The sequence below is a fragment of the Paenibacillus rhizovicinus genome, assembly GCF_010365285.1.
Classification (GTDB): domain Bacteria; phylum Bacillota; class Bacilli; order Paenibacillales; family Paenibacillaceae; genus Paenibacillus_Z; species Paenibacillus_Z rhizovicinus.
In genome coordinates this window covers 6012058-6068508 of the sequence record NZ_CP048286.1, presented here as the reverse complement: position 1 = coordinate 6068508, position 56451 = coordinate 6012058, and the positions used below count along the sequence as shown (strand labels likewise).

The 56451-nt window shown below is 57.1% G+C and carries 59 protein-coding genes (2 of these 59 cut by a window edge); 25 read left to right on the top strand and 34 right to left on the bottom strand.

Annotated features, from left to right (window positions below; all coding sequences use genetic code 11):
- From GZH47_RS27035 to GZH47_RS27020, 4 genes are all read right to left on the bottom strand, one after another.
- Positions 1–375, bottom strand: partial view of a PAS domain S-box protein gene (locus tag GZH47_RS27035; protein WP_162644084.1) — the start only. The gene continues 2775 nt to the left of window position 1, outside the view; 375 of the gene's 3150 nt are visible here — the first part of the coding sequence; it begins with the start codon at positions 373–375; the stop codon falls past the left edge of the window.
- Between the two features lie 185 nt (positions 376–560).
- Positions 561–1319 carry a phospholipase D-like domain-containing protein gene (locus GZH47_RS27030; protein WP_162644083.1) on the bottom strand — a complete coding sequence of 253 codons (759 nt, stop codon included), beginning with the start codon at positions 1317–1319 and terminating at the stop codon, positions 561–563.
- A gap of 57 nt (positions 1320–1376) precedes the next feature.
- Positions 1377–2204: an anti-sigma factor domain-containing protein gene (locus GZH47_RS27025; RefSeq protein WP_162644082.1), complete on the bottom strand. Its 828-nt coding sequence runs from the start codon at positions 2202–2204 to the stop codon at positions 1377–1379.
- The gene (locus GZH47_RS27020; protein WP_162644081.1) at positions 2201–2797 is read right to left on the bottom strand and encodes an RNA polymerase sigma factor; all 597 of its coding nucleotides are present in this window, start codon (positions 2795–2797) and stop codon (positions 2201–2203) included. Before GZH47_RS27020 ends, GZH47_RS27025 begins: the two co-directional genes overlap by 4 nt.
- A gap of 183 nt (positions 2798–2980) precedes the next feature.
- Here GZH47_RS27020 and GZH47_RS27015 point away from each other — a divergent pair, with 183 nt between their 5' ends.
- From GZH47_RS27015 to GZH47_RS27005, 3 genes are read left to right on the top strand one after another with little or no spacing between them, the layout of a single operon-like run.
- A complete protein-coding gene (locus GZH47_RS27015) occupies positions 2981–4147 on the top strand; it encodes a COG1470 family protein (protein WP_162644080.1) in 1167 nt (388 codons plus the stop codon).
- A 2-nt stretch (positions 4148–4149) separates the two neighbouring features.
- Positions 4150–5223, top strand: coding sequence for an ABC transporter ATP-binding protein (locus tag GZH47_RS27010; RefSeq protein ID WP_162644079.1), 1074 nt, complete (start codon positions 4150–4152; stop codon positions 5221–5223).
- A 7-nt stretch (positions 5224–5230) separates the two neighbouring features.
- Positions 5231–6253, top strand: coding sequence for an ABC transporter permease (locus tag GZH47_RS27005; protein ID WP_404823824.1), 1023 nt, complete (start codon positions 5231–5233; stop codon positions 6251–6253).
- Between the two features lie 613 nt (positions 6254–6866).
- Here the strand turns inward: GZH47_RS27005 and GZH47_RS27000 are convergent.
- The 5 genes from GZH47_RS27000 to GZH47_RS26980 all read right to left on the bottom strand — a co-directional run bounded on the left by GZH47_RS27000 (position 6867) and on the right by GZH47_RS26980 (position 11474).
- Positions 6867–8227 (bottom strand): IS1182 family transposase gene (locus GZH47_RS27000; RefSeq protein WP_162638950.1). Its coding sequence is split into 2 segments (ribosomal slippage): positions 6867–7660 and positions 7660–8227, totalling 1362 coding nucleotides; the frame shifts between segments, so codons are not numbered across the junction.
- 180 nt (positions 8228–8407) lie between these two features.
- A complete protein-coding gene (locus GZH47_RS26995) occupies positions 8408–8824 on the bottom strand; it encodes a VOC family protein (protein ID WP_162644077.1) in 417 nt (138 codons plus the stop codon).
- A 44-nt stretch (positions 8825–8868) separates the two neighbouring features.
- Positions 8869–10107 (bottom strand): YhgE/Pip domain-containing protein, encoded by a 1239-nt coding sequence (locus tag GZH47_RS26990; RefSeq protein WP_162644076.1) that lies wholly within the window; start codon positions 10105–10107, stop codon positions 8869–8871.
- Positions 10108–10172: 65 nt separating this feature from the next.
- A complete protein-coding gene (locus GZH47_RS26985) occupies positions 10173–10796 on the bottom strand; it encodes a TetR/AcrR family transcriptional regulator (RefSeq protein WP_162644075.1) in 624 nt (207 codons plus the stop codon).
- A 105-nt stretch (positions 10797–10901) separates the two neighbouring features.
- Entirely contained in the window at positions 10902–11474 is a 573-nt protein-coding gene (locus GZH47_RS26980) for a GNAT family N-acetyltransferase (RefSeq protein ID WP_225446234.1), read from the bottom strand.
- A gap of 162 nt (positions 11475–11636) precedes the next feature.
- Between GZH47_RS26980 and GZH47_RS26975 the strand changes: the two genes are divergently transcribed.
- Both GZH47_RS26975 and GZH47_RS26970 read left to right on the top strand, forming a co-directional pair.
- Entirely contained in the window at positions 11637–12146 is a 510-nt protein-coding gene (locus GZH47_RS26975; protein ID WP_162644074.1) for a HugZ family pyridoxamine 5'-phosphate oxidase, read from the top strand.
- 54 nt (positions 12147–12200) lie between these two features.
- Entirely contained in the window at positions 12201–12668 is a 468-nt protein-coding gene (locus tag GZH47_RS26970; protein ID WP_162644073.1) for a DinB family protein, read from the top strand.
- A 104-nt stretch (positions 12669–12772) separates the two neighbouring features.
- On the opposite strand, the gene GZH47_RS26965 is transcribed toward GZH47_RS26970, so the two are convergent.
- Together GZH47_RS26965 and GZH47_RS26960 are read right to left on the bottom strand one after the other, a co-directional pair.
- A complete protein-coding gene (locus GZH47_RS26965; protein ID WP_162644072.1) occupies positions 12773–13711 on the bottom strand; it encodes a class I SAM-dependent methyltransferase in 939 nt (312 codons plus the stop codon).
- A gap of 140 nt (positions 13712–13851) precedes the next feature.
- Complete coding sequence (locus GZH47_RS26960) at positions 13852–14358, bottom strand: GNAT family N-acetyltransferase (protein WP_162644071.1); 507 nt, start codon at positions 14356–14358, stop codon at positions 13852–13854.
- A 155-nt stretch (positions 14359–14513) separates the two neighbouring features.
- Here GZH47_RS26960 and GZH47_RS26955 point away from each other — a divergent pair, with 155 nt between their 5' ends.
- On the top strand, positions 14514–15419 hold the full coding sequence (locus GZH47_RS26955) for a LysR family transcriptional regulator (protein WP_162644070.1): 906 nt from the start codon (positions 14514–14516) through the stop codon (positions 15417–15419).
- Here GZH47_RS26955 and GZH47_RS26950 read toward each other — a convergent pair.
- From GZH47_RS26950 to GZH47_RS26940, 3 genes are read right to left on the bottom strand one after another with little or no spacing between them, the layout of a single operon-like run.
- Positions 15385–16182 carry a Nif3-like dinuclear metal center hexameric protein gene (locus GZH47_RS26950; RefSeq protein WP_162644069.1) on the bottom strand — a complete coding sequence of 266 codons (798 nt, stop codon included), beginning with the start codon at positions 16180–16182 and terminating at the stop codon, positions 15385–15387. The genes GZH47_RS26955 and GZH47_RS26950 overlap by 35 nt on opposite strands.
- A 27-nt stretch (positions 16183–16209) precedes the next feature.
- Complete coding sequence (locus GZH47_RS26945; RefSeq protein ID WP_162644068.1) at positions 16210–17151, bottom strand: phosphotransferase family protein; 942 nt, start codon at positions 17149–17151, stop codon at positions 16210–16212.
- 43 nt (positions 17152–17194) lie between these two features.
- Entirely contained in the window at positions 17195–17746 is a 552-nt protein-coding gene (locus GZH47_RS26940; RefSeq protein ID WP_162644067.1) for a hypothetical protein, read from the bottom strand.
- Positions 17747–17883: 137 nt separating this feature from the next.
- On the opposite strand from GZH47_RS26940, the gene GZH47_RS26935 reads away from it, so the two are divergent.
- Positions 17884–18585 (top strand): P-loop NTPase family protein, encoded by a 702-nt coding sequence (locus GZH47_RS26935; RefSeq protein WP_162644066.1) that lies wholly within the window; start codon positions 17884–17886, stop codon positions 18583–18585.
- Between the two features lie 118 nt (positions 18586–18703).
- Here GZH47_RS26935 and GZH47_RS26930 read toward each other — a convergent pair whose 3' ends face one another.
- Entirely contained in the window at positions 18704–19012 is a 309-nt protein-coding gene (locus tag GZH47_RS26930; protein WP_162644065.1) for a hypothetical protein, read from the bottom strand.
- A gap of 42 nt (positions 19013–19054) precedes the next feature.
- Positions 19055–19618, bottom strand: coding sequence for a DNA-3-methyladenine glycosylase I (locus GZH47_RS26925; RefSeq protein ID WP_162644064.1), 564 nt, complete (start codon positions 19616–19618; stop codon positions 19055–19057).
- Positions 19619–19729: 111 nt separating this feature from the next.
- Here GZH47_RS26925 and GZH47_RS26920 point away from each other — a divergent pair, with 111 nt between their 5' ends.
- The gene (locus tag GZH47_RS26920) at positions 19730–19993 is read left to right on the top strand and encodes a hypothetical protein (protein ID WP_162644063.1); all 264 of its coding nucleotides are present in this window, start codon (positions 19730–19732) and stop codon (positions 19991–19993) included.
- Positions 19994–21963: 1970 nt separating this feature from the next.
- On the opposite strand, the gene GZH47_RS26915 is transcribed toward GZH47_RS26920, so the two are convergent.
- The 7 genes from GZH47_RS26915 to GZH47_RS26885 all read right to left on the bottom strand — a co-directional run bounded on the left by GZH47_RS26915 (position 21964) and on the right by GZH47_RS26885 (position 26200).
- Positions 21964–22533, bottom strand: coding sequence for an isochorismatase family protein (locus GZH47_RS26915; protein WP_162644062.1), 570 nt, complete (start codon positions 22531–22533; stop codon positions 21964–21966).
- 23 nt (positions 22534–22556) lie between these two features.
- Positions 22557–23666 (bottom strand): AbrB family transcriptional regulator, encoded by a 1110-nt coding sequence (locus tag GZH47_RS26910; protein ID WP_162644061.1) that lies wholly within the window; start codon positions 23664–23666, stop codon positions 22557–22559.
- Between the two features lie 99 nt (positions 23667–23765).
- Positions 23766–24170, bottom strand: coding sequence for an Rrf2 family transcriptional regulator (locus tag GZH47_RS26905; RefSeq protein WP_162644060.1), 405 nt, complete (start codon positions 24168–24170; stop codon positions 23766–23768).
- Between the two features lie 252 nt (positions 24171–24422).
- Positions 24423–24767: a hypothetical protein gene (locus GZH47_RS26900; protein ID WP_162644059.1), complete on the bottom strand. Its 345-nt coding sequence runs from the start codon at positions 24765–24767 to the stop codon at positions 24423–24425.
- 6 nt (positions 24768–24773) lie between these two features.
- On the bottom strand, positions 24774–25205 hold the full coding sequence (locus GZH47_RS26895; RefSeq protein WP_162644058.1) for a hypothetical protein: 432 nt from the start codon (positions 25203–25205) through the stop codon (positions 24774–24776).
- A gap of 12 nt (positions 25206–25217) precedes the next feature.
- Positions 25218–25583, bottom strand: a complete 366-nt coding sequence (locus GZH47_RS26890; RefSeq protein ID WP_162644057.1) for a DUF2089 domain-containing protein — start codon at positions 25581–25583, stop codon at positions 25218–25220.
- A 260-nt stretch (positions 25584–25843) separates the two neighbouring features.
- A complete protein-coding gene (locus GZH47_RS26885; protein ID WP_225446591.1) occupies positions 25844–26200 on the bottom strand; it encodes a winged helix-turn-helix transcriptional regulator in 357 nt (118 codons plus the stop codon).
- A gap of 296 nt (positions 26201–26496) precedes the next feature.
- Here GZH47_RS26885 and GZH47_RS26880 point away from each other — a divergent pair, with 296 nt between their 5' ends.
- Positions 26497–27699: an MFS transporter gene (locus GZH47_RS26880; protein ID WP_162644055.1), complete on the top strand. Its 1203-nt coding sequence runs from the start codon at positions 26497–26499 to the stop codon at positions 27697–27699.
- A gap of 144 nt (positions 27700–27843) precedes the next feature.
- Here GZH47_RS26880 and GZH47_RS26875 read toward each other — a convergent pair whose 3' ends face one another.
- Positions 27844–28179 carry a carboxymuconolactone decarboxylase family protein gene (locus GZH47_RS26875; RefSeq protein WP_162644054.1) on the bottom strand — a complete coding sequence of 112 codons (336 nt, stop codon included), beginning with the start codon at positions 28177–28179 and terminating at the stop codon, positions 27844–27846.
- A gap of 187 nt (positions 28180–28366) precedes the next feature.
- Between GZH47_RS26875 and GZH47_RS26870 the strand changes: the two genes are divergently transcribed.
- Positions 28367–28906: a YfiT family bacillithiol transferase gene (locus GZH47_RS26870; protein WP_162644053.1), complete on the top strand. Its 540-nt coding sequence runs from the start codon at positions 28367–28369 to the stop codon at positions 28904–28906.
- A gap of 41 nt (positions 28907–28947) precedes the next feature.
- On the opposite strand, the gene GZH47_RS26865 is transcribed toward GZH47_RS26870, so the two are convergent.
- Complete coding sequence (locus GZH47_RS26865; RefSeq protein WP_162644052.1) at positions 28948–29352, bottom strand: tautomerase family protein; 405 nt, start codon at positions 29350–29352, stop codon at positions 28948–28950.
- A gap of 110 nt (positions 29353–29462) precedes the next feature.
- Here GZH47_RS26865 and GZH47_RS26860 point away from each other — a divergent pair, with 110 nt between their 5' ends.
- From GZH47_RS26860 to GZH47_RS26850, 3 genes are all read left to right on the top strand, one after another.
- On the top strand, positions 29463–30368 hold the full coding sequence (locus GZH47_RS26860) for a LysR family transcriptional regulator (protein ID WP_162644051.1): 906 nt from the start codon (positions 29463–29465) through the stop codon (positions 30366–30368).
- 66 nt (positions 30369–30434) lie between these two features.
- The gene (locus GZH47_RS26855) at positions 30435–31094 is read left to right on the top strand and encodes a response regulator transcription factor (RefSeq protein WP_318653430.1); all 660 of its coding nucleotides are present in this window, start codon (positions 30435–30437) and stop codon (positions 31092–31094) included.
- Positions 31091–32128: a sensor histidine kinase gene (locus tag GZH47_RS26850; protein WP_162644049.1), complete on the top strand. Its 1038-nt coding sequence runs from the start codon at positions 31091–31093 to the stop codon at positions 32126–32128. Before GZH47_RS26855 ends, GZH47_RS26850 begins: the two co-directional genes overlap by 4 nt.
- Positions 32129–32152: 24 nt before the next feature.
- On the opposite strand, the gene GZH47_RS26845 is transcribed toward GZH47_RS26850, so the two are convergent.
- The 5 genes from GZH47_RS26845 to GZH47_RS26825 all read right to left on the bottom strand — a co-directional run bounded on the left by GZH47_RS26845 (position 32153) and on the right by GZH47_RS26825 (position 37629).
- A complete protein-coding gene (locus GZH47_RS26845) occupies positions 32153–34216 on the bottom strand; it encodes an FtsX-like permease family protein (protein ID WP_162644048.1) in 2064 nt (687 codons plus the stop codon).
- Positions 34213–34965, bottom strand: coding sequence for an ABC transporter ATP-binding protein (locus GZH47_RS26840; RefSeq protein ID WP_162644047.1), 753 nt, complete (start codon positions 34963–34965; stop codon positions 34213–34215). Before GZH47_RS26840 ends, GZH47_RS26845 begins: the two co-directional genes overlap by 4 nt.
- Before the next feature lie 171 nt (positions 34966–35136).
- Positions 35137–35736 carry a class I SAM-dependent methyltransferase gene (locus GZH47_RS26835; protein ID WP_162644046.1) on the bottom strand — a complete coding sequence of 200 codons (600 nt, stop codon included), beginning with the start codon at positions 35734–35736 and terminating at the stop codon, positions 35137–35139.
- Positions 35737–35755: 19 nt separating this feature from the next.
- Positions 35756–36451 carry a class I SAM-dependent methyltransferase gene (locus GZH47_RS26830; protein ID WP_225446233.1) on the bottom strand — a complete coding sequence of 232 codons (696 nt, stop codon included), beginning with the start codon at positions 36449–36451 and terminating at the stop codon, positions 35756–35758.
- Entirely contained in the window at positions 36448–37629 is a 1182-nt protein-coding gene (locus tag GZH47_RS26825) for a glycosyltransferase (RefSeq protein ID WP_162644045.1), read from the bottom strand. The genes GZH47_RS26830 and GZH47_RS26825 overlap by 4 nt, the downstream gene beginning before the upstream one ends.
- A 215-nt stretch (positions 37630–37844) precedes the next feature.
- Here GZH47_RS26825 and GZH47_RS26820 point away from each other — a divergent pair, with 215 nt between their 5' ends.
- Positions 37845–39440, top strand: a complete 1596-nt coding sequence (locus GZH47_RS26820; protein ID WP_162644044.1) for a glycosyltransferase — start codon at positions 37845–37847, stop codon at positions 39438–39440.
- Positions 39441–39455: 15 nt separating this feature from the next.
- On the top strand, positions 39456–43202 hold the full coding sequence (locus tag GZH47_RS26815; protein WP_162644043.1) for a BclA C-terminal domain-containing protein: 3747 nt from the start codon (positions 39456–39458) through the stop codon (positions 43200–43202).
- Between the two features lie 102 nt (positions 43203–43304).
- Here GZH47_RS26815 and GZH47_RS26810 read toward each other — a convergent pair whose 3' ends face one another.
- Positions 43305–44720 carry a TolB family protein gene (locus GZH47_RS26810; protein ID WP_162644042.1) on the bottom strand — a complete coding sequence of 472 codons (1416 nt, stop codon included), beginning with the start codon at positions 44718–44720 and terminating at the stop codon, positions 43305–43307.
- Between the two features lie 189 nt (positions 44721–44909).
- On the opposite strand from GZH47_RS26810, the gene GZH47_RS26805 reads away from it, so the two are divergent.
- A complete protein-coding gene (locus GZH47_RS26805; RefSeq protein ID WP_162644041.1) occupies positions 44910–45635 on the top strand; it encodes a cupin domain-containing protein in 726 nt (241 codons plus the stop codon).
- A gap of 3 nt (positions 45636–45638) precedes the next feature.
- Positions 45639–46886 carry an oxalate decarboxylase family bicupin gene (locus tag GZH47_RS26800; protein WP_225446232.1) on the top strand — a complete coding sequence of 416 codons (1248 nt, stop codon included), beginning with the start codon at positions 45639–45641 and terminating at the stop codon, positions 46884–46886.
- A gap of 101 nt (positions 46887–46987) precedes the next feature.
- On the opposite strand, the gene GZH47_RS26795 is transcribed toward GZH47_RS26800, so the two are convergent.
- Positions 46988–48235: an MFS transporter gene (locus GZH47_RS26795; RefSeq protein WP_162644040.1), complete on the bottom strand. Its 1248-nt coding sequence runs from the start codon at positions 48233–48235 to the stop codon at positions 46988–46990.
- Between the two features lie 33 nt (positions 48236–48268).
- Positions 48269–48736, bottom strand: coding sequence for a MarR family winged helix-turn-helix transcriptional regulator (locus GZH47_RS26790; protein WP_162644039.1), 468 nt, complete (start codon positions 48734–48736; stop codon positions 48269–48271).
- Between the two features lie 265 nt (positions 48737–49001).
- Between GZH47_RS26790 and GZH47_RS26785 the strand changes: the two genes are divergently transcribed.
- The 7 genes from GZH47_RS26785 to GZH47_RS26755 all read left to right on the top strand — a co-directional run bounded on the left by GZH47_RS26785 (position 49002) and on the right by GZH47_RS26755 (position 55453).
- On the top strand, positions 49002–49433 hold the full coding sequence (locus GZH47_RS26785; RefSeq protein WP_162644038.1) for a hypothetical protein: 432 nt from the start codon (positions 49002–49004) through the stop codon (positions 49431–49433).
- A gap of 330 nt (positions 49434–49763) precedes the next feature.
- Positions 49764–51365, top strand: coding sequence for a plastocyanin/azurin family copper-binding protein (locus GZH47_RS26780; protein ID WP_162644037.1), 1602 nt, complete (start codon positions 49764–49766; stop codon positions 51363–51365).
- A gap of 22 nt (positions 51366–51387) precedes the next feature.
- The gene (locus GZH47_RS26775) at positions 51388–52443 is read left to right on the top strand and encodes a cupredoxin domain-containing protein (protein ID WP_162644036.1); all 1056 of its coding nucleotides are present in this window, start codon (positions 51388–51390) and stop codon (positions 52441–52443) included.
- A 173-nt stretch (positions 52444–52616) separates the two neighbouring features.
- Positions 52617–53192: an RNA polymerase sigma factor gene (locus tag GZH47_RS26770; protein ID WP_162644035.1), complete on the top strand. Its 576-nt coding sequence runs from the start codon at positions 52617–52619 to the stop codon at positions 53190–53192.
- Positions 53189–53995 (top strand): anti-sigma factor, encoded by an 807-nt coding sequence (locus GZH47_RS26765; RefSeq protein ID WP_162645460.1) that lies wholly within the window; start codon positions 53189–53191, stop codon positions 53993–53995. The genes GZH47_RS26770 and GZH47_RS26765 overlap by 4 nt, the downstream gene beginning before the upstream one ends.
- Before the next feature lie 170 nt (positions 53996–54165).
- On the top strand, positions 54166–54870 hold the full coding sequence (locus tag GZH47_RS26760) for a metal-dependent hydrolase (RefSeq protein ID WP_162644034.1): 705 nt from the start codon (positions 54166–54168) through the stop codon (positions 54868–54870).
- A 169-nt stretch (positions 54871–55039) separates the two neighbouring features.
- Positions 55040–55453 (top strand): hypothetical protein, encoded by a 414-nt coding sequence (locus GZH47_RS26755; RefSeq protein WP_225446231.1) that lies wholly within the window; start codon positions 55040–55042, stop codon positions 55451–55453.
- A 92-nt stretch (positions 55454–55545) separates the two neighbouring features.
- Here the strand turns inward: GZH47_RS26755 and GZH47_RS26750 are convergent, their stop codons facing one another.
- Positions 55546–55800 (bottom strand): VOC family protein, encoded by a 255-nt coding sequence (locus tag GZH47_RS26750; RefSeq protein WP_162637935.1) that lies wholly within the window; start codon positions 55798–55800, stop codon positions 55546–55548.
- 221 nt (positions 55801–56021) lie between these two features.
- Here GZH47_RS26750 and GZH47_RS26745 point away from each other — a divergent pair, with 221 nt between their 5' ends.
- Positions 56022–56451, top strand: the 5' portion of a protein-coding gene (locus tag GZH47_RS26745; RefSeq protein ID WP_162644033.1) for a class I SAM-dependent methyltransferase. It continues 299 nt past the right edge of the window; the window shows 430 of its 729 coding nt (coding positions 1–430); its start codon is at positions 56022–56024; the stop codon falls past the right edge of the window.

Here is a 56451-nt window from a genome sequence, read left to right as displayed (position 1 = left end):
GGAGATGTCGATGCCGGCAGCGGTCTTGCCTTGGGAGCCGACGAAACTGATGTTCTGGAAATCGCTATGACTGCTCTTGATGAGCGCGATAAGCTGCTGCGTACGGGCGGAATCTCCGCTTCTCACCTCAGCATCCTGCGAAATGAGCCGGATATCCGACATTCGCTCGTCCATCCATTTATCGATAAACTGCTGCTGCAGCAGGATCGTTTGTTCCAATTGATGATAAATGCCGCGCTTCTGGTGCACGATTTCGACAATCGCAAAAATTAACGTGCACGCAAAGCCGACGAGCAGTACGAACACGAGTCCGAGCGAGCGCAGTTTGCGGTTCAACGTCGGCCTTCTCTTGTATCGATCCCGGATTACGTTCATATGCCGTCACTCCCTTGCTGATTGCTGCTGGTCTCGGATCAATGGATTGAACATTCGACAACAAACCTGAAACTCCTGCCTATCCCCTATCTCAATTGTCGTTTTTTGTCGGAATTGGAATACAAAAAAGCCCGCTTGCCGCGGACTTTTCTACTCGGTCTTCGTATTCTATAAGCTTGCCGTCATCACTCGCATGCGATGCCGTCGCCGTCGCCGTCCAGCTTCGAACTGTAGCCGGGGTCGCCTTGATGAAGCGGTGCCGCGCCTGCTGCTCTCGCCTCTGCGCAGCTGCGATACACGACTGATTGTCCGGACGGAGCGGCAGGTTCCTCATTCGTGGATTCTTCCGGAACCGCGCTGCCTGAACCGTCCGCGATGGTCGCCGAGATGGTCTCGAACCCCGACGTATCTTCCCACATCGCCTGGAATTGCTGCTCGAACGAACGGGCAACGTCAGCGTTTCGCAGAACCATCAGCACTTCGTCGTTCGTGGTGCTGGCCGCCTTCGAATAGTTGAAGGATCCCGTCGTCGCCGTTGTTCCGTCGGCAATCGTCATCTTCAGATGCATCAAGCCGCTATGTTTGTTTTTCTTCATCGGAATGCCTGCGCTGCCGAGCAGCTTGAGCGCTTCCCGCTGGCTCTTGCCTTCGGCTTGAATGCGGTCCGTAATGATGCGGACCTCGACGCCGCGCTTCTTCGCGCGCTTGACGGCATCGACGATGTCCGGCTGCGTCAGGCTGTAAATGGCGATGTCGAGCGTCTTCACGGCGCCGTCGATGACGCCGATCAGCAGCTGATCCGGCTTCTGCCCGGCTTGCGTAAACGCCCACTCCGCTTTAACGCCTTCTGCTTCCGGCGCCGTAGCGGTCGGCGAGGCATAAATGGAGCAGCCGGCCACGAAGACGGACAACACGGCCGTGAGTATGAATGATATGCGTTTCATGATGCGCTGCCTCCTGCTTGCGGTTTTCCTCTAAGTGTACCACGAAACCGGGCGGGATCAACCGCGCTGCAGCGGGAAGACGAGCACGTCAGGTCCGGTCGGGTTGCCGCTCCCGCCAGCCGGCTCTACCGTCAGCGCGATATGACGGGCTTGGAGAAGCCTTCCGGGCTTCACGTACAGATGCGCGCTGCTGGGGCGATCGTGATGAAGCAGCCCCAAATTGACATGTTCATGGGCAAGCTCATCCACGGCCCATACCTGCACGTCATGCTCTTCGCTCGGCAGCAGTCCTTCCAGCATGACGTAAACTTCGCCGGACATGTCGTTAAACCAAATATACCCCTTCCCCAATTCCTCCAGTTCGGGATTCACCTTAAAGCTGGCCGTCTGCGGATCCTGCAGGAAGGATGCCGCCGTCGGCTCTAACGCTGCCGCGGCCACTTTGCGCTGATCGGCCTGACTTGGCGATGCCGACCGGTACACGAGCGCCGCGCACAGCAGCAGCAGCATGACGATCGCCGCCGCGAAGACGCTCGTTCGGCGCTGCGCCTGCACGGCGCGGCGTACGCGAATCCCCGCCGAACGCAGACGGACGCGCGCGCGCAGCCGGCGACGCAGCGCTTCGGAGGGCTGCGAAGACTCCCGGACCTCCTCGCCGCGGCCCCGCTCTTGTTCCGTCGCTGGCGGTGTCCCGGTCATCCCGCCCCCCGCAAGCAGCGGCTCCCACATGTTCCGCATCGAAAGGCAGCGGGAGCACCGTGCAAGGTGGCTTAACATGACCGCACGATCGGCCGGCGGCTTGCGGTCAAGCAGCCAATCGATCCAATCTTCTTCCGCGTAATGTTTGCCGCATGTCTCCGGCTCGTAATCCGGCGTTCCGTTCATTTTCGCACCTCCCCCGCATCGCTGCTTTTGCCATCCGGCCATCCGCGTTTCTCCAGCTGTTTTCGCATGTTATGAAGCCCGTATCGCACCCATGATTTCACGGTTCCAAGCGGTACGTTCCAGGCGGAAGCCATCTCGCTATGCGTCTTGGAGCCATAGTAGCTGCTGACCACCGCATGCTGCTGACGCGCGGGCAGCGCCAGCAGCGCTTCGCGTACCGCCTCGTGCTGGAGCTGCGACAACACCTTCTCTTCGGCGGCAGCCTCGGCATCCGAAGCCTCTTCCGCGTCCCATGCTTCCCGGTGAATCAGCTTCTTGCTCCGGCGCAGCCGATCCAAACATCGGCTGCGGGTCATAATGGCGAGCCATGCATCGACGGACCCGCGCTGCGGATCGTACCGGTCTCCTCGGCGAAGCGCTTCCAGAAACACATCGTGGCATGCGTCTTCCGCTTCCATCCGATCGCCGAGCATGCGCAGCGCGATTCCCATGATGAGCGCCGAATAGCGGGCATAGAACGCATCGAACGCATCCGCCGAACCTTCGCACATCGCGCGAAGGATGTCGGACATATTTTCGCCGGACTGGCCCATCGCCGTCCCTCCTTCCGTTACGTGAATACCGCGCCTTCCTCTCCCTTCGTTGTATCAGAAATCGCCGCCGGGGAAAACAAAAACATTTTTTCGCCGGCGTAAATCCAAACCGGTCCGTCGTTCGTACCGATTATGAATGCTGCCGAAAGGGCGGCCAATACAGTCGGTCAAGGAGGGGATTGCATGCTTCGTGCATGCCGCTTAAGGAGCTTTACTTGGCTCCTTGCTATTTGTTTCGTTCTGGGAGTGACGACGTTCGGTCTAGGTGCCGGCAAGGCTGCAGCCGCCGGTTCGGTGGAGCTGTACACGCCGTATTTGGAGTTGTCCGCGCCGCCGGGCGATTCGATTTCGTATGCGATCGACGTGATCAACCATGGCAGTTCGACGGAAAAAGTCGGCCTCGGCTTCGATGCCAAAGGAAACCAATGGAACGAACAATTGACCGCCGGCGGACGGAACGTAAGCCAGCTTGCCGTCAAAGCCGGTGAAACGCAAACCGTCAACCTGGAACTCGACGTGCCGCTCGAGGTCAACAAAGGCGTTTACCGCTTCGAAGTGGACGCCGGCGGCGTATCGCTGCCGCTGGCCGTGGACGTCTCCGAGCAAGGAACGTTCCGGACGGAACTCACGACGGATCAGCCCAATATGGAGGGGCATTCCGATTCGACCTTCACGTTCAGCGCGACGCTGCGCAACCGAACCGCCGAGAAGCAAACCTACGCCCTGGAAGCGCAGGCCCAGCCCGGCTGGGATGCGACTTTCGTCGACGGCTCCAACAGCGTGACGTCCGTCGAAGTCGACCCGAACGGCGAGAAGACGATCAGCATCGCCGTCAAACCGCCCGAAACGGTCAAAGCGGGCACGTATAAAATTCCGATCGCGGCCGGAAACAACTCCACCTCCGCCAATACGACCGTGGAAGCCGTCGTCACCGGCACTTACGATCTGAAGCTCAGCACCTCGGACGACTTGCTCAGCACCGACGTTACCGCAGGATCCCAACGCCATTTGGACATGGTCGTGACGAATTCCGGCTCGTCGGAGCTGAAGAGCGTCGCCCTGTCGGCCGACACGCCTTCCGGCTGGGAAGTTTCCTTCGAGCCGGCGACGATCGACAGCATCGCGCCGGGCGGAACGTCGCATGTGCAGGCAACGATCAAAGCCGACAAGAAGGCGCTCGCCGGCGATTATGTCGTGAATATAACGGCGGCCGCCCCGGAGAAAAGCGCCGATGCCCAAATTCGCGTCGCCGTTAAATCGTCCGTGCTCTGGGGCTGGGTCGGCATCCTCATCATCATCGTGGTGGCGGCAGGCATTTATTATCTGTTTCGCAAATACGGGAGGCGGTAAAGATGGCGCAACAGCAGGCGCAGACGTCGCTGCCGGATGATGCCATTTCTCTTCCGCTCCCGATCATTGAGCTGAACCGGCTGACAAAGCGGTACGACGGACAGACCGCCGTCAATGGTTTGAACTTGACCATCGCCAAAGGCGAAATTTTCGGCCTGCTCGGCCCGAACGGCGCCGGCAAGACGACGACGATTCTGATGATGCTTGGCTTGACCGAGCCGACAAGCGGCCGCGTACGGGTATGCGGACTCGATCCGACCAGGCAGCCGCTTCAGGTGAAACGGCGCGTCGGCTATATGCCGGATGATGTCGGTTTCTATGAGGACCGTACGGCGCTCGACAATTTGCTCTTCACCGCAAGGCTGAACCGGATACATCCGGCACCGGCTCGGGTGCAGGCGTTGGAGCTGCTGGAGCGGGTCGGGCTGTCCGACGCGCTGGGGAAGAAAGTCGGCGCGTTCTCGCGCGGGATGCGCCAGCGGCTGGGGATCGCGGACGTGCTGATCAAGCGGCCGGAGGTGATCATCCTCGATGAGCCGACGCTCGGCATCGACCCCGAAGGCGTGCGCGAACTGCTGCAGCTCATTCGGGACTTGAGCCGCCTGGAAGGGCTGACCGTGCTCCTGTCCTCCCATCATTTGCATCAGGTTCAACAAATTTGCGACCGCGTCGGCTTGTTCGTGCGCGGGGAATTGATCGCTTCCGGGGACGTCGACTCGCTTGCGGAGCAGCTGGACGACGACCGCGCCATTACGGTGGAACTCGAGGTGTCCGGCTGGAGCGCCGAGCTCGGGGAACGGCTCGCCGGACTTGATGGCGTGCTGGCCTTCAACGGCAGCGCCGTCAACGACGGGGGCGCTGGCGAAAGCGCCCGGGGCGAAACCGCGCCGGACCATGGAACGGTCCGCTTCTCGCTTCGCTGCTCGCGCGATCTGACGACGGCTGCCGCGAAGACAGTCATTGAGAGCGGCGCCAATCTGCATGCGGTCCAGCGCAAGCAGTATGGACTCGACGACATTTATCACCGGTATTTTGAAGGAGGCGGGACGGTTGATCGAAACAACGGCAAAACCTGACGGATTCATGCGCAGGCTGTCCCGGCTCCGGGGCATTGGCCGACCTGCGGCCGGCGAAGAAACCGCCGCGGAACGATGCACCGTTTCCCCGTTCTGGGTCATCGTGCAGAAGGAATTCGGCGACCATATGCGGAGCTGGCGCTTCGGCATCCTAATCGGCATCATTACGCTCGCGTGCATCGGCTCCATCTATGCGGCGATCACGGCGCTGAAGGGCGGCGTCAAGACGCAGGACACCGATACGGCTTACCTGTTCCTGCAAATGTTCACCGCTTCCGACGGAACGCTGCCGACGTTCGCCACGTTCGTTTCTTTCCTCGGGCCGCTGATGGGCATCGCCCTCGGCTTCGACGCCATCAACTCGGAGCGCGGCAAAGGCACCTTGAGCCGGCTGCTGTCCCAGCCCATCTATCGCGACGACTTCATCCGTGCCAAATTCACGGCTTCGCTGCTGTTGATCGCAGTCGTCCTGTTCGCGCTCGGCTTCCTCATCATGGGACTCGGACTGTTCACGATCGGCTACCCGCCGACACCCGAAGAAGTGCTGCGGGTGGTACTGTTTCTCGTCATCGGTGTCATCTACGTCGGCTTCTGGCTGAACCTGTCGATGCTGCTGTCCATCCGCTTCCGGCAAGCGGCCACCTCCGCGCTGTCGGGCATCGCCTTATGGATTTTCTTCTCCGTGTTCTACGGCATGATCATGGGCATCGTCGACAAAGCCTCGGCTCCGCCCGAGACGTCGGCACTCAGCATCCTGCTCCGCCATGCCAAAATGATGCTCATGCTCAACCGGCTGTCGCCCTCCTACTTGTTCACGGAGACGACGAGCACGATGCTCACGCCAGGCGTCCGTTCGCTCGGCCCGCTGACGACGGAGCAGGTCGTCGGCGCGATCGCAAGTCCGCTCCCGCTGTCGCAAAGCCTGCTGCTCTGCTGGCCGCAGCTCGTCGGCTTGCTGGCGGCGACGATGATCTGCTTCGGGCTGTCCTACGCCTTGTTCATGCGGCAGGAAATTCGTTCCCGGGCTTGAATAGGCACGACAAAAAGCCATTGCAGCCGGAGCAAATCCGGCGCAATGGCTTTTTCATTGCGGCAGACAGCCGCATGTAGGCCGCATTCATTGCGCATTTCATACCGCATTCATACCGCATCCAATGCGCATTCATCGCGCAATGGCGGCGCATTAGTGGCGCACACATTCATAGTGCATTCAGCTGTCGGAATCATCTAGCCGACAGAATTCCGCCGCCGGCCTCGGGCTGCCTCGCTCTCTACTTTGTACGATTTTTCGTACAAAACCCCGGCTTCGGGCACCTCGCTCGCTACTTTGTACGATTTTTCGTACAAAACCTCGGCCTCGGGCTGCCTCGCTCTCTACTTTGTACGATTTTTCGTACAAAACCCCGGCTTCGGGCACCTCGCTCGCTACTTTGTACGATTTTCGTACAAAACCCGAGCCTCGGGATGCCTCGCTCGCTACTTTGTACGATTTTTCGTACAAACCCCGACCACGCATGCGCGACAACAAAAAGAACCCTCTGCAGAAGCAGAGGGTTCTCAGAGTGTAGAGAAACCCACGTTTTTTTAAAAACGGCGGGTTTCTTTTTTATCTCTCTTTCAATTTCAGGGCTTCGGAGGGCGTATTACCCCTCCGAAGCCCTCTTCTCTAGTTGGAGGGCAATCTTCTTCATGTTCTGTACGGCGGCGGTCATCAACGCTTGTTCCATCACGTTATGTAACCCCCGCAAACGGCAATAGCGAAACCCGTGGAGCTGTTTAGCATCCGCGAAGCTTCGCTCAATTGTTTCTTTTCGTTTTCGGTACAACTTTTTCCCCGACTTGCTCAGGCGATTCAAACGTACTTTCTCCTTGCTGTCCTCCCAGATATGCCGGGTCACAATCTTTCGCTTGTTGTGGGATCGTGTGCACTTCTCCAGCATCGGGCAGGATGCGCACTGTTTCGGGTTTGAAGCATAGTGCCGGTAACCTTCACGGTCCGTGGTTCGGTAGGGCAGCTCTTGCTGCTGTGGGCATACGTAAACGTTTCGCTCTGCATCATAGGTAAACTTCCACTTTGGAATCAGACCCTGTGTTGGTTGAAATCTTCGGTGCGCAATGACGCCGAAAATGTTACGGTCTTCAAGTCCCTTGCAAATCGGCGTTGTCATATAACCAGAATCAAGTGCGACAGCTTCTACGGCAAAACCAAATCGGTTACGTTGGCGGTCCAAGCGTGAGAGATACGGCACGGAATCATGCACATTGCCTGCGGTGACGAAGACATCGGTAATGAGGTTGTGTTTCGCATCGACGGTGCGGTGGTCCAGATAGAAGAAGCCTTCCGGCTTGCCTTCTCGAAACATATAACCGCTGTCCGGGTCGGTTGTACTGACCTTCACTTCCTTGTCTTCATTCACCTCCTCTCGTGGTTTTAGAGCTTTTTTCCTTGCGCTTTTCGGTCAGATTCGACCGCGGAATTTAACTCGTCCAGATAATCACGCGTGTTTTGCTGAACCTGCTCTTTGGTGTATTTGTGTTTATTCGCATTGGCTTTTACGTGCGTGGAATCGGAAACGAGCATACGACCGCCAACCATCCGATGCGAGATGGCTTGCAGCACAATCTCATCGAAGATGTCCTGGAAAACCGAGGTACCTTTGAAACGCGTACGACGATTCCAGCTGATCGTGGTGTGGTCCGGAACACGATCGGTGAGTCCCAATCCTAGAAACCAGCGATAAGCCAAGTTCGTTTGGACCTCGCGTTCCAGTTGACGTTCGGAACGAATGCCGTAGAAATAGCCTAAGAAGATCATCTTGAAGAGAACAAGGGGATCGATAGCTGGACGCCCATTGTCTTGCGAATAGAGATGGCGAACCTTCTCGTCGATAAAGGTGAAGTCAATGTATTTATCGATCTTGCGAAGCATGTGATCCGCAGGTACCAAATCTTCTATGGAAACCAATTCGTAATTCTGCTGTTTTTCTTTGTTCGATCGTAGCACCGCGGCACCATCCGTTCGTAAATGTTACTTATATTATAACATATTAACGCGGTGTCGTATTAAATTAATTGGGCAAAGTGAAGGCTGTCGAGACTTTCTCGACAGCCTGAGAACCCTCTGCAGAAGCAGAGGGTTCTTCCCGTGTCTATGAACAACCGCTTCAGCGGCGGCCGAATGTCATTAGCCTTGAGCCGCGGCATTCTCGTCCATATAGATGACTTCCCACAAATGGCCGTCGATGTCCTGGAAGCTCCAGGCATACATGAAGCCGTGGTCTTGCGGATCGTTCGATATCGAACCGCCCGAAGAAAGCGCCTTGTAGACGATTTCGTCCACGCTTTCCCTGCTGGTAGCGGAAATGGCCAAAATCACTTCCGTGCTGGCAGTCGCATCGGCTACGGATTTCTTCGTGAACGTCTGGAAATACGCTTCGGACAGCAGCATCACGTAGATATGCTCGCTGATGACCATGCATGCCGCGTTCTCGTCGGAAAACTGGGCGTTGAACCCGAACCCGACCTCGTTAAAGAACGTTACCGTTTTTTTAACGTCTTTGACCGGCAAGTTAATGAAAATTTTATTCGCTTGAATGCTCACAATCGATCACCTCTTCGTCAGCATAGAGGATTCGGAAAACCATGTCAAATGCCGTCGCTTGCAGCCGCGTTCGTCATCGAACCGTCTTCAGCCCGCGCATTCGATGCCGGGGCAGCGATCGCTTGCTTCTTCAGCACCGAGAGCAGGATTAGCCCCGCCCCGGCAATTCCGATCATAGCCAGCGTCCAGGAAGGCTCGCTCAAGTTCGGACCGCCGTCAAAATAAAACAGATCGCGCAGCCCTTCGACGGAAAAGCGGAGCGGCAGCCAGGAATAGAGGAAATGATGGCTGAAAGCAGGCAGCAGCTGCGACGGAAGCGACAACACGGGCGCGCCGAAGAAGAAGACGAGCACGAACAGCGGAACGCCGGCAAACCCGAGCCAGCTGACGATCATCGTTTGCAGCAAGAAGAACATGAAGCCGGCGAAGAACATAAACAGGCCGACGGACGAATAATCCGGAATGTCGAGTCCGAACCACTGGCCCGCGATGACAAGAATGCTCAGCGAGGCAGCGCCTGTCGCAACGGCGCCCATGACGATTTGCGATACCCGGATGCCGAGACGATGCCGGCGGGATCCGGTCTGCGTCGCTTTGTTGGCGGCAATGAACAGCATCATCGTGGACACCATCGCGCCGAACCAGACGAGCTGCGTCAGCACGACGGGCGCATTGCCATTCGAGCTATTGGCGCCGACGGCATTGATATTCGAGATCGCCGCATCGATCGGCACGGCCAGCGCCGCCGTCTGCGCTGCCGTCAACGTGCCGCCTTGTTTATCGACGGCAGCCAGCATTTCCGCCCGGATTTGCGCGCTCGCACCGTTAATCATCTGCGTCAGGATGCCGCTCGTCATCGTTGCGCCGTTATAGTTCATCCCCTGGTTGATATACAACGCGACGGAGGCGGAATGAGGTTCCGGCGACAACAGACTGGCTAACTTCGCGGAGAAGTCGGCGGGTATCACCAGCGCCGCATAGGCCTTTTGATGGTTCATCGCATCCACGGCCGCCTCTTCGGATTCCGCGGTCTGCCATTCGAGCGGATTATCCCCGCCGTTCGGAGCCTTCGAAGCCGTCAGCTTATCCGCGATCAGCTTGCCGTAATCGATATCGCCAGCCGGCGTCTTCGCGCCCGCATCCTGCTGCACGAGCAGAACGGGCAAGTTTCTCGGAACCGGATTGACGGTAGATCCAAGCTGGGCCAAGCCAAGCACAAGGACCACTACGAAGACGAGCACTACAGTAAGATAAGGATGCTTTTGCCTGAAAAAATGAATCACGATGAGAAATCCCCCTGCTCATTTAATTAATTCAACGCTCGGTGAATGAAATGTCCAAAAAGAAATCACTTCCGCCATTGCGACACGGAGAAAGTGACCATGCTACGAATATAGGTCTCGGCCTCGACGCCGATGACATTAATGAACGAGACTTCGCGCAGCGTGCAGACGACGCCCACGGAAAGGATTTGATGAGCTGCCAACGCATAATCCATTTCGCGGATTTCGCCTGCTTCCGCCCGTTTCTTCAGCACTTCGGTCAGCGTGCCGTGCCGCTGCTGAATCATCTCCGAGAAGAAATTACGCTGCTCCGACTGGATGGACTCCGCATCCCGAAACATAATGCGAAGGAATGCCCGGTCTCCCGTCAACGTCCTGAACATGCCGACCAGAAATTGAGTCATCGCGGTTTCCAGCGGCAAATTGGGCTCGATGGACGCGAGGAGCTTATCCATGCTCGCTAGTCGGGCTTCCTGCGCTTCATTAAAGATCGTCTCCAATATCTCCTGCTTCCCGCCGGGAAAATAATGATACAGCAAACCGTCCGTAATGCCGACATGCTTGTTGATCATCCGCATCGAGGTGCCGTGAAAGCCGTGCTCGGCAAACATGTCTTTGGCGCCTTGAAGAATTTGTTCCCTGCGCTCCGCCGCCTGCAAATCTCTGCTCGTACGTGGCGTCCGTTTCAATGCTGCTCGCCTCTCTTTTGCCGCCGTTTCATTCAACGATCGTTTAACGAAATGATAAGGGATATCCGGCATGCTGTCAATCGGGCTAGGCTGTACAACAATATCTCACCTCTGATTACTCAACCTTTTCGCATAGCAATGCCGCATCAAGCCTCCGTACATCGGACGCGAAAATTGACGCGCGAACCCGGCAGCCTCCAGGTTGCGCAGGCTTGCCGCATTGTCGGGATGCACCGTCGAGTAGAGGCAGACCGCCCCCTTCGCTGCAGCACGCCGTTCGCGCAATTCATGGAAGAAGCGCTGCAAGCCGCGCCCCCGGACGGATTCGTGCACGATCGTTGCATCGAGCACCCAAACCCGGGCCAGCTCATTCTCCGGTACGCCGAATTCCCGTCCTAAATTGCCCTCTCCATCACCGGGATATGCGAGCGTCGTATAGGCCAGCAGCTCCCCGTCTTCGAACGCCCCGTATATTTCCCCTCCGCGCTTCAGCAGTACTAGCAGATCATCGACGTCGTCCGTCGCGAACATGCCGCTGTCCGGAAGGCGCGACACGACGTCAAGCATCAATCGGTGCGTCTCCGTCACATGTTCGCTGCCAAGCCTGCGGATTTCAAGTCCCGCGTATAATCCGATCGGTTGTGTGCCGGATAAGTCCAGCTTCTCGTTGATGTTCATCGCAATCCTCGTTTCCATAATCGATTCGTATTACGATCATAACGGCATGCCGCAAATATTGCATCTATCGGATAAAATTATATTGATAACGATTCTCAATACTGGTATACTGCAAATGAAAATGATTATCATAATCACTACAAATTGGAGAGTGGATTCCGCTTGAAACCAATCGATAAAGAATCGATGCGTACCCAATATTTGAACTTTGCCGACAGCGTGAAGACGCTCATGCTCAGCACTGTGGATGACAACGAAAACCCTTTCATCTCCTACGCTCCGTTCGTGAAGCAGGACGGCAAATTCTACATTTATATCAGCCGGATCGCCAACCACTTCCGCCACCTGGAGAACAATCCGCTCGTCGACGCCATGCTGATCGAAGACGAATCGCAATCGGCGAATTTGTTCGCCCGTCAGCGCGCCCGCTTCGTCTGCGAAGCCGCGAACGTCGGTAATGACGGCCATGACGAGGTGTTCGAGCTGTTCGTCGAGAAATTCGGCACAAGCATAATTACCATGCTGCGCGGACTCGATTTCTCCTTATTCGAACTGACGGCCAAAGAAGGCCGGTACGTGGCAGGCTTCGGGCAGGCATACGATATCGACTTGACCGGAGACGCTTTCAACCACGTGAATCGAGACGGCCACGGCCAGACGGCGAAAGCCTAATTAAATCCTGATTCCTTACTCTCCATTTCATTTCTTTATAAAAGGAGAACGACAATGAGCCATTATGAATCCGTCCTTCCGATCTGGAGCGCCATTCAATCCCGTTTTTTCAAAACCGCTTCGCAGCTCCCGCAAGAGGATCTAACCTTGAAGATCGGTCCTGCATCGATCGGTTATATGCTGCAGCATAATGCCGAAGTGGAATATATGTTCACCGAGTGGTACTTCCGCAAGCCGATGCCGGAGCATATCAAACTGGCAACGAGCGGCGGGCCCGGAAGCAAAAAAAGCGACTTTTCCGACCTGAACGCCCTGCTTCAGATGCTAGGCGATTCCAATGAGCATTTGCGCGGCGCCATGTGCGAACTGCCGGAGGAAGAATGGACCGTCCCGGTAGAATCGCCGATGGGCGGACCTGCAACGACGCCGCTCGAAGCAGTCGGCCGTCTGATGTACCATACCGGCATTCACGCCGGGCAAATCTCGCTTATTCAGAAGAACGCGAGAGTGAATCAGTCCTAGTCCGGCGCAGCGCGCGACAAACGGCCCCGCATCCGGCATGAAGCCGGCCGCGGGGCCGTTTTGCATTCGTCGTTTGACGTTGCATTTGTCGTTGCATGGTTGCATTAGTCTTTGACCTCGTCTTTGCGCAGGTATACTACACGGGAAGGCCGGCGGACGATCTCGGGCTCCGGCTCCACCATCTTGATCTGTATCGTCCTCTTGCTCGCCTTGGCCGCGCCGGGCTTCGATTTCGGCTTCAGCTTCGAGTCCTGCTTCGCTTTGGCGTCGGATCTCGCTTTCGGTTTGGATGCCCCGGCCTTTCCTTTCGGCTTGCTGTCGGCTGCATCCGCGGACGGCTTGTCGCCATCCTCGTCCTTCGCGCTTGCCTCAGGCTCGATAATCACGTTCTCCGCGTTATGCCTTGTCAGCATGCCGTCGTGCAGGCGGCGTTCCTTGATTCGTTCCGGCACTTCCAGATCGCTCCCCGCGATCCGGCTGATTTCCTCCTTCGTGATCGGCTGCTTGACGACAACGAAATGATACAGAATCTCATCCACCATGTTCAGCTGCACTTCCATCAAGCTCATCCGTTCGCCCGGATCGTACAACGGAGACAGATAGAGCGGGAAATAAAAAAACTCCATGCGCAGCAGCCGGAAATCGACTTCTATCTCCTCCGCTGGAATAAACTCCGGCGAGAACTGCGCCGCCGACACGATTTCATGATGATGCTCCTTCGGCGTCAAATAATAAGGCGTATATTCGTTGAAATAACTGCGGATCGACGGATTGGCGATATGAATGGCCGCCTGAGCATGCGGCGCGACGATGCAGACGACCGCCTTATGCTTGCATACTCTGTAAATTTCTTGCATCACGCCGCGGAGATCCGTCGCGTATTCCAAGCTGCGGCTTGCGAGCAAATAAGAAACCGAATCTTCCTCCAGCGGCAGCCTGTCGTTCAAGTCATGCAAGATATCGGGACTCGCGGAAGCGGCGTTGTCGATCCCGATGCAATCGCGGTGTTTATTCATCCCGCAGCCCAAATCCACTCGCTGCATGCTGCGACCTCCTATAGACCGAATTTCCCCATACCGTCATTGTATGAATCGGGTCCGCAGCGATATGACGCGATTGCCGAGAAGCAGGCCAAGAAACCGCGATTACTGCCGCTTATTCGAACTACGAGTGGAAGATAGGTTCATCGCTGCTTGTAATACAAGATCGTGGCAGCCAAACTGCCGTCTGCCGAACGGGCAAAACCTGGAATGCGGCCCGCTTGAACGTAACCGAACGATCCGTACAACGCATTCGATGGGTCGCCTTCCCTTGTATCCAGCACGATCAGACTGCGTCCTTCCGCCTCGGCCCCAGCCTCCGCTCTACGCATAAGCGCGCTTGCGACCCCGCGCCGCCGATAGCGCGGATGCGTCATCAGCTTCGCGATTTCCGCCCGGTGAAGGCCATTCGGCTTCGCGCATAAGTGTAGCTGCACGCTGCCTGCGATCTGCCCGTCGATCAATGCGATATAGAGCAAGACATTCGGATCGGGCACGCCGTCCCAATATACCCTTGCTTCCTCTATGCCCAGAGGCGGAAGGAAACCGATGGATGCGCCGTCGCCGACCACCTCGATCAAGAGCGCCGACAGTTCATCCCGCTTGTTCCCGATCGCCTGAAGCCGTTCGATTGGAATGGTTTGGCTCATCTGGATTTGAATCCTCCTTCGGTAGGTACAATCTCCGGGACCAATACGCATGAACCGGCTTTAATGCTATCCTACCGAATATGAAATGATTTGTATAACGCAAAATAAGTATTATAATCATTCATAAATCGAATTACCGGAGGTACCCGCTGCATATGGATTCCGCTCAACTAGAAGCCTTCCTCTCGGTCTGCACGACGTTGAATTTCACGAAAGCTGCGGAACATCTGCACATCTCGCAATCCGCGGTAACGGCCCGAATCAAAGCACTGGAGCTAGACGTCGGCAAGACATTGTTCTTGCGCGATAACCGCAATGTCAGTCTGACGGCAGCAGGTGCAGCTTATTTGCCTTACGCGGAACGGATGATGCGTTTGCACGAGGAAAGCAAAGTAACGCTGTCCGATGAATTCGAGCATCGCATCGTCTTAAGCGGTCCCGGTTCCGTCTGGCATTATGTATTCTTGCAGCACATCGTGAAATTCCGGGAGGAGCATCCGAACGTCGCCGTCAAGTTTCTCAGCTACATCGACCCAAGCTATATGATCCGCGATCTTCTGCTGGACGGCGCCGTGCATATTGCCATTCGATTTGATCCGCCCGAGCAAGCCAAAGTAACGCGCATTCCGCTGTTCGAAGATGAATTGCTGCTCGTAGCAGCAAAGAGGCGCAATTCTCCTGTTGCGGCTCGTGATTTCTATTCGCAGGCGTATTGTCATATCGAGTGGGGCCAGCCTTTTCCGGATTGGTTTAAAGCCATTGCCGGACCGGGTTACATTCCCGCCCTGCAAACCGATCACTCGTCCATCATGCTGACATTGCTGCTGCAAGGCACGGGATTCGGGTTCATGCCGCGTTCGATCGTCCAGCCGTATTTGGCTGACGGCCGTCTCGTTCGGCTTCCAGCTGAATTTGAACTGCCCGTCATGACGGCTTACGCGCTCTATCTGACCGAACAATGCGACCAGATCAGCGTTCGGCTCGGTTTGCGGCTCCTCGGCATTGCGGATCTGGCAGCTACGCCGCTCAAACCCGCTTCACTGCAGGCGAACTCTCCATAAACACGACTTCGACTTCGGGAAACGCCTCCCTCAGCATCTCCACAACGACGGTCATGCCGGATTCCTCGCTCTTCTGATGGCCGATAACGAGCAGGTTTCTGGCGATTCCCATGTCGATGGCATCCCGGATGTATTCGTTCGTTTCCCACTCATGCGTTTCGCCGGCTATCAAGAGGTCCATGTCATACTTCCGAAAGAAGTCCATGTGCATCGCAAATCCCGGCGCTCCCGGACTGAGCACGAAACGCGTCACCGGCCGCTCCAGGTCCCCGGCTCCCAACATGCTATCGATTCCAAGCTTGATCTTCAAATGGTCCATGATCGTCCGCACCGTTTGCGTCTCGCTCTCGGGCACGGTAAGCAGGTGCATATCCTGCGAATCCGCATACGCTTCCCACTCCAGCTTCTTCAGCATGCCGAGCAGAATGCCGTCCGGCTTGTATTGATGCACATAATCGTGCAGGCGGAAAATCGCGATCCCGGATTCATCGATCAACGCGCGCTTCCGCTCGTAAATCGGGTCGCCGGCCAGCCGCCCGACTTCATCCGCATGGTTGTAAAACGTCGGTTCATGCGTGATGATCAGGTCTACGCCGGCTTCTGCAGCCTGTTTGATGCCGGCATAGGTCGTCATGAACATGACCGCGATTTTCTTGACTTCGGCGCTCGGGCTGCCGCTTTTCAACGTATCGATGGAATGCTCGTTAAAGCCAACAGGACGAATGAGGCGGTCGATTACGGTTTGTACGGTGGTCGTTTGCATAATTTATATAGTCCTCCTTCGAAAATCTTAGTATGCGTAAGCCGCCGCGCGATCCAGCAAACTCAGCATGTACAGATCCATTCGTTCGACCATCAGTGCGTCCGTCAGGCCGGTGACGCCGAGATCCGTCCAGCCGCCGTACACCTCGGGCTCCCAGAACGCATAATCGATCAACGAGACAATGTCCCAGTATGGATCGTATGTATAGGCGTCACCGGCATGCCGGCAATAGGCATTCAGAAAATCATCCGCCGCCTCCAAGCCATGCAGCTGCGCCAGGTTCACGCGGCAATGTCCGACGTCGATGCCCGCAGGGCCGATGCAGCCGTTCACCCAATCGACGACGCCGCTGACCTTCCCGCCGGACCAAAGAATGTTCGTCGGATGATAATCGCGGTGTATGAACCGCTTCGGCGACTCAGGCTCCGGCCCCAGCACGATGGCCGCGGCAGCCAGCCATCGTTCGGGATACCGCGACCACGGGGACGTGTCCAGTTTCGATGCGTCGCAGTAGCGTCGATGCCGCCAAGGAAACGCTCCCGGCGGCACGTCGTGAATGGATGCGAGCGCCTGCGCCATACCGTCCAGCCAGCCGGCGATATTCGGCGGCGCCAAGTCGACTTCGCCGGCAAGCCGCGACATCAGTACGGCCGGCAAGCCGCTTTCGGAGCCTGTTTCGTCGTACGCGATGATTCCCGGCGTCGGCACGCCGTTATTGCTGGCAGCAAGCTGCAAGACTGCCGCTTCGTGAAGGGCAAGATCCGGCTCGTTGCCCAGCCACTCCGCGTTATCGAACAGGCGCATCACGACTGCCCGCTCCGCACCGCCGGCTCGCAGCGTCAGTTCATAGACAAGCGAGGAAATCCCGCCTTGAAGCCGTCTCGCGGCAAGCGCTTCGGCATCGGGATGGACGGCTTTCGCAGCCCACTGCAGCGCTTGCTGCAAGTAAGGATCAGCATGATTTTGCATGAATGCACCTAGCCTTCCGATAAGTAATGACGGTTTTCCAGCCTTAATCGTAACCGCCCTCGGCCGCGGGCATCGCTTTGTACGCGTCCGTGGCGCGGACGATTCCGGCAATATACGTTTGCAGCTCCAACAGCTTCTTCGCGCTTGCCGTCAAGCTGCAATGCTCCCCCGACCAGGTCAGCGTCTTCGTTTCCCCGGCAATCGTAATCGTCCAGCTGGCTTGATCGTAAGGTATTTGACCACAGCCCGGATTAATCGGATTGAGCTCCTTCAACTGCATGATGTTAATCGCTTTCATTTTCGCATAGATCGTACGCATTTCGCTATCGGAAAATACGAGGTCCGCCGTCGCGCTCCCTTTCACGATCAAATCTTTGGTCACTGTGTTCTCGTAGGTGTCGATCTCGTCCTTCATCCCATATCCGTACCTGACTTTGAAATCGAAATCATCCGGCATCTCGCTTGGCATCTCATTTAGCTGTACGCCTGCTTGCCGCTCGGGATTGCCCGTTGCGGCAGTGTTGGTATGCTCCTCTGCTCCGCAGCCGGACAGAAGCACGACCAATACCCCGGCAAACATGAACCATTTTCGCATTGTCGATCCCCCTGCCCTTGTAGACGGATTTGGCACGCGCAAGTTGCAGGCGGCGAGTGAGCGGTGAAAGGATTTCTTCCCCGGATACCGAACGTTATGAACAGGATCGTACCCAAAGGAGGCTCTTCCGACCAGCCATGACCGAGAACCAACCTACACCACCATCCTCAAGCCAGCCGAAACGTTTGCTTCTTGTCGACGGCATTCCCGGCTCGGGCAAAACGACGACGGCAACCCGTATTCATGACAAGCTCGCTGCGCAAGGCATTCGAACGAGATGCCTGCTCGAGTTGGAGGAACACCATCCGCTGCTGCCGCAAAACGAACAATATGGGGATCTGCAATCCGCCGCAGGCGCCGAAATCTTCATCCAGCAGCTCGTCAACCGGTATAGCAGGTTCGTGCAAGCGCAATTGAACGGTCCCGACGAAGTCATCATTATCGAGAGCGTCTTGTTCCAGGACGTGATCAGTGTTTCGCATCTGCAGGGCATGAATCTCGATCAACTGCGCGGCCTTACGGACTCGCTTCTGCAGCTGCTGGCGCCTTTGAACCCGCACTTGATTTACTACTATCATACCGATGTCGAAGGACAGTGGCGGTTCATCTGCAGCGTCCGCGGCAACGAATGGGGTCCGGTCTCCTTCCAGTCGGACGAAGACTTCGTGCAGGCCGGCGAGGTTTGGAGCAGAAGCCAGGCTTTCGTCCGTACGGCCGTCGATGCATGGGACATTCCGAAGCTTGTCATCGAGAACACCGACTATCAGTGGTCGGCTTACGACGCGAAGATCGATGGCTTTCTAACGGAAACGCTGCTGCCCGCGCATGCCGGCGAATAGTCCGATGATTTCCGTGCCGTAAGTTGGCAGGCCGCAACACGCCAATACGCAAAAAAAAAGCGAGAACCAGCCGCTCAAAGGCCGGTTCTTGCTTTTTATTTGGCGATCCCACTCCGTTCTAACCTTCCGCTACGTCGGCCTCCAGAGCGCTGGCGACCTCGACCATTTTCGGTATGACGGCTTCATTGGTGCCCGATACGTACAAGTCGCCCTGATAGTGCCGGAACGGGATTAATGCCTCGCCGAAGCTCCACATGAAGAAGTCGCCGTCGATGGACATGGTGGTGGACCCTTTCACGGTGAAAACATTCGTATACGCGAAATCGGGCTTGTCCTGAAAATACGCCTTGCATTCCTCCAGCGTAATCGGCTGCGTGCCCTCTCCTTGTTCTTTGAACTCTCTCGTAATGCGATAACGTTGACTCATAAGTCAGCCTCCCGATCAGATGTCTTGGTCTTTATCCTTGCTTTATCCTTGCTTCGCATGATGCCAATCGCAATCCTGCGCATGATCGTTGACCATGCCGGAGGCTTGCATATAGGCATAACAAATCGTCGATCCGACGAATTTGAACCCGCGCTTCTTCAAATCTTTGCTCATGGCATCCGATTGCGGCGTAGTCGCCGGAACTTCGCCTTTCCGCCAGTCGTTCCGGATCGGCTCGCCGCCGACGAACCGCCAGATATACGCATCGAAGCTGCCGAATTCCTCGCAAACTTGCAGGATGCAGCGCGCGTTCACGATAGCCGATCGGATCTTCAAGCCGTTGCGGATAATCCCGGCGTCGTTCATCAGCTCCGCTACCTTGTCCTCGTCGTAACGGGCGATGAGGGACGGATCGAAACCATCGAACGCCTTTCGGTAATTCTCGCGCTTCTTCAGCACCGTATACCAGCTCAATCCGGCCTGCGCGCCTTCCAAGACGAGCAGCTCGAACAACTTCCGGTCCTCGTGGACAGGGACGCCCCATTCGTCGTCATGGTAATCGATATATAACGGGTCCTCATTGACCCAAGCACAGCGGGCGGGCATGTTGGCATTCTTCCTTTCTATGAAACAATACGTCAATCTCGGACTTTCGTGTAGCACATCCTAGCACTGCTTGTCATCTACTATAGTAAAACAAAGAATGAGGTGATTCCTATGGCTCGCACCAAAGCCGTTCTACAGCCTGATTTAGTCCTGATTACGTGGTCCAGAAATCCGCTCGTATCCGGTTCCGCACGCCGCATCGTTTCCTCCCGCGTAATCGGCAGCTCCCAGCCCTGCACGGCCAGTTTGGCCCCCGGCACCCTGCTGGTCACTGCCCTCGCCTGCTTGCTCGACAACGACATCGGCTTCAAAATCGTATTCCGCAAAAAAACGTCCAGCATCAGCGGTTATTTGCTTTTGCAACGGCAGCGCTGACCGCGTTGCCGCGAGGGGCAGCGAGTCCGCTGCTCCTCTTTATTATGACATCCCGCATGGGCATTGCTCAAGTATGCGCTGCGCCGTCTGCTTCGAGACGGGTTATGGATTCGGGGAAAGTTCGGCCAGCGGGCAGCGCGGGTTTGCGGAGGGCTATCTACTACTGCTGGCCGTGTGGGTTTGCGGAGAGGGCTTCCTCCTGCTGCGGGCCGCGGGGGTTTGCGGAGGGGCTTTCAACTACTGCGGGCCGCGCGAGTTTGCGGAGAGGGCTTCCACTTACTGAGGGCCGCGCGGGTTTGTGGAGGTGTTTCCAACTACTTCGGCCGCGTTGGTTTGCGCATGGCTTCCAACTACTGCGAGCACGGAGGTTTGCGGAGGGGCTGCCTCCTGCTGCGGGCGCGGGGGTTTGCGGAGGCGCTGCCTCCTGCTGCGGGCGCGGGGGTTTGCGCAGGGCTTCCACTTACTGCGGGCCGCGCGGGTTTGTGGAGGTGTTTCCAACTACTTCGGCCGCGTTGGTTTGCGCATGGCTTCCAACTACTACAGGCTGCGCAGGTTTGCGGTGGGGCTTCCAACTACTGCAGGCTGCGCAGGTTTGCGGTGGGGCTTCCTCCTGCTGCGGGCACGGAGGTTTGCGGAGGGGCTGCCTCCTGCTGCGGGCGCGGGGGTTTGCGCAGGGCTTCCAACTACAGCGAGCCGCGCGGATTTGCGGAGGGGCTTCCAACTACTGCAGGCTGCGCAGGTTTGCGGTGGGGCTTCCTCCTGCTGCGGGCACGGAGGTTTGCGGAGGGGCTGCCTCCTGCTGCGGGCGCGGGGGTTTGCGCAGGGCTTCCAACTACTGCGAGCCGCGCGGATTTGCGGAGGGGCTTCCAACTACTGCAGGCTGCGCAGGTTTGCGGTGGGGCTTCCTCCTGCTGCGGGCACGGAGGTTTGCGGAGGGGCTGCCACTTACTTCGGCCCGTGCGGGTTTGTGGAAGGTTTGCCACCTACTTCGAGCCGCGTGGGTTTACGGATGTGATTCCTCCTGCTGCGGGCTTCGCGGGTTTGCGGAGGGGTTGCCACTTACTTCGGTCCGTGCGGGTTTGCGGAAGGTTTGCCACCTACTCCGAGCAGCGCGGGTTTACGGATGTGATTCCTCCTGCTGCGGGCTTCGCGGGTTTGCGGAGGTTCTTCCAACTACTCCGGGCAGCGCGGGGTAAGGTGTATATCAGCCCCGTACTTCTTCCTAACGAACTCAGCCAGCCTTATTTGGGCATATTCTGCCTCTTTTATTTTCTAACGAATCTCAGAGACGCTATTTCTTTGAAATCGGCGAATTCCCTCCTATTTGCGCTCATTCACATACCATTAACGCCGCTGGAGTTCGTTAGAATTTTTCTGAAGCCATTTTCATGAAAATAAGCGTGATACGATTCGTTAAATGAGCAAATTTTATTTCGGCAAGCGACTCTGGACAACAAACGGGGATTCCGTGGGGCTCGGAGCTGCTGTGGTGGTGTGCCGCGCACAGCTGCTCGCGCTTCCGCGTGCGTGGTTTGCCGCGCACAGCGGCGCTCGCTTCCGCGTGCCGTGGTTTGCCGCGCACAGCTGCCCGCGCTTCCACATGCGTGGTTTGCCGCGCACAGCTGCTCTCGCTTCCACGTGCGTGGCTTGCCGCGCACAGCTGCTCTCGCTTCCGCGTGCCGTGGTTTGCCGCGCACAGCTGCCCACGCTTCCACGTGCCGTGGTTTGCCGCGCACAGCTGCTCTCGCTTCCGCGTGCGTGGTTTGCCGCGCACAGCTTCGCGCACTTCCACGTGCGTGGTTTGCCGCGCACAGCTTCGCGCACTTCCACGTTCGTGCAGTACCCAGCACAGCGGCGCTCGCTTCCACGTACGTGGTGTGCCGAGCACCTCTGCCCGATTTCCTCCTGCCGTAACGACAAAAAACAGCCCGCCGTTTCCGGCGAGCCGCTCCTCCTCATCGATGCTTCGCTTACTTGCCAGCTACGTCTTCCACGAACGATGCCGTCGTTCTCAGCTTGCCGATGCGCGGGAAAATATACGTGCATGTCCCGTCATGCTCCGCTTGACTCATCGCCGTCATCGCATCCGTAATAAAAATTTGGTTATAGCCCAATTGGTACGCTTCGCGAGCCGTCGACTCGACGCCGATATTCGTCGAAATGCCGCATAGGACGATGGTATCGATGCCGCGGCGGCGAAGCTGGAGATCGAGATCCGTTCCGAAGAACGCGCCCCACTGACGCTTCGTTACGACATGATCCTGTGCGCCGACGCCAAGTTCAGGCGCGAATTCCGCCCAGCCTTCGGGATAGCCGCCTGCCCGCGGTTCCATATCCGTAGCCGGCTTCAGCGCATCCTTTCCATCCAGGAAATCCACTTTGACGAAGGTGATGAATCCGTTCTGCTTGCGGAACTGTTCGACCAGCCGCACCGTGTGCGAAACGATCTCCGGCCCTTTCGGCGACATGCCGACAATGCCCTTCTGCAAGTCGATAATAACGAGTGCCGTTTTGTCGAAATTGACGTTCAATGCTTCCATGATTTAACCTCCACATGTATGATTTAGGCGGCTCCCCGCCGTCCCTCGCCCCGGGGCTGCTTGCGAAGCACGATTCGCAGCAGCGGCGGCACGAGGAAGAAAATAAAGAACATCCGGAACAGCTGATACCCGGCCACGATCGGTAAATCCGCATGAATTTCATGGGCGATGATGCCCATCTGATCCATGCCGCCCGGCGCGAGGCTGAGCAAGCCCGTCGCTTCGGACATCGGCTGCAGCACGGACAGCAGCACTGCCATTCCGAGCGCGCCGGCTATAAGCAGCAGCCCGCTGACGATGGCAAGCGTAAAGTTGCGCACCATATTCGGCAATTGTCTCGGTCTCAGCATCAGCCCTACATACGTCCCGATCATCAGCTGCGCCATTTGCGTCAATGCTCCGGGCAGCGCCGGACCATGAAGGCCGCACAACTGCACGATCGCCGTGCCGATCGCAGGTCCGAGCAAATAAGCGGTCGGCAGTTTAATGCGATTGCCGATGATGGCGCATACGACGGAGACGACCGCGAACACAAGAATGTTCGGGAACAGCCCGCCCCAGCTGGGCGCCACGGCGGAGACGGCAGCCGCGGCCGAAGCCGAAGCGTCCTTCACCTGGCCCAGAATCGGACTGAATACGATAAGCGGCACGCAAATGACGATCATCATCAGTCTTGTGACCTGCGTGAACGTCACCGCCGTAATGTTAATGCCTTCCGTCTCTTCGGCCAAGATAATGACTTGCGTCAAGCCGCCCGGAATGCTGCCCAGCAGCGCGGTACGAAACCCCATGCCGGAAAACCGCGATACGACATAGGCGATTCCCACGCAATAGGCCAGCAGCAGCACCGCCATCAGCAGCATATAGGGCAGCTCGTGCGCCATTTCCTTTAATGCCGCCGCCGTCAGCGACAGCCCGATCGTGTACCCGACGATAATGAGCGCCGCATTCCGCAGCTGCGGCGGCCAGACGAATCGGTCCGCGACCACATTGTTGCCGATAAGCATGGCGATCATGGGCCCGAGCAGCCAAGGAATCGGAATTTGAATCAGTTTGAACAGCAGTCCGCCGACCACCGACAGGACAATCGTCAACGCAACGGCGCCGAGTCGAATCGGCTTGCGTGTACCCATAACTATCTCCTCGCTTCTTCTACAGAATGCCATTTCATGCCGGTTTCTATGAAAGCGCATAATATGAGCAATTATTTGCACATTTAAGCCAAAAAAAATTTAGCTTTTCATCAAGTCCGCCACGGTAAAGTTGCCCAGCACCTTCGTGACTTGTATATTGATTTCGGACATGATGGTCTGGAACGACTCGTTCACCCGCTGGCCGAAACCGTGATCGCCCGTCGTATCGAGCATCCGGTCCCATACCGGCTGTTCGTCATGCAGGGAAGTGTACACCTCGAATAAGGTGATCGCTTCCGGGGAACGAGTCAGCTCGTAGCCGCCCGAGCGGCCCTGCCTTACCTCGACGATACCGGCATCGCCGAGCTGCGCGAGTATTTTGCGAAGCGCGGTCGGCTCGCATCGAATTTGCTCCGCGATCTCCGCGCTGGAACGTAAATCATCATTGGTCGCCAGCACGATCAGCGCTTGAAGTCCCAAACCAAACCGTTTCAATTGAGCCATCGTTTATTGGATGCGCCTCTCTGTGTGTATTAATGTGCTAATTTTAGCACACTTAAAATCAACTCGCAACTGAAGTACCGTGTTGAAACGCCGAATATGCCTGGCGACATAATATCGCAGACATACAGGGCGCAAATTATAAGGACATCGGACATTTTGGGAAAAATAGCGAATGAATTGCCTCCTCCACTTGGCAGCGGAACGATTCTCTTGGCATCAAACGAATGTCCGGAGTTGACCGCTTACCTACACCTACAACCTGATCAGCACTTCCGAACCGTCCTGTGCCTTGATATCGACCAGAACCGTCCCTTTGCAGCGCCGCAGCTCCTTGATGAGCTGCCTGATCGCCTGCCTTGTGCTTCGACTCTCGAGCATCGACAGCACCTGTTCAAATCCGAATTGGCTCCAGTCCGGATCGGAATCCGGTTCCCGGATCGCGTGTCCGCCCGCATGTCCGCCGTGCCTGTTCAGCCAGCCTCTCATAGTGCGCTGGGCTAAACCGGAAGTTACGATTCCGCTCGCCATGCGCACTAAGGCATAAGGGACCGGAATCGTAAAAGAATGCTCCCTGCTCTTCAGCTTCACGATGATCATGGTCTATCACTCGATCACGACGGTGATGGTATCCTTGTCACCGGAGCGAATATCGACGATTTGCCCGTCAAGCTCATTCTCGATCGCAGAGATCAGCATGTCGATATCGATATCCTTCACGTATTTCGCAGCCTGCGGAATTTGGGCCGCGACGCTGTGCCCCGCTCCGAGAATGGCCTTCACCAGTCGAATCGGCAAATTAATGCTGATATTATCGTTATCTTGGGACGTGATCCGTAATTTCAACGTTTTGTTTAAGTATCCGCCGGATGCCGAATCCTGGTTCTTCGAATAGCCGGATTGCCCGAGCCCCTGTGCGGCATGCGAGGCAGTACCCGGCTGCGTCTCCTTCAGCGCATGAATCAATTCGGAAGCCTTGTCTGCATCGATTCTGCCTTCCTGCATCATGGACAGCACTTTGCCGATTTCTTCTTTCATCGCTGCTTCCCCCTATTCGTCCTTCAACATTTTGACCGCTTCATCCGCGGTGATTTCGCCATTCTCCAGCATGGCTATGACCTTCTTCTTATCCACTTCCGGTTTCTTCTGCGTATCGTAGCCGAGAGCCGTAATGATCTCGTTAAGCTTGCCGCGCACCGTAGGGTAAGAAATCCCGAGCTCTTTCTCCACTTCCTTGATGTTGCCTCTGTTCACTAGAAAGGTCGTTACGAAATGGAGCTGTTCGGGAGAGAGCAGCGCCAGCTTCGATAATTCAAAATCATTCTCGATCGTCGTCCGGCAATGCCCGCATTCCAGCTTGACGGCATGCAGCGGATGTTCGCATACGGGACACTGCGTGAGGATGGGATATTTCATACGCGGCTCCTTTCCTTTGATTTAATTATAAATCAATTTATTCAATTTTCAAGTCAATTAAATTGATATTTTTAATTATCGTGTTAATTTTATTAATTCCAATGCACACAATCTTCTCTAACCTTAATGGCTCCATTAAAAAAAGCCTCTACGCGTCCAACGGGATGAAGCCCGGTGTCAACCTGGCCCGTTCCTATGGAATCGATGAGACTCTATAACGATAGAACTGCATGGACGTATAAGCGATAGATCCAACGCAATTAGCCGCCAATCACTCCGGGATCGTCGTTCTTGCCTTCTCCCCATCGGACTGCCCATTTCTCCATTTCTTTCAGCGCGTCCTGAAACCCCTTGCCCTTCGCCGTCAGCGAATATTCCACCGTCACCGGGACCGTCGGAAACACTTGCCGGTTCACGATCCCGCTCCGCTCCAAGTGGCGCAGCACATCCGTGAGCGATTGCGTCCGTACGATCGCCAGATCCCGGTTCAATTGCGCGAATCGTCTCGGTCCAGCGGACAGCTCGGCAATGACGAGAAACGCCCATTTGGCGCCCAAAATTTCCAGAACGGAACAAATGTTGGTGGAACGCGACGACTGTGGCTGCGAGTGCGGCAGTGGCTGTAGCTCCGGGTCTAGATCACTCGTATGCTGCTCCTGAATTCCAGTGGCCGTATGCGCCACCGTATCCGGATGCCCTTCAGCACCCTCACGCTGATGTGCAAGCTTGCGCAGTTTCACTCCGGCTAGCGATTCCATATCTAAGCCCTCCTTCATCAACTAACTTACTTTTAGTTAGTTAGTCAAAATAGTTGGATTATATCCAAATCTTTTGCCTTCTTACTTATTGTTAGTACCTCTATTATACTACATCCAAGGGTACTCTGACATAACCAATGAAGGGAATGATTGTCATGAAAAACAATTACCGTTTCACCGTTTACGCGCTAGCCTTCGGCGCCTTCTTCACGGCCACCTCGGAATTGGTCGTCTCCGGGATCTTGAATATCATCGCTGCCGACTTAAGGATATCGCTTGCCACGGCCGGCTTGCTGATTACCGCCTATTCGGCCGCTTTCGCCATCGGCACGCCGATCATCGTCTCCCTCACCTCGCGGGTCGAACGCCGCAAAGTGCTGGCTGCCGCGCTCGTGTTGTTCATCATCGGCAGCTTCGCGTCCAGCGCGAGCACCTCGATCGAAATGCTGATGCTATCCCGTATCGTGCTCGGCATCAGTTCCGGCGTCTACCTCGTCATCGCATTCGGGGCGGCGGCGCGAATCGTCCCGGCGGAGAAACTCGGCAGCGCCATCGGCACGATCGTACTGGGCTTCAGCAGCGCAATGATTCTCGGCGTTCCGATCGGAATCGCCGTCGCGGAACGCTACAGCTGGCAGGCGATCTTCCTGCTGCTCGGCATCGTCAGCATCGTATTCGCGATCCTGCTCTACCGCCTGCTGCCCGAGATCGAAGGAGACGCTCCGATTCCGTTCCGCAAACAGTTCAAGGCGCTTGGGAACACGGTCGTGATCAGCGCGCTCGTGTTAACCTTCTTCAGGGAATCCGGCAACTCCGTCCTCTTTACGTATATGTCGTCATTTCTGCAGCAAATCCTGCATTTCAGCATCTCCGGCGTCAGCGCCATGATGCTCGTCTTCGGCGTGGTCGGAGCGATCGCCTCGCGTATCGGCGGCTACGTCGTTGACCGATGGGGCGCGGCCCGCATGATTATCGCGGGAATCGCGGTTCATATTGCCGCGCTCGCATTGCTCCCGGTATTCACCGGAACGGTCATCGCCGGCGTCCTGCTCTTGGCCGTCGTCGTGTTCGGCATGTTCGCGGTCGGACCGGCGATCCAAAGCTATTTTATCCAGCAAGCCCCTCAATCAGCGAACCTGATCCTAAGCTTGAATACATCGGTTATTCATCTTGGCCTTGCGGCAGGCGCCGGAGCCGGCGGCGCGATGCTGGCCGGCGCCTCGACCTTGCGCTTCCATCCATGGCTGGCCGCCGTCGTGCTGCTGATCGGCCTGGCGGCGGGACTTGTCGGCTTCTCCGGCCGCCGACGCCGAAACCACGTACAGCGCCGAGACGTGCATGCCGTTCCAAGCGAATAACCGTTCTGAACGGCACTCTCGTCTGGATGCTTGAGGCGCACTGTCTGCCCCGCGTCAATTTCGCCGCCCGAATCAATAAACCGCGTCCAATGGACGCGGCTTGCGGGTTAATCATTATTCGTTTGAGGGCTTACGAATAGCACCTTACTCGTCACTAGCTGGTTTGGGGAATACGGTCCGGGCGACTTCCAGCGCCGACGCGGCCCGCGGCCAGCCTGCATAGAACGCCAGATGCGTGATCGCTTCCGCCAGTTCTTCCTCCGACAGACCGTTGTCCCGCGCCAATCGCAGATGATAAGGCAGCTGTCCGGTTTGCCCGGCCGCGACGAGAGCCGATACCGTTATTAAGCTTCTGTCCCGAAGAGAAAGTTCTTCCCGCCGCCAGACGTCGCCGAAGAGCACCTCCTCCGAATACCGGACGAATTCCGGCGCCGTCTCGCCGAAGCACGTGCGTGCAGTGCCAGGGATTAGTCGATGCATCCTAATTGCCTCCTTATAATCGGGTCGCGATAATATTCATTTGAAAGGGTTTCGCGCTGCTTCCGAAGAAACTATAAGAGCCGGAACTAGAGCAGATGGAACTAGAGCAGATGGAATTAGAGCAATAAGGCACAAGAACGGATGGAAGCAAGCGCTGACCTATACCTGATAAAGGACGTGATTCGCCATGGAAGAGGATCGCATGCGTTACCCGCTCGGACGATTGGTTCCCGCCGCTAATCCGACGACAGAAGACCTCGAACGCTGGATAATGGACATTGGCGGCATTGCCGCAACGCTTCGCTCCGAGGTGGAGAAGCTCACGATGGCGCAGCTCCTGACGCCCTATCGTCCCGGGGGCTGGACCGTGCTGCAAGTCGTCCATCATTTGGCCGACACAGACCTCAACGCGTATTTCCGTTTCAAACGAGCGCTGACTGAAGACGAGCCGCAAGCAAGCACGTTTCGCGAAGATGCTTTTGCGGAATTGGCCGACTATCGGGTGACGCCTGCGGAAGTATCGCTGGCGATGCTGGGTGCGCTGCACCGGAGGTTCCTCGACCTGCTGCAAGACCTGCTCCAAACCCCTGCGCAATTCCGCCGGACGTTCACCAGCCCGAAGCACGGCGTCATGACGCTCGCCCAAGCCGTGGAGCGATTCGCATGGCACGGACGGCATCATATCGCCCAGATCACCGGATTAAAGTCGCGTATGGGATGGAATTGAGCGTCCGATGGAATTGAAAGTCAGTGAGGATGATCGCAAACTCAGCGTATGCGTTCATCGATCTCAATCATTTGCGCCACTCCGTTGCCGAACGACCAATTCTCCAATCCCGTCTCGACGAGCACGACGAATACATCCTCTTCGCGAATGCCGCATTCCGCTTGCAGGAGTGCGGCCAATTCTCGGTAGAAACGCTGCTTCTTCTCCGTGCTTCGGCCTGATGCGAGCGTAATCTGGACGAATACCAGACCGTCGCTGCGGCTCACCTGCAAATAATTGCGGCTGTATTGAAACTCGCCCCGCTTATGACCGTGATACACTTGAAAATAATCCTCGTCCGGCACGTCGAACTCCTCCTGCAAGGCTGTCATGATCGTCCTCGCGATACCGGCAAGCTGCTCTTCCCGATAGTGCTCCTCCAAGTAACTGACACGAATGAAAGGCATGTTCCTCACTCCTTAATAAGTGGATAGGAACATTGTAATGCCGTCATCTTCATCTGTATAATGGATAATAATCATAATCACATTCGATATTATCGATGGAGTTGACAACCATGGATTTGAAAGAATTAATAACGTTCCGGACGATCGTCCGGGAAGGCACGTTCTCCAAGGCGGCCGCCGTGCTGAATTACGCCCAATCGACGGTGACGAACCAAGTCCAGCGATTGGAGAAAGAGCTTGGCCTGCAGTTGTTCACGCGAGGATGGGACGCGGAGCTGACGGAAGCCGGGCGGCGCTACGCCGACGAAGTCGATAAACTGATCGCGCATTGGCAGTATGTCATCGAGCAAGCCAAGGCGCTGCGGCAGGAAGAAATCGGCGAGCTGCGCATCGGGTTGATCGAGCCGCTGGCCGAAGGCGTGCTGCCTGCGGTTATGCGTAATTTCGGCGGGCTCAAACCGAACATTTCCGGTCATTTCACGATCGGCAATACGGATACGCTCGCCGAGGACGTTCGCAGGCAAACGATTCATGCGGCCGTATGCGGCGAACCTGCAGACACAGCAGGCTTATCGTTCAGTCCGCTGTACAACGAGAGAGTATCGTTCATCGCGGCAGCCGATCATCCGCTTGCAAGCATGGCCGCAGCGGATTCTGCGCTTCCTCTTGCCGCACTTAACGACCATCCTTTGATTCTTGGAGGCAAAACCTGCTTGTATCACTTGAAGGTCCAGCGGGCGTTCTCGCGCATCGAGGCTTCGCCTTTCACCCATACCGTCAGCCGAATCGCATCCATTCCCGCCATGATCCGGGAGATACCCGCCATCGGGGCCGTTCTGGAATCCACGGCGCTCCCCGTCGGCGTCGTTCGCCTGCCGGTTCAACTGGAGACGCCGGAGATTCCCGTCGGCATCCTGCAGCCGAGAAGTACGGATTACGTTGCCGCTCCCTTGCGTCTGTTTCTGCAGGGTTTGCGCGATGAGATCGGCAAGCGTTCACCGCTTCGCCCGGCATGATATACTGGAACAAGCATCCAGCAGCCTGGCATCAACGAAGGAGGTCGTAACCTTTTGTTCCGAATCATGCTTATCGAAGACGACGCGGACATCCGCGGCATCGTGGCGGGAACGCTGCGCAAATGGCAGTACGAAGTCGTCGAACTGGCTGATTTCGGCCATGTGCTGGGCGAATTCGAAACCCATCGTCCCCATCTGATTTTGCTCGATATCAACCTGCCCGTATTCGACGGTTTTTATTGGTGCAGACAAATCCGCGCCGTCTCCAATGTCCCGATTATTTTCCTATCCTCCCGCAATCAGAATATGGATATCGTGATGGCCATCAACATGGGCGGCGATGATTTCGTGCAGAAGCCGTTCGATCTGGAAATTCTCGTGGCCAAAGTAACCGCGCTGCTGCGCCGCAATTATACGTACCAGGAAGAAAGCCTGCAGCTCCGGCACCGCGGCTTGCAGCTGAACCTCGCCAACTCGACCGCCGACTACGACGGACGAAGCTCCGAGCTGTCGCGGAACGAATTCATCATTCTCGGCGTGCTCATGCGGAAGACCGGCATCATCGTTTCCCGCGAGGACCTTATGCAGGCATTATGGCATGACGAGCAGTTCATCGACGACAATACGCTGACCGTGAACGTCAACCGGCTGCGGCGCAAAATCGCCGATCTCGGTCTGGATTCGTTCATCGCGACCCGCAAAGGAATGGGGTATATCGTGGAATGAAGCTGTGGCGTTTCCTGAAATACGAACGATCCTACATGCTGCTCTGCGCGGCGACCTTCGGCTTGGTCATGCTGATCGGGTACACGGAACCGGGCAACCGGCTGCATGCCGAGAATCTGATCTACCTGCTCGTGCTGCAGCTGCTGCTCATGGCCGCCTTCTTCGGATACCGCTACTATCGGAACACGCTTGCGATCCGCATGATGCGCGAAGAAGACGGCGAGCCGTTGTCGCTCGAAGCCGAGGCTTGCCAGCAAGTCATTCAAGAGATGGAACGCGCGCATATCCGGGCGCTGAACGAGGTGCATGCGAGGCAGAAGGAGTATTATGATTTCATCGTGTCCTGGTTCCACGAAGTGAAGACGCCGATCTCCGTCATCCGCCTCATGCAGCAGACCGAAGTCGACGCGCGCAGCCTCGAGGAGCAGGTCACCCGTATCGAGCAGTATGTCGATCAAGCGCTGTACTATGCGAAATTGGATAGTTTCAACCAAGACTACGAGCTCGTCAATTGCGACTTGGAGCCCCTAGTCAAGGCTGCCGTGAAGAGCAGTTCCAAAGCGTTCATCGCCAAAAAAATCCGGCTGTCGCTGGACATCGGTTCCACGATCGTGCAAAGCGACTCCAAGTGGCTGTACTACATTATCGGCCAGCTGCTGTCCAACGGCTTGAAATACACGCCCGCGCAAGGGGAAATCAGCATCGCCGCGCGAACGAACGACCGGGAAAAGCTGCTTATCGTGCGGGACACCGGCATCGGCATCGAACCCCGCGATCTGCCGCGCATCTTCAATCGGGGGTTCACCGGAACGAACGGCCGCATTCATATGAAGTCGACCGGCATGGGGCTATATCTGGCGCAAGAGTTGTCGAAGCGGCTTGGCCATTACATCACATGCGTCTCCGAAGCCGGCCGCTTCACCGAAATGACCGTGCATTTTCCAAGAAGCCACGATCCTTACCGCGAGACGCTGCAGCATGCGCCCTTCGGCAGCGACGGCAGCAGCAATGAACGCAGCAGCCCCGGCGACTGAATTCAGTCACCGGGGCTGTCGTCATTACGCCGTCCGATTGGCGATCCGATAATATATATTCGTGGAAACAAGATAGAACCCGGCATAAATCAAGAAGTACAACGCCATAATGCCCCATACCATCCCCTTCAAATTCGGAAAATCCTGCACGGAGTCCAAGATGTACGTCTTAATAATAAGCCAGCTGCTCAACAAACCCGGCAGGAGCGGCAGCGCGAACACGAACAGCAGCTGCTTGCGAATGACGCTCATCATTTCCCTCCGGCCGACGCCCAGCTTGCGGAGGATCGCATACTGCCGGCGAGCTTCCGTCGCTTCCCGCAGCTGCTTGAAATAGATGACGCTGGCCAAGGAGAACAGCGCGATCAGCGCGAGGAAGGCGCTGGAGAACAACAGCAGCGACGAGCCTTCGATCTGCCTGGAATACACGTCGGCGAAGGACGAATAATACGTGTCGGACTGTCCGGTCACGATGGCGTGGAGCTCCCGCGACAGCGCTTCTGCGTTGGCGGCGTCCGCAAGGTTATAGATTCGAAACGTCGAGATCGAAGCTGAGTTAGAAGCTGAAGCCTGGCTCTCCTGGCTCAATCGGTCATATTCCCCGTCAGCGATGACAAGCACGGCAGGCTTCTTGACCATCGATGTGACGGGATCCGTCGACCAGCCCAGCAGCGCGTAGTCTTTCTTCTCCACGACCTTGAACGTTGCTGCATGCGATTCATTTGACGCTTTCGATTCTTTAGTTGACGCATTCGATCCATTCGATTCATGCGATTTACTCGCCCCATCCGACAGCACGCGGACTTGGAACGCTGCGCCCGATCCGGGCAGCGCTTCCGGAAAATCCATGCCTTGCGAGAGGGATACCGCTTCATCGCCGCTTAGGCTGACCTGCTGCTTATCGCCGCGCGCCGCGACGACGGCATTATAATCCGCAGCCGACACGAGCAGCACGCCGGGCGCGTAATATTCCGGATTCTCGAACGCGATCGCAGGATCCGTCACCGGTTCGGAGCGCAGCAGCTCCAATGTGCGGCTGGTCAATATGCCATGATCAGAAGCCTCGATCGCCTTCTTCACTTCGCTATCGACGGCGGCGCTCTTCGACTCGTACGCAAGATCATTCGGAAGATTGCGGCCGACCGCCTCGAATTGAACGGAATAATTGATCGATACGAAGCACATGAGCAGGATGAGCATCGTGCTGAATAAGGATATAAACGTCAAATTCAACGTATTGCCGCGAATTTGAAACCGGATCGACGAGGTCCACAGCGTCGTATTGCCGCCGTAATACCGCTTGCTTCGGCTCCATTGCTGCAGCAGCCAGCCGGCGAATTGGCGGAAGAACAAGTACGTGCCCGCGACGATGCCGATCGAGCAATAAATTAAGGATGCGCCGGCATGATCCGACCAGAAGGCGGATTGCTTGCCGCTTCCGACGATGAAGAGCGACGTGCCCAGCAACAGGACTGCGAGCACGGCAAGCACGGCCGATGTCCGGATCGGCTTCTCCGTTATCTCCTTCGCGCGGAAGAGGTCGACCAGCTGCACGCGAGCGATCAACAGGTAGCTCTGGATCGCGGCGGCAGCGATCAGCACGACGAACACCGCAAGCGTGGCGATGATTGCCTGCACCGGATAGTCGAGCGAGATCGCTTGATCGTATTTCATGAGATTCATCAGCAGCGCGCCGAAAATCTTGGACAGCAAGCCGCCTAATAACCCGCCCGCAAGAAGCGCCGCAGCGCCAAGCGCCAGCGTCTCGTACAGCAGCATGAGCAGCAGATGGCGCTCTTTCATGCCGTACAGCATATACATGCCGAGCTCTTTCTTCCGCTGACGGATGAAGAAGGAATTGGCATAGAGAATAAACAAGACGACGAACAGCACGATGACCGACGAACCGATCAGGAAGCCGGTTTGGAAGTTCTGCGCGTTCTCCAGCGCATCCAGAATGTCGGGATTGTACATGACGGACGAGAACGAGAAGAAAATCATGATGCCGATGACCATGGAAATGCCGTAAATCGTGTACAGACCGAGGTTTCGCCGAACGTTCTTCAAGGACAACTCGAGCAGCGTCATCTCAGCTTTCCTCCCAGCAAGCTCTGCGTTTCCAGAATGCGATTGTAGAAGGCTTGCTGGCTTTGCTCCCCCGGGTACATTTCATTGACGATCGCCCCGTCGCGCAGGAATATGACCCGGCTGCAGTAACTCGCGGCATACACGTCATGCGTGACCATCAGAATCGTCGTGCCGAATTTACGGTTCAACACGGACAGCTCTTCGAGCAATTGCGTCGCCGATCTGGAATCCAGCGCTCCTGTCGGCTCGTCCGCGTACACGATCGCCGGTTTCGTAATGATGGCGCGGGCGCATGCCGTGCGCTGCTTCTGTCCGCCGGACAGCTCGCTCGGATATTTATCCAGCAAATCGGCGATGTTCAACGCTTCCACGATCGGCATGAGCCGCGCGTCCATCTCCTGCGGCTTCATTCTGCGCAGCGACAGCGGAAGCAGAATATTCTCCTTCACGGTCAGCATGTCCAGCAAATTGTAGTCTTGAAAAATAAATCCCATCCGTTCCTGCCGGAACCTCCGCAAGTCCTTCTTATCCAGCGCTAGCAAGGACTGCCCTTCCAGCCAAACGTCGCCGGCCGTAAACCGGTCGATCGTCGACAAGACGTTCATCAGCGTCGATTTGCCGGAACCGGAAGGTCCCATTACGGCGGTAAATTCGCCGGCTTCGACGGTCAAATCGATATTTTTCAAGACCGTCGTTTTGCCGTAGGCTTTCGAAATGTTCTCCGTGCGTATAATCGCGGCTGCGTTCATGGCGCTACCTCCCTTTCGTTATCTCTACTATAGACCGGAAGGAATAGCCATAACCATCGAAGCTGCATGCCGCGAGGTGACAATTTTGTCACTTTCGCGCCCTTGCTAGCGACAAAAAAACGAGCTTGCCTCGGCAAGCTCGTTCTTCGGTACGTTCGTTACGCGGCAAGCTCAGTCTCCTGCCCGGCGCAAGATGATGAAATCCGCCGACGACTGGTCCTTATATCGCTGCGGAATGAGTTCATGCACATAATAATCTTCGAACTCCGCCAAGTAATGAAAAATATCGCGGTCCCGGATCGTCTCGACGACCTGCGGTTCCGTCTGCCGGGTAATCCGCGTGTATATGACGACGACGCGAGGCTTCGGACTGAACAGATCGCGGAGCGTCGCCCGGTAATCCGCTTCCTCCGTAATATGATAGAGCACGTCCAGGCATACCGTCAGATCCGTTTCCAAGAAACCGCGGTTGAAGAACGCGCCGGGCCGGTAAAGCATGAAGCTCTTGGTCGCGTCGCGTCCGTATTTCTCCGCGCACAGCTGGACGGCGGTCGGGGAAATATCCAGTCCGAGATAGTGAGGATAATGCATCAGCGACAGCTGGTTGCCGTCGCCGCATCCGAATTCCACGACGCGGCTCAAGCCGTATTGCGCGATGACGCCATTGACGACCTCCGCCTTGAAATCCGCCAATTCTCCGAAAGACCCTCGGCCGGACGTGCCCCCGCCTTTATAATTGTCCTCCCAATATTGGATATAATCGAACCCCATAATTCCCTCCTTAACCTGCTCATTTCACATATAGACGTTTATGCAGAACGGCACGATAGCAGTACAATCTCCCCCACAGCTCGGACGTCACCGCATCCGCTGGCAGCGCATCGGCGAAACCTCCGGCGATGATCAGCCCCTGCTCCTGCGCAAGCTCCCGGAAACGATGCAGATCGACCGTCGGATAATCGAAGGTCAGCACGAGCCGCCCCGCCGGTTTCAGCGTCCGGGCGAATTCCCCGAGCGCTGCCGTCACATCCGCTGCGCCCAGGTGCTCCAGCACGGAGATGCAGAAGATCGTGTCGAAATACTCGCCCGGGTACGGCAGCGCCGCAATGCTGGCATGCGCTCGCCGCAAGCCGCTCAAGCCGGACGTCCGCATGAGGATTTCCGCCGCTCCTTTGCCGAAATCGCGAACCACGTCCATGTAAATGTCCGTTTCCGATAGGATGCGCGCATCCCAGTCGCAGGCATGCGCTTCCTTGCAGCGGTCGGCCAAAAAGAACTTGAACGGGTGCGATATGCCGCATGCCGCATCCAGAACGACGTCGTCCGGGTTGGCGAATCCGGCGCACCATGCATACTCATACGGCCTGCTCCACCACGTGGATGGAAGCTGGAACACGAAGCTGTCGGCGCGTTCATCGGAGGCCGTGAAGAAGCGGGCTGCCATGGCATGCCGGCCGGCATCCGCCGCCGATCCGCCGCTGCTCATAGCGGCACCTCCTGCTCAGCCATCTTCTCAGGCCGCGATGCTTGCTCCGCTTCAACCGGCTCCGCCTCGGCCGGCTCAGCTTCGGCCGCCATTCTCTCATCCAGCATCGGCCGCAGCACGCCTTCCAGATAGGCCTTGTTGTGCAGCACGGATGCGTCTTCCGGGCGGTACTCGCGCGCGCGTTCGTTATGAACGAAAGCCCTCGCGTAATCGCCGAGCTTGTCGTAACACACGCACAGCTGCAAGTGCGGCAGCCACGTCGAGCAGGAATTGTTTTGCAGCGACCAGGATTGCTCCGGTTTAGGCGTGGTCAATGCCGCTTCGTACCAATAAGCCGCGGTTGCGTGAGCCCCCCGCTGCAAATGCCAATACCCGATCCGGCAGCAAAACTCGGGCCGCGGACTGCCGTATTTGAACGATCGCAGCGCGTATTCCAGCGCCAAGTCGACCGCTCCGAGCGCCGAGTAGCAATCCGACATCTTCCCGCACGCGGCGATGTTATCCTCTACCCAGCCTTCCCCGGACAGAAGAAAGCGGCTGTAATAGATAATCGCCTGTTCGTAACGCGCATGGTCGTTCAGTTCGTTGGCGTAGTAATACAAATCCCTTGGTCCGAACGATTCGCCTTTTGCCAGCCGCTGTTCGTAAATACGCAGGTTCCGGTCGCTGTCGTGCCGGAGACTGGCATGCGTGACAGCGATGTCCGATGCGAAAGATACCCCGTAGACCTCCAAATATTCATGGACCGCGCCGATCCACCTGAAGCCGCGCGATCGTTTCACGAGACGATTCCTGCGAAGGGCGCTTGTGACGGTCCCGTATTCGTCCTTGCTTAAGTGATAGTCCATCGAAACCGTATCCACATCGGACGATAGAGAGCTTTTGAGCGCGAGCAGCTTCTGTAAATCCTGTTCCAGCAGCACGTCGTCTGCGTCCAGCCACAGGATATAAGCGGAAGTCGCTTTGCTGAATGCATAATTGCGGGCAGCCGCGAAGTCTTCGATCCACTCGAAATCATAGACGCACTTCGTGTATGCAGCGGCAATGCTTCTGGTTGCGTCCGTCGATCCCGTGTCCACAATGACGATTTCGTCAACGGCGGCCTTTACTGAATCCACGCACCGCGCAAGCACATCCTCTTCGTCCTTCACAATGAGGCATAAACTGATGGTGATCACGTTACCGCGCTCCTTCCTGCGCCGGGATAGGCCAAACATCCGGTTTCCATTGCCTTTACATGCGGAAAAAAGAAGGCGGGCAAACCGCGACTCGCACAGAATCAACGGTTCGCAAAAGGGACACGCACGGCTTTTCCCTCCCGCTCCGCACGAATATTACTACTTTATGGCTCATAAAGTTCAATATTCCATAATTTGGAGAGGAAGGTGATGGATTGACCGTTCGACGTATTCTCATCGGCAGTCCTATCCGCCAGAAGGAGGAAATTCTCGTCTTGTTTCTCCAATCGCTGGGAAGGCTGCGACATGCGACCTGGACCTGCGATTATGTGTTTGTCGACGATAACGAAGATGCCGCCGCCAGTCTGCTTCTCGGCCAATTTGCGGATGCCGTCAATGCCCAAGGATCCTCGACGGTCAGAATTTTGACCAGCAGCCTGGCATCGTCGTCCGACTATAAACGAGATGAAATCACGCATTATTGGAATGATGCCTTGATCGGCAAAGTCGCCGATTGGAAAGACCGTTTCATCCGGATCGCCCGGGAAGAACAGTATGAAGCCTTGTTTCTCATCGACTCCGACTTGCTGCTCCATCCCGAAACGCTGGAATCGCTGCTTGCGGCGGAGAAGCCCATCGTCGCCGCGATTTTCTGGACGCAATGGTATCCCGAAAGCATGGAACTGCCCCAGGTGTGGCTGAAAGACCATTATTGGCCGTGGCAGTCGGACGGCGATCAAGACGCGGCACGTGAGGAACAGCTGAAGCTGCTCGTTAAGCTCCGCATTCCAGGCGTCTATGACGTCGGCGGCTTGGGCGCATGTACATTGATCGGACGCGAGGCGCTTGCGCAGCCGATCTCATTCCAAACGATCTCGAACCTGTCCCTCTGGGGCGAGGATCGGCATTTTTGCGTGCGCGCAGCTTCGCTTGGCATCGGGTTGTTCGTGGATACCCGCTATCCCGCATTCCACATCTATCGGGAGACGGACTTGCCGAGAGCGCAGCAGTATTATCGCGTGACGGCGCCGGAAGACGAGGAGCGCCGCCGTCCTCCGTACTTCTTCATGAAATACGCGGGCCCGAAGCTGGTCCTCTCGATGACGGCACGCAACGAGGAAGGGCGCTATCTGGGAGAGGCGCTGCTCCGGCACCGCGAATATATCGATGCGGCGGTCATCGTCGACGACGGCAGCACGGACGCCACGGCGGAAATTATTCATGACCGGCTCGAGGGCATCCCGCTCCATTACGTGCGCAACGAGAAGTCCTTGTTCTCGAACGAAGTGGATTTACGCAGACAGCAGTGGAACGCCACGGCCCAGCTGCGGCCGGAATGGATTTTGAACCTGGATGCGGATGAATACTTCGAGGATCGTTTCGCGGCCGAAATCGCTTCGCTGCTGGCAAATCCGCATGCGAATACTTATTTGTTCAGGCTGTACGACTTTTGGAACGAGCACCAATACCGCGAGGATGCCTATTGGCAGGCGCATAAGACCTATCGCCCGTTCCTTGCCAGATATACGCCGGGTTTCCCTTACCAATGGAACGAAGCGAAGCAGCATTGCGGGCGGTTTCCGATGAATATCATCGATTCGTCGGCCATGCTGTCCCATTTGCGGTTGAAGCATTTCGGCTGGGCAAGGGAAAGCGACAGGCGATTGAAAGCGGCGCGCTACGCGGAACTGGATCCCCATGCGCAATACGGCTGGCAGGAACAGTACGATTCCATTCTCGCCGATCCCCGCTTGGTCGACTGGCAGGAAAACGAGTCCGTTCTTAACGCAATTCCGACAGCATTGAGGTAGAGGAGTGAAAATAGCATGGCAGAGTTCGATGGTAACGGGAATCCGCTTGACCCGGATAACAGGCCGCGGCTTCATGCTCTAGGCGGCAGCCTTAATCCGCTAGACGCTTCGATCCCGTTGACGCAGGCACAGCTTAACAAACTGAAGCAGCTGCTTGGCCAAATGGCAGGGCTGCTGTCTTCCGTCCTCGCCGCTCCGACGCCAAGCGGGATCGCCCAGCTGAACGCCCTGCTTCACGAGCTGCGGACGCTCGTACTGGACATTGATTTCGAACGGCTGGAGCAGTCTGCATTGCTTGCGCTGCTTGAAAATCACATTACGCTCGTGGAGGCCTCGCCATTCTCGCCGCTTGGCGCTTCGGTAATCAGCATCGATCTGCTCAACATGCTTGGCGGGTTCATTCTGTTGTTCGCCATCGCCCCTTCCGACAAAGACGCGCTGGTCTCGCTCATTCGGGCCAACGATCAGCAGCTTGCGGCGATCTTCGCGCTGCTTGACAGAAATCCCGGGCAAGCAGGACCTCCCGGTACGCCTGGGGCGCCGGGACCGCAGGGTCCTCCGGGAGGTCCGGGAGCACCTGGGGCTGCCGGGCCGCCAGGCGCTGCCGGGCCTGCGGGGGCCGCTGGCGCTGCGGGACCTGCTGGCGCGGCAGGTGCCGCGGGTGCGGCAGGCGCGCAAGGACCGACTGGGGCGACCGGGGCGGGATTTGGTGACGTCGAGCCTTTCAATCCGATCGATGTGCCGAATTACTCTGCCGGGCAGGTCGTTACCTTCAATGGCAGCACGTTTATTGCGTTAGTGGCAGGTCCAACCGGTACGCCGGGGTCTTCGCCGGATTATATGTTGATCGCCGCCGCTGGCGTGACGGGCGCTACTGGCAGCACCGGGGCTACTGGAGCTGGAGCGACTGGGGCTACGGGAACGCCAGGATTACTCGGAGCGACCGGCGCGACTGGCGGCACCGGGGCAACTGGCGCCGGGGCGACCGGCGCGACCGGTGTCACGGGTGCTACGGGAACGCCCGGACTACTCGGTGCGACCGGCGCCGGCCTTGAAGGCATCACGGCATACAATCCCGTCAATGCGCCGGCTTACCAAGCAGGGCAAGTCGTCACCTCCGGCGGCAGCACGTATATTGCGTTAGTGGCAAGTCCGAGCGGCACGCCGGGTACTTCGCCGGACTATCTGCTGCTTGCTTCCGCAGGAGCGACCGGTACGACTGGGGCGACAGGGGCGACTGGAGCAGGCGCGACCGGTTCCACTGGCGCAACGGGTTCAACCGGGTTGATCGGCCCTGCTGGTTTAACCGGGGCGACTGGCGCCACGGGAAGCGGCGCGACCGGTTCCACTGGCGCGACGGGTACTGCGGGATCGACCGGTGCTACCGGCGCACCGGGTACGACTGGCGCTACTGGCGCGACGGGAGCGACTGGTGCAACGGGCGGCGCAGGTCCGACCGGCGCCGGATTAGAAGGCGTCACGGCATTCAATCCCGCCAATGCACCGACCTACCCTGCCGGGCAGATCGTCACATTCGATGGCAGCACGTATATCGCCTTGGTGGCGGGTCCAACGGGCACGCCGGGCGCTTCGCCGGATTATCTGCTGCTTGCTTCCGCAGGCGCGACGGGCGTTACGGGGGATACTGGCGCTACCGGAGCTGGCGTGGCCGGCGCAACTGGTCCGACGGGTACTGCGGGATCGACCGGTGCTACCGGCGCACCGGGTACGACTGGCGCTACTGGCGCGACAGGTGCAACGGGGGAAATCGGCGCGATAGGCACCACGGGATTTACCGGGGCGTCTGGCTCTACTGGCGCGACGGGCGAAACTGGAGCGACGGGCGCAACGGGAGCAGGCGTTACGGGGGCTACCGGATCTACCGGGGCTGTGGGTTCGACTGGAGCGACGGGCACGACCGGGGTGACCGGCGCGACAGGAGCTGGCGTTACCGGAGCCACTGGCGATCCGGGAGCCACGGGATCTACCGGAGCTACGGGCTTGACTGGCGCGACTGGCGAAACCGGAGCCGTAGGGGCAACCGGGGCCGCTGGTCCGACTGGCGCCGGGCTTGAAGGCGTCACGGCATTTAATCCTGCCAATGCACCTACCTACCCTGCCGGGCAGATCGTCACATTCGATGGCAACACCTATATTGCGTTGGTGGCTGGTCCGACGGGTACGCCAGGAACTTCGGCAGACTATCTGCTCCTTGCCGCAGCAGGTGCGACCGGCTCTACAGGGGCAACTGGCGCTACCGGGGCAGGCGCGACTGGATCCACAGGTGCCACGGGCTCCAACGGCACAACCGGGGCTACGGGTGAAACAGGCTCAACCGGGGCAACCGGGGCTACGGGTGTTACAGGCTCTTCCGGCACAACGGGTTCGACAGGTGAGACTGGTGCGACCGGCGCGACTGGCGCGACTGGCGATACGGGTGCTACTGGAACAACCGGAGCCGTAGGTCCGACTGGGGCCGGCCTGGAAGGCATCACGGCATTCAATCCCGCCAATGCACCGACTTACCCTGCCGGGCAGGTCGTGACCTCCGATGGCAGTACGTATATTTCATTGGTGGCTGCTCCGACGGGCACGCCAGGAACATCGCCGGATTATTTGCTGCTCGCTGCAGCCGGCGAGACTGGCGCCTCTGGGGCTACCGGAGCAACAGGCTCAGCTGGGGCTACCGGCGAGACTGGCGCCTCTGGGGCTACCGGAGCAACAGGCTCAGCTGGGGCGACCGGCGAGACTGGTGCCGCTGGGGCTACCGGAGCAACAGGCTCAGCTGGGGCAACCGGCGAGACTGGTGCCGCTGGGGCTACCGGAGCAACAGGCTCAGCTGGGGCGACCGGCGAGACTGGCGCCGCTGGGGCTACCGGAGCAACAGGCTCAGCTGGGGCAACCGGCGAGACTGGCGCCGCTGGGGCTACCGGAGCAACAGGCTCAGCTGGTGCGACCGGCGAGACTGGCGCCGCTGGGGCTACCGGAGCAACAGGCTCAGCTGGGGCAACCGGCGAGACTGGCGCCGCTGGGGCGACCGGAGCAACAGGCTCAGCTGGTGCGACCGGCGAGACTGGCGCCGCTGGGGCTACCGGAGCAACAGGCTCAGCTGGTGCGACCGGCGAGACTGGTGCCGCTGGGGTTACCGGAGCAACAGGCTCAGCTGGGGCAACCGGCGAGACTGGCGCCGCTGGGGCTACCGGAATCGCTGGCTCCACCGGGGCGACGGGTACTGCCGGTGCCACTGGCGCGACTGGGGAAACCGGCACCAACGGAGCAACCGGAGCCAACGGTGCGACTGGCACAACCGGCGCAACGGGCGAGACCGGAGCCACTGGCGCGACCGGAACCGTGTTCACGGACATCAACAGCTTCGCGGCCAACACTGCCGGTTCCGTTATCGCTGTTATTCTTGGCGGAACTAACGTCGCCTTGCCGAACAACCAGGTGCTGAACGGCGGAATTACCGTCAATGGCGCCAATGATACGTTTACCGTCCCGTCCGCCGGCAGTTATATGGTTTCCTACCAAGCCAACCTAACGGCGGCTCTGCTTCTCAGCACTCGACTGGTCATTAACGGCACGCCATCGACGCCTACTACGATCACGCCGGTCCTATCCATTTCCGAATTCAATAATATGGCGATCTTGAACCTCACTGCGGGCTCGACGATTACGCTGCAGTTCTTCGGCCTTCTGGGAGCCGCAACGCTTCTCGCCGGATCTGCCGGCGCTGCGCTGACCATCATCAAGCTTTCCTAAATCGGCAAACAGGTTCATCGTCAAAAAGGCTGCCAAAAATGTAAGCCTGTCGACAGAAGAGGCCGGGAACAATCCCGCCCTTCATGTCAACAGGCCCGCATTTTACTTGGCAGCCTTATTTTCTTCCTTAAATCGCAGGACCGGCAGCCAGTTCCACTGCTCGTAAAAATTATCGCCCAGGTCGATCCCCTGAATCCAAACCGGCGCTTTCTTCGCGTGCTTCGCGGATTTGGCAAGCATGACATTCGAGACGGTGCGATCAGAACGAACCCAGCCAATTGCGCCGCCGGACAACGAAACCGGACTGAAATCCCCCCAGCCCTCAGGCGATATCGTAACCATATCCTGCGTCGCGCGGGACAAGTTTATTTTCACCAGCGAAGGCCGCGGCCGCTTCCCGGGATCTCCCGACCATGCGCCTTCCGCAGCCCGGGAAACAAGAATCGAATCCTCTCCATACCAGGCGAAGTTCTGATCCACGAAGCCGGATGGCGTATATGCTTTCGGCTGCAGCGCAGGGACCGGCGTAACGGTAAGACGTTTGTTGGACGAGGCCTCTCTGCCGATGCCGTCGATATAGGCCAATCGGTCTCCCTCGCTCGAATGCCGCGACCACTGAAACCATTGTTCGTCACGCGCCATCTGCGTAACGGGAAGAAACGATTTGCCGTCCAGAGACAACACGCATAACGTATTGCTGTCGGCGGACAAAGAAGCGGTCGGCGTCGCCAGAAAAGCGATCCAGGCGCCGGTTGCCGACCACTTGAACGTGCTCGTGCCGACGACGATCAGATCGTTGATCTGCTTGGGCAGCACGTACAGCTGCTCTTCCTGCACCGGATCCGAAGCTTCCGTCGCCAGCATGATCCGGCTGATACGCACCGGTGTCCATCCATCCGGAAGCAGCTGCGCGGCGGAAGATATTAGATATCCGCTGCCGTCGGGCAGCCAGCTGAAATTACCGATTTCCCCGGCCACATCCACGGATTCATCGCCCTCTTCCGCTCCTACCGAATGCAGCTCCTGCTCCTGCAGATAGGCTAGGCGGTCCTTCGCCAGCGACGGCGACCATTGAAATTCGCTCCCGCCCTCGGGCGCGGCAAGATGGCTTTTCCCCGTACCGACATCGACGATCCAGATCTGCCGCTGTTCCTGCCCCGCGTTGTAAGCGATCCAGCGGCCGTCCGGTGACCATGCCGGATTGCGCGCATAGCCTCCATTCGGCGTTAATTGACGCTCCTTCCCTCTCTCTTTCACCCATAATGCGCCTCCTCGGACGAACGCCGCTTCCGTACGCTCCATTCCAGCCGGCCTCGCCTGCATCGCCGAAGCATCGGCCGATGGGTAACCGGAAACGCCGTCCGGCTGCGGCATCGCCAGCGTCGAACGCTGGGTCGCCGCAGCCGGATCAGGAAGCAGCCCCCAGCCGAGCCCGGCTGCTCCCGTTATCAACGTCAACGCCAATCCGAGCTTCCGCCCGCGTCCGGTCATGCTATGTAAATATCGTCTGACTTTCATATGCGACCTCTTTTCCGCCAAGCGATGCGCAAGCTACGCGCAGCGGTAACTCCTTCGCAGCCCGGCAGCTTAGTATTTGCCAGCGGGCGCCATTTTAACTCCGCTGCCTGGCGCACCAATGCTGCCCAGCGAACATAAGCTATCCAGTCGGGCTATCGCCTATTTCATTACAGAAAGGCAGGAATTCGCATGGCAGTTTCCTACATGGATTTCACCTCGCCGAACGTGCAGTTTACTTATGAGTTGAAGAACAACAATTTCTTCACGAAAGACTCGCGCAATTTCATCAACGCCCTGTCCATCAATCAATTGAACACCCTCGGCAATGTATCGCTGCTCGATATTTACCTCAGCACGGGCAACGTCGTCGAACCACACGTTCACCAAAATGCTTCTGAGCTCGTTTTTTGCATCACCGGCGCGGCCCTTGTCTCCCTCATCAATCCGTTTACGAAATTATTGATCAATATCCCGATCCAACCGGGTCAGGTGGCGAATATCCCTCAAGGCTGGTGGCATTACGAGATGGCAACCGTCGACAATACGCATCTGCTCGCCATCTTCGACGCGCCCGTGCCTGAATTCATACCCGGATCGGACTTACTGCGTTTAACGCCGGCCAGCGTATTCGCGCATACCTATTGCCTGGATGAAGCCAAAGTGAAGGAAACGTTCGCGCCGATTACCCAGACCGTCGTCATCGGGCCTCCGAAAGACTGCAACGCATCCAAGGTCGCGGGCATGGCCGTCCATCCGTATGCGACGGCACAAGCCCCGCTGCAGCAAGGCGGGTATCATCCGCAGCAGCCTCATGGCCATCGTCAGCAGCAGCCCGGATTCGGATATCCGCAGTACCCCAACTCCTCCGTCATCGGCAACGGCTGGGAGTACGGGTACGGAAATTTTAACGGGTGAGGCATGGAACATAAGATGAAAGCCGACTTGGAGCCAGCTCCGAACACCGCGAGCGGACAGCGTGCGGATCGCAACGGCAACGTGCAACAATCCGCTGATCCTAGTTACATTCCTCAGCCAATCAGACGAAGCGACGGCGCCGGCGGTCCGGATTTCGGCCCTCGCGATGTCATGCGCGACTTGGAAAATCCGGATATGCTCGTACCGCCCGTTACGGACGCGGGCTTGCTGCCGAATTTGAAAATGTCGTTCTCCGATACCCATATGCAGCTGAACAAAGGCGGGTGGTCGCGAGAAATCACCGTTCGCGATTTACCGGTCGCCACGACGCTGGCCGGGGTCAATATGAGCCTGACGCCAGGCGGCGTGCGAGAGCTGCACTGGCATCAGCAGGCGGAATGGGCGTTCATGATTCGCGGCTGCGCCCGCATTACGTCCATCGACTGGCATGGACGGAATTTTATCGCGGACGTCGGCCAAGGGGATCTGTGGTATTTTCCGGCGGGACTGCCGCATTCGATTCAAGCTTTGGAAGAGGGCTGCGAATTTCTGCTCGTCTTCGATGACGGCAGCTTCTCCGATCTGAATACCTTGTCGATTTCCGACTGGTTCGCGCATACGCCGAAGAGTGTATTGGCCGCGAATTTCGGCATCCCGAAATCGGCCTTCGACGGCATCCCGTCCGGTCAGCTGTACATTTTCAACGATCAAGTGCCGGGATCGCTGGAAAGCCAGGAAGTTCAATCGCCGTATGGATCCGTTCCGCTCTCCTTCAAGCACTCGCTCTTGGCGCAAGAACCGCTGAAGACGCCCGGCGGCAGTGTCCGGATTGCCGATTCAAGCAACTTCCCCGTTGCCAAGACGATCGCCGCGGCGCTTGTCGAGATTCAGCCCGGCGCCATGCGCGAGCTTCACTGGCACCCCAACAACGACGAATGGCAGTATTACTTGTCCGGTCAAGGCCGCATGACGGTATTCGCCGGAAACGGAGTTGCAAGAACATTCGATTACCGTGCGGGAGACGTCGGCTACGTGCCGTTCGCAATGGGGCATTACGTGCAAAACACGGGCAATGAAACGCTCTGGTTCCTGGAGATGTTCCGAAGCCCGCGCTTCGAGGATATTTCGCTCAATCAGTGGATGGCATTAACGCCGCATCAACTCGTGCAAGCCAACGTGAACGCTTCTCCGGAGCTCATGAAGTCGCTGCGCAAAGTGAAATGGCCTGTCGTGAAATATCCGCCCCGGTAATTCCGGCATGACGCTCCAAAGCCTCCTGGTCCGCAGCATGAGCCGCGATTCACCAGGAGGCTTTACATATATCTGTTATATCTGTTTCCTAACTGGCTGACTTAAGATTCGATGGCCACTGCTTGCGTGCGTTTGATCCGTTTGGAGGCCAGCACGTACTGAAGCGCCCCAAGCACGACGAACAGCCCCATCACGCCTGCCGAATACTTGTACATGACGCCGTAGCTGGTCGCCGCCGAAATCGCCCCGAGCAAAATCGCGCCGATCGCGACGCCGAAGTCCGTGGAGTTGTAGAACATGCTGTTCGCCATGCCGTACTGCTCCGGCGTCGACGAACGCAGCATCCACGCTTGCAGCGTCGGCTGAATGGCGCCGAATCCGACGCCGTACAGCAGCGCCGACACGATGAGCATAGGCATAGCGTGCGTATTCGACAGCACGATCATACTAGCTGCCACGAACAAGCCTGATGGAATGAGCACCGCTGCATGACCGAAGCGATCGAAGATGCGCCCCGAGAATGGACGCACGAGAATAACCGTAATCGCATTGAACAAGAAGAACAACCCAACCTGCTCGATATGCACGTCATCGCCGAACAGCGCGAGAAAACTAAGCAAGCCGCTGTAAGTAATGGACAAGAACACGTTCAACATGGCGGGAAAGAGCAGCTTTGGGTTGAACGGCGGCTTGACCGCCGCCTGAGCCGATTGATGGTTTCCATTCCGCTGCGCGCTGCTCGCTGCGTCCTGTCTGGAACGGGAGAGCCACAATATTGGGAAAATGACGACCGACGCGATCAATCCCAGCATCGACAGCTCCGTGAACCCCGCTTGCTTCATGACATTCAATCCGATCGAAGGACCGATCGACATGGCCAGGCTCGTCGACAATCCGAAGTAAGCGATGCCCTCGCCCATTCGGCGCAGCGGGATGATGCGGGAAACGAGCGTCGGCAGAATCGTGCTTGCCATCCCGAAGCCGATGCCGTACCCGATGCGGAGCACCAGCAATGCGCCATACGAGCCTGCTGCGGAGTATAAGGCCGTCGTTATGGCTGCAATGAGCAGTCCGACGAGCAGCAGCTTCATCCGCGAAAATCGTCGCATGAGCGAAGCCGTCGCGAACCGCGAGACGATCGCCGACAATGCGAATACCGACGTCACCAGGCTGACCTGCACGTTGCCCGCGTGAAACTCGTCCTTCACGTACGCGGGGAAGGAAGACAGCAGCATTTGCAAGCTGAGAAATAAGAGGAAGAAACAAGCCGTCAATGCGATAAAAGGCCTTGTCCATAAAGGAGTCTTCGTTTGTTCCGATCGTTCTGAATGTTCGGTTTCTGGTTGCATAATCACATCTCCAATAGTCGTCATATATGGTAATCAGTCGTCTAGTTCAGTGACGGCAAGTTTGCTTTCGATATGCAGCTGTATGCGCTGCAGCAGCTCCAACATCTTCTCGTATTCCGTGTCCGACATCACTTGCTTCACTTCCGCCGTCACGCTGTCCTCGATCGGAGTCGTCTCGCGGATGACGGATTGACCCAGCTCCGTGCTGTATACGAGGAACGAGCGCCGGTCCCGTTCGCCGGCTTTCTTATAGATCAGGCCTTTCTTCTCCAGAAGATCCAATATTCGCGTCGTCGTCGGTTTATCCTTGCCCGTCCGTTCCGCGATTTCCTTCTGAATCAAGCCTTGCGCGCGGTCGATTTGATTGAGCGTGGACCACTGCTCCGGCGTAATCCCATGGGCTGCGAGACGGTGTTGAAACAAAGCCGACAGCTTCCGGTGCGTCAGCCCCATTGCGAACCCGATCGGCAAGTGGCCGTTATTCCGAGCTTCGGTCGACATCCGAATCACCTCGTTGTTATATTAGTTGTTAAGACAACTATATGTTATGCAACTTATTCTGTCAATAGGCGAGGAGGCTTCCCGATGCCGCTTATGCACGATCATCGAAGCGTTTGGCCGCAACGGAACAAAGCCGCTTGATCAGCAGCTTTCAGATGTCTTATACTGCCGCAGGCGATGCAATACAACCGTAAAACTGGCCATACTAACCGAAGAAACCGAACGCGACGCCAATCGATGCGCAGTCATAATGAGGAGGGTTACGGTGTATTTGCCCAAGATAAACCGGCTTTGGTCCGCTTTTATTCATCACGATAGCAGCAAGGCCGGGGACGCGGCAGTCAGCATTACGAATACGACGAAGCTTCGCTCCGTTGACGGGCCGTCGTATATGGTCGAATTCGAGCGAATCGGCAGGCGGTACCATCTGTATCATTTCGCCTGTGACCGGCAGGACGAACTGCGAGAACTGAATGCCGCCTATGGCGCAGCGCATCCGAGAACGGCCTTCGGCGTATCCGATGACGAAACCGCCGCTATCGTGACTGCAGCCCTCGTCGCTTTCATGGAACGGCAGTATGAAGCGATTCAAACCTCCGTCGACTGCAGTCACGGCTTGGATCAGGCCATGGCCTACATCCGCGATATCCGTTTGGAGCAGTGGCGTCCACCAGCTGGAATCCATTCAATCACGTAGTCTGCCGGTGTGTTTGCGTTCTTCAAACGGAACGTATTCGGATGCTGTTAATTGGCATGCGATTGTCCGCCCTGTCCACGGGTCACGGTATTCCTCCTTGCCTTTCACCTCTTGCCACCTTGTTTACTTTTCCTCTTACCTCTAGCCCAGGAAACTGCCGAGAGCAAGCGATCGCGAGATGCGCTCGCCTGCGATCGCCCGGGACCTGCCCATCTATCATCAATAAGTCCGCCAGTTTACGCATGTCAAAATAAACGCTTTCATCTTCAAACCGATCTTCCCCTTCGTTCGTTTCTTTGTGTGATGACCCATCCCAAGGAGGAATGATCGATGAAAGGAAAAAGTTTCGGACTGTTCGGCTTGCTTGCCTTGCTTTGCGCGGTTTTGCTTATTCCCGTCAGTAATGCGGCAGCCGCCGACCCGGCCGCAGCGCCTGGCGCGGCGACGGTTACGACGGATGCGCAAACCGCCAGCCAGCTTGGCCTGCTCCTGGGCGACGGCGATGGCGTGACGGCCGCTTATCTGGCAAAAGGCGCAACCCGCATCCAAGCCGCCATTATCTCTCTCCGCCTGCAAGGCCATCTGAGTGAAGCAATGGCCTACAAGGGCACGGACAATTTCTCCGACGCGGCTTCTGTCGGCGCAAGCAACCAAGCGGTGCTCGGTTATCTGAAGGATCACCCCGAGCTCGGCTGGAACGGCACGGGCGGCGGCAAATTCATGCCGCTTGAACCGATCAGCTCCCAGCAGCTGTACAAAGTGCTGCTGGAATCGCTAGGCTACCGCTCGGGCACGGATTTCGCCTATGCGCAAACGGAAACGTTCGCCGCCGGCAAAGGACTGGACCAAATCGCCGGCAATGCCGGCATCACGAACGCCCACATCGCGACCGCGTTAATCGAAACGCTGAGCGCGAAGACCATGGACGGCAAGACGTTCCTGGCATCGCTGCAGGCGAAAGGCGTTCTGTCCGCATCCGCGAGTCTGCCGTCCGGCGACCGGCTCCGCCTTCATAAGGACGCGAAGCTCGGCACATTGTTCACCGACGGCCAAGGCCGGACGCTCTATTATTTCACGAAAGACGCTGCGGACCCGAACAGCTGCACAGGCGACTGCCTGAAGGCGTGGCCGATCTACGCCGCGCAAAACCTGCAAATTCCGGCCACGTTGAACGCCGCGGATTTCGGCATGCTGAATCGTGCGGACGGGACGATGCAAACGACGTATAAAGGCTGGCCGCTCTATTATTTCGTCAAAGATAACGCGCCTGGGGATACGCTCGGCGAAGCGGTCGGAGGCGTGTGGTTCGTCGCCAAAGCGGACTATGCGGCCATGCTCGGCACTTCGAAGACGCTCGGCAATTATTTGACGGATGCCGCGGGCAGAACGCTCTACTATTTTGACAAAGATACGCCTGGCGCGAGCGTCTGCGAAGGGAATTGCCTCGTCAACTGGCCGGCTTATTACGCCAGCGGTTCCGCTCTTCCTACCGGCGTCAATGCTGCGGACTGGGGAACGATCATCCGGGCCGACGGCAGCAAGCAGTCCACCTTCAAAGGATATCCGCTCTACTACTTCATCAAGGACGTCAATCATGGCGATACGCTGGGTCAGGACGTTAACCATATCTGGTTTGTGTTGAATCCGGCGACATTCGCGGGAACGACGACTCCGGCTCCGAAGACATACACGATCGAAATCAAAGAATATTCCTTCGGCATGGGCCCGCTGACCGTCGAAGCAGGCTCGCACATCGTCTTCAAGAACGAGGACGAAGTCAGCCATAGCGCCGTCGCAGTGAACGGCAGCTTCGCCGTTCCGCTTCTGGCGGAGGGCGAATCCTACACCATTACGCTGGATAAGCCGGGCGTTTACGATTTCTATTGCGAGCCGCATATGAAGTTCATGACAGGTCAAATCATCGTTAAATAACGGCATGGGAGGTTGAAGCGCGATGAACATTCAACAACGCAGAGCCTTAAGCCGTCGTTCGAAGCTGATCGGCATCGGCCTGCTGCTGCTCGCATGCTGCTTAGTGCTATCGGCATGCGGCAGTAATTCCGGCAGCGGCGGCGCCTATAGCGGCAACGCGGGCGGCGATGCGCAAACGACGGCAGCCAACGACCAAACGAATGTTTCTAACGTCGGGACTTCCAATGACGAAGGTTCCAATGACGCGGCAGGTAACGACGGAGCTTCCACGGCCGATCCGGCTCCTTCCGCTTCGAATAATAGCGCAACGGATAACAAAGGCGGTACAGGAGACACGGCAGTTCTTTCGAATAATACCGGAACGGATGAAACGGGCACCTCTACGGACAAAGCCGGCTCCGATGACAAAGGCGACGGCGTTAAGGCTGCCTCCCCGGGCAAGAGCAGTACCGATGACCATCCTTCCGCTTCGGATAAGAACGGGACGGACGACAAAGGCGGCTCTTCCGGCAAAGCCGGCTCCGACGATCACCCTTCCGCTTCCGACAAGAGCGGCACCGATTACAAAGGCGGCAGCAGCGTTAAGGCTGCCTCCCCGGGCAAGGGCAGGACCGATGACCATCCATCCGCTTCGGATAAGAACGGGACGGACGACAAAGGCGGCTCTTCCGGCAAAGCCGGCTCCGACGATCATCCTTCCGCTTCCGACAAGGGCGGCGCGGACGACAATGGCGCTTCTACCGGCAAAGCCGGCTCCGACGACAAACCGCAGCCCGGCACGGGCACGAGCGCGGGCAAATCCGATCCCGCGCCGGCGGCGAAGCCCCAAACCTACACCGTGGAAATCAAGGACTTTGCCTTCTCGCCTGACAAACTGGATATCAAAGCCGGGGATAGCGTGACGTTCATCAATCGCGATGAAGTGAAACATTCGGCCACTTCGGCCGATAACGTCTTCGACACGAAGCTGCTGGCCAAGGACGCCTCCAAGACGGTTATTTTCAACGATGCGGGAACCTTCAGCTACAATTGCACGCCGCATCCGGCGATGATCGGCGTCATCAACGTCGTCAAATAGACGGGACGGCTAACGGTCGCAGGCTCCGTCGGCTGATGTCCGCCCTTACTCTTGACGTATTGCTGTTTCTTTCATTATTCGTCCCTCCGTTTCTCCGTTTCTCCGTTTACCGTTTCACCGTTTACCGTTACAATAAAGTCCATATCACATGCCAGTCTTGGAGGCTGCCTTGCATGCAAAATCTGTCCGATTACGAGTTGATGCTTCTCATCAAAGGCAAGCAGCATGCCGCTTTGTCCGCCCTGTACGACCGGCATGCGGGACTCGTGTATTCCTTTGCCTGGAAGTCGCTGAAGGAAGAAGCCGCGGCCAAAGATATCGTGCAGGCCGTGTTTCTGCGGCTGTGGACGACCGAAGCCGAATACGACCCCGGTAAGGGCAAATTCATCAATTGGCTGCTCACGATCGTGCGCAACATTACGGCGGACGCGCAGCGTAAACGCCGCAGGGAAAACAAAGGCGTTCTTCATTACTTGCGGGAAGACCTCGAGCGCATCCCCGACGGACAAAGCCTGTCGCCGGAGGAGCAGGCGGAGCATCAATTCGTGAGAGAGCAGATCCGCACCGCATACCGGCATTTAAGCAAACAGCAGATAACGCTGCTGGAGCACTTTTATTGGCAGGGCTACACGCTGAGCGAGCTGGCGGCGCTCTATAACCAGCCGCTGGGCACCGTCAAGAACAGACTGCATCAAACGTTGAAAATATTGCGAAGACATCTGTCCGCGGAAGGAGTAGGAACGGGATGACGGAACGAGGACGACTGCCCATTTGCGATGACTGCCTAAGCTATATAGCCGGCTTGTGCAGCGAAGAAGAAAAGCGAGTTTTCGAGCTGCATCTTCCGACCTGCGACAGCTGCCGGCAGGAGCTTGAAGATTTGCATATCGTTTGGGAGGCGCTTCCGGCCAATATGGAAATGATGGAACCTCCTAAGGACCTGAAACAGCAGGTCATGAAAGCCGTACGCGCAGCGGATGCGGAATCGGCGGACGGCGGCAAGACCCAGAGCAATCGCCTCCTGCGTCCGTTCAGCGCCGGCAAGTCGAGACGCAGCCGGCTTCCGCGCGGAATGAAACCCATGCTCGCGCTGTTCGCGGCCGCGGCATCCGCGATCGTGCTGCTCTCGATCTGGAACGCGCAGCTGCGCAGCGAACACGCCGCAGATCCGCTTCCCGTGGAGCAGGCGCTGTCCGTTCCCGCGTCCAACATCAAGCAGCTGGTCTCGTTGAAGTCGCAAGCCCCCGAGACAGCCGAATCGTCCGGGGTGGCATGCATCGTCGACAACGGCCAGAGCAAGCAATTCGTCGTGTACTTATTCGGCGCTCCCCCGACGCTTGGCGAAGAAGCCTATCAGGTATGGCTTATCAAGGATGGCAAGCGAAGCAGCGCAGGCACGTTTAGAGTCGGCAGCAACAGCAGGGGCATCGGGCTGCTAGCCATGCCGATTCAGGGCAAGAAGCTCGACTTCGATGCGATCGGCATCACGCTCGAGCCGGATGAACACGGGAGCCAGCCGCGCGGTACGCGAATGTACGGCTCCGTCTCCTAAGCGCAATCGCATTACGCAGCCGCAAGGATGGCCGGAGCTCGACTCCGGTCATCCTTTTTCATCCTCCGCAATCAACCAAATTTGAAATCGACCACCCGTTTATGTCACTATTGAAGATGGCGGACATTTTGTACATAGCTGACCATCACGTATAAAGGAGCACGATCACTGTGAAAATCAATTACCATGGCCATGCCTGCATTCAAATCCAAACAGGCGGCAAATCGCTCGTCATCGATCCATTCTTGAGCGGCAATCCCGTAGCCAAAATCAAACCGGAGGACATCAAAACCGATGCTATCCTGCTGACACATGCCCATATGGACCACATCCTGGACGCGGCGCCGCTCTCCATCGCCAACAACGACGCACCGGTTGTAGCTAACGTCGAGCTTGCAACGTACATGTCCTGGCAAGGCGTGAAGAACGCCGTCGGCATGAACATGGGCGGCACGTTCGATCTTGGCTTCGCCAAAGCGAAGATGGTCCAAGCGTTTCACAGCTCCGGCATCGTCATTGAAGAAACGAAACAAATTCTGTACGCGGGCATGCCTGCCGGCTTCCTCGTATTCGCCGAAGGTTTGACCATTCTGCACGCCGGCGACACGTCGCTGTACAGCGACATGAAGATGATCGGCGAACGCCACCCGATCGACGTCGTCTTCCTGCCGATCGGCGACCATTACACGATGGGACCGGAGGATGCGCTGCAAGCGGCAGAATGGTACAACGCGAAGCTGACCGTGCCGATTCACCACAGTACATTCCCGGGCATCGTGCAGGATGCGGAACAATTCGTGCGCAAGTTGGAAGAACGCGGCTTGAAAGGCAAAGTCGTGGTGCCCGGAGACGAGTTCGAAGTGGCTGGACGCTAGAGGCCGGACATTTGGCAGCATACGCAGGGCAAAAAGCCGGAAACGCTCGTTGGTTGAGCGTTTCCGGCTTTTATATATTCATTGACAGGTTTACCTTCATCAGCTAACATCATTTTCATACTCATCTAATTAGATATTTATCAAATTTTAAAATAAAGGGGTTTTATTTGTGACCACTGTCGGTATTTTAGGCGTTCTTCATGACGAATCATTGCGCCAGCGCTATCGTTTCGGCTTGGAGAGGATACGCGAGCTGATCTTGGAATTTCAACCAGATGCCATATGCGGAGAAGTGCTACCGAACAGTTGGCAGAAGTATAATGCGGACCCTAGTCAACGTGGCTACTGGGGCGAGCCTGCCAGTGAATATTGGGATTTGATTTTTCCGCTTTGCGATGAGCGGCACATTGATTTTGTTCCCATAGACTGGGTGGAGCTGGACGTGTGGCAAGCTTTCGACCCTTTCATCCGCTATAGTACGTCGCGCCAAACGGAGTTGAATGCCGAGCTGGAACAATGGTTCGAGCGGCAGTTGGATATGTCGTCATCTGATCATGATTCAACGCATCCAACACGCGATTGACGCCCGTCCCGGACAACGACTACTCTGCATTGTAGGTGCCGATCATAATCACGTCATCCACGAAAGCTTGACCGCAAGGAGCGATATCCGGGTTATCTATCCGTTGCAATCAGCTTGCGATTCCTAGCGATTCTTTTCGATGTATCCGCAATGCGCGTGCCGGTAAACTTTTCGAACATGGCTGCCGGGAAAAGCATCACATTCACATTATTGTCTCCGATCGTCAGACTCGCGTTATCCTCGCCATTCCCGGGTCCGTGACTGACCGAAAATCCGACTTCTTTGAAAAATGCGATGGACCTGTTAAGATCTTGAACGGGCAGATTAATCCAAATTTGTCCTGGCATCCTTGTTCCTCCCTAGGTTCGTTCTTGCTAACCGGATTCGACGTCCATCCATATTTTACCCATTCAACCTATCGCGGATCATTAAATTAGGGCTGTTGAACTTGATCCACCAAGTCGACAAGCTCGGATGCCATTAATTTATACTTTCCCAACGGATCCCTATTGCCATTGATATAATATACATACTGGTAGCAAGCTTAAATGAACGGGAGGAAGAAGAAATGAAAGACAAAGTCGTTCAAGCCTACGATAAACTCGCCCTGGATTACGAACTGCATGTCGACACGGAAAGCGGACATAATGCCTATTACGAACGGCCCGCAATGCTGAAGCTGATGCCGGAGGACATGAACGGGATGGCCGTTCTTGACGCCGGATGCGCGGCTGGCTGGTATACGGAGCAGTACATCCGGCGAGGCGCACAAGTGACGGCGATCGATATCAGTCCGGAAATGACGGCAGCTTGCAAGCGGCGCGTCGGCGATCAAGCGACCGTGATCACCTGTGATATGAGCGAACCGCTGCCATTCGGCGACGACAGCTTCGATAGGATTGCAAGCTCGCTTACTTTGCATTATATCGAGAATTGGACGCCGGTCTTCCGTGAATTTAGCCGCGTGTTGAAACCGGGGGGCAAATTCGTTTTTTCGG

What these genes read in the sequence shown, in the direction of transcription:
- GZH47_RS27030 (WP_162644083.1), bottom strand. Translation starts at nt 1,319, where the DNA reads ATGAAACGCATATCATTCATACTCACGGCCGTGTTGTCCGTCTTCGTG.
- GZH47_RS27025 (WP_162644082.1), bottom strand. Translation starts at nt 2,204, where the DNA reads ATGAACGGAACGCCGGATTACGAGCCGGAGACATGCGGCAAACATTAC.
- GZH47_RS27020 (WP_162644081.1), bottom strand. Translation starts at nt 2,797, where the DNA reads ATGGGCCAGTCCGGCGAAAATATGTCCGACATCCTTCGCGCGATGTGC.
- GZH47_RS27015 (WP_162644080.1), top strand. Translation starts at nt 2,981, where the DNA reads ATGCTTCGTGCATGCCGCTTAAGGAGCTTTACTTGGCTCCTTGCTATT.
- GZH47_RS27010 (WP_162644079.1), top strand. Translation starts at nt 4,150, where the DNA reads ATGGCGCAACAGCAGGCGCAGACGTCGCTGCCGGATGATGCCATTTCT.
- GZH47_RS27005 (WP_404823824.1), top strand. Translation starts at nt 5,231, where the DNA reads ATGCGCAGGCTGTCCCGGCTCCGGGGCATTGGCCGACCTGCGGCCGGC.
- GZH47_RS26980 (WP_225446234.1), bottom strand. Translation starts at nt 11,474, where the DNA reads ATGAACATCAACGAGAAGCTGGACTTATCCGGCACACAACCGATCGGA.
- GZH47_RS26970 (WP_162644073.1), top strand. Translation starts at nt 12,201, where the DNA reads ATGAGCCATTATGAATCCGTCCTTCCGATCTGGAGCGCCATTCAATCC.
- GZH47_RS26965 (WP_162644072.1), bottom strand. Translation starts at nt 13,711, where the DNA reads ATGCAGCGAGTGGATTTGGGCTGCGGGATGAATAAACACCGCGATTGC.
- GZH47_RS26960 (WP_162644071.1), bottom strand. Translation starts at nt 14,358, where the DNA reads ATGAGCCAAACCATTCCAATCGAACGGCTTCAGGCGATCGGGAACAAG.
- GZH47_RS26955 (WP_162644070.1), top strand. Translation starts at nt 14,514, where the DNA reads ATGGATTCCGCTCAACTAGAAGCCTTCCTCTCGGTCTGCACGACGTTG.
- GZH47_RS26950 (WP_162644069.1), bottom strand. Translation starts at nt 16,182, where the DNA reads ATGCAAACGACCACCGTACAAACCGTAATCGACCGCCTCATTCGTCCT.
- GZH47_RS26945 (WP_162644068.1), bottom strand. Translation starts at nt 17,151, where the DNA reads ATGCAAAATCATGCTGATCCTTACTTGCAGCAAGCGCTGCAGTGGGCT.
- GZH47_RS26940 (WP_162644067.1), bottom strand. Translation starts at nt 17,746, where the DNA reads ATGCGAAAATGGTTCATGTTTGCCGGGGTATTGGTCGTGCTTCTGTCC.
- GZH47_RS26935 (WP_162644066.1), top strand. Translation starts at nt 17,884, where the DNA reads ATGACCGAGAACCAACCTACACCACCATCCTCAAGCCAGCCGAAACGT.
- GZH47_RS26930 (WP_162644065.1), bottom strand. Translation starts at nt 19,012, where the DNA reads ATGAGTCAACGTTATCGCATTACGAGAGAGTTCAAAGAACAAGGAGAG.
- GZH47_RS26925 (WP_162644064.1), bottom strand. Translation starts at nt 19,618, where the DNA reads ATGCCCGCCCGCTGTGCTTGGGTCAATGAGGACCCGTTATATATCGAT.
- GZH47_RS26920 (WP_162644063.1), top strand. Translation starts at nt 19,730, where the DNA reads ATGGCTCGCACCAAAGCCGTTCTACAGCCTGATTTAGTCCTGATTACG.
- GZH47_RS26915 (WP_162644062.1), bottom strand. Translation starts at nt 22,533, where the DNA reads ATGGAAGCATTGAACGTCAATTTCGACAAAACGGCACTCGTTATTATC.
- GZH47_RS26910 (WP_162644061.1), bottom strand. Translation starts at nt 23,666, where the DNA reads ATGGGTACACGCAAGCCGATTCGACTCGGCGCCGTTGCGTTGACGATT.
- GZH47_RS26905 (WP_162644060.1), bottom strand. Translation starts at nt 24,170, where the DNA reads ATGGCTCAATTGAAACGGTTTGGTTTGGGACTTCAAGCGCTGATCGTG.
- GZH47_RS26900 (WP_162644059.1), bottom strand. Translation starts at nt 24,767, where the DNA reads ATGATCATCGTGAAGCTGAAGAGCAGGGAGCATTCTTTTACGATTCCG.
- GZH47_RS26895 (WP_162644058.1), bottom strand. Translation starts at nt 25,205, where the DNA reads ATGAAAGAAGAAATCGGCAAAGTGCTGTCCATGATGCAGGAAGGCAGA.
- GZH47_RS26890 (WP_162644057.1), bottom strand. Translation starts at nt 25,583, where the DNA reads ATGAAATATCCCATCCTCACGCAGTGTCCCGTATGCGAACATCCGCTG.
- GZH47_RS26880 (WP_162644055.1), top strand. Translation starts at nt 26,497, where the DNA reads ATGAAAAACAATTACCGTTTCACCGTTTACGCGCTAGCCTTCGGCGCC.
- GZH47_RS26875 (WP_162644054.1), bottom strand. Translation starts at nt 28,179, where the DNA reads ATGCATCGACTAATCCCTGGCACTGCACGCACGTGCTTCGGCGAGACG.
- GZH47_RS26870 (WP_162644053.1), top strand. Translation starts at nt 28,367, where the DNA reads ATGGAAGAGGATCGCATGCGTTACCCGCTCGGACGATTGGTTCCCGCC.
- GZH47_RS26865 (WP_162644052.1), bottom strand. Translation starts at nt 29,352, where the DNA reads ATGCCTTTCATTCGTGTCAGTTACTTGGAGGAGCACTATCGGGAAGAG.
- GZH47_RS26860 (WP_162644051.1), top strand. Translation starts at nt 29,463, where the DNA reads ATGGATTTGAAAGAATTAATAACGTTCCGGACGATCGTCCGGGAAGGC.
- GZH47_RS26855 (WP_318653430.1), top strand. Translation starts at nt 30,435, where the DNA reads ATGCTTATCGAAGACGACGCGGACATCCGCGGCATCGTGGCGGGAACG.
- GZH47_RS26850 (WP_162644049.1), top strand. Translation starts at nt 31,091, where the DNA reads ATGAAGCTGTGGCGTTTCCTGAAATACGAACGATCCTACATGCTGCTC.
- GZH47_RS26845 (WP_162644048.1), bottom strand. Translation starts at nt 34,216, where the DNA reads ATGACGCTGCTCGAGTTGTCCTTGAAGAACGTTCGGCGAAACCTCGGT.
- GZH47_RS26840 (WP_162644047.1), bottom strand. Translation starts at nt 34,965, where the DNA reads ATGAACGCAGCCGCGATTATACGCACGGAGAACATTTCGAAAGCCTAC.
- GZH47_RS26835 (WP_162644046.1), bottom strand. Translation starts at nt 35,736, where the DNA reads ATGGGGTTCGATTATATCCAATATTGGGAGGACAATTATAAAGGCGGG.
- GZH47_RS26830 (WP_225446233.1), bottom strand. Translation starts at nt 36,451, where the DNA reads ATGAGCAGCGGCGGATCGGCGGCGGATGCCGGCCGGCATGCCATGGCA.
- GZH47_RS26815 (WP_162644043.1), top strand. Translation starts at nt 39,456, where the DNA reads ATGGCAGAGTTCGATGGTAACGGGAATCCGCTTGACCCGGATAACAGG.
- GZH47_RS26810 (WP_162644042.1), bottom strand. Translation starts at nt 44,720, where the DNA reads ATGAAAGTCAGACGATATTTACATAGCATGACCGGACGCGGGCGGAAG.
- GZH47_RS26805 (WP_162644041.1), top strand. Translation starts at nt 44,910, where the DNA reads ATGGCAGTTTCCTACATGGATTTCACCTCGCCGAACGTGCAGTTTACT.
- GZH47_RS26800 (WP_225446232.1), top strand. Translation starts at nt 45,639, where the DNA reads ATGGAACATAAGATGAAAGCCGACTTGGAGCCAGCTCCGAACACCGCG.
- GZH47_RS26795 (WP_162644040.1), bottom strand. Translation starts at nt 48,235, where the DNA reads ATGCAACCAGAAACCGAACATTCAGAACGATCGGAACAAACGAAGACT.
- GZH47_RS26790 (WP_162644039.1), bottom strand. Translation starts at nt 48,736, where the DNA reads ATGTCGACCGAAGCTCGGAATAACGGCCACTTGCCGATCGGGTTCGCA.
- GZH47_RS26780 (WP_162644037.1), top strand. Translation starts at nt 49,764, where the DNA reads ATGAAAGGAAAAAGTTTCGGACTGTTCGGCTTGCTTGCCTTGCTTTGC.
- GZH47_RS26775 (WP_162644036.1), top strand. Translation starts at nt 51,388, where the DNA reads ATGAACATTCAACAACGCAGAGCCTTAAGCCGTCGTTCGAAGCTGATC.
- GZH47_RS26770 (WP_162644035.1), top strand. Translation starts at nt 52,617, where the DNA reads ATGCAAAATCTGTCCGATTACGAGTTGATGCTTCTCATCAAAGGCAAG.
- GZH47_RS26765 (WP_162645460.1), top strand. Translation starts at nt 53,189, where the DNA reads ATGACGGAACGAGGACGACTGCCCATTTGCGATGACTGCCTAAGCTAT.
- GZH47_RS26750 (WP_162637935.1), bottom strand. Translation starts at nt 55,800, where the DNA reads ATGCCAGGACAAATTTGGATTAATCTGCCCGTTCAAGATCTTAACAGG.